Below are 57,671 nucleotides of genomic sequence, written 5' to 3' on the forward strand. Positions count from 1 at the left end.
TCGACGGCGAGCGCGACGCGGACGGCATCGCGGCGATCGTCCTGGAGAACGCCGGGCACACGGACGACACACTCGTGCTGCACCGGGGCACGGAACGCCGGGTGCGGAGCTGGGTGCCCTCGGCGGCCGAGGGCACGGCCACGCCCTGGCGCTCGGGAGGCGTCTACCTGATCACCGGAGGCGCCGGTGGCGTCGGCGCCGTCGTCGCCCACCGGATCGCACGGGACGCCGTACGCCCGACGCTCGTCCTCGTCGGACGCTCCGCACCGGACGCCCGAATCGGTCAACTGCTCGTCGAACTGCGGGAAGCCGGCGCGGTGGCCCAGTACGCCGTCGCGGACGTCTCCCGCTGGGAGGAGGTCCGCCACCTCGTCGCGCGCGTCGGCGAGGAGGCGGGAGCGATCCACGGAATCGTGCACGCCGCGGGCGTGATCCACGACGCGTACCTCACGAACAAGACGACGGAGCAGTGGGACGAGGTCCTCGCCCCGAAGGCCGACGGAGTGGCGCACCTGGACCGGGCCACGGCGCACCTGCCCATCGAGTCCTTCCTCGTCTTCTCGTCCGGCACGGCGGTCACCGGAAATCCCGGCCAGTGCGACTACGCCGCGGCCAACGGCCGGCTCGGCGAGTACGCCGCCCACCGCAACGCGCGTGTCGCGGCCGGCGAACGGTCGGGGCGTACGGTCGCGATCGCCTGGCCGCTTTGGAAGGACGGCGGAATGGCGGTCGACGACGCGACCCGCGCGTACCTCCGGCGCAGCCGCGGTCTCGTGCCGATGGAGTCGGACGCCGGACTCGAAGCCCTCCTGAGCGCCTGGCGGTTGGGCCGGGCCGGCGAGGACCAGATCTGGGTGCACCACGGCGAGCCGGTCGAGCCCGCGCCTGTCGCCGCGCCCGCCGCCGCTCCCGCACCGCAGACGGCTGCCGTTCGGCCGGACCGCGAGACGCTCCGGTCGGTCGTGGAGCTCTTCGCCCGGGTCACCAAGCTCCCCCTCCCCGACGTGGACGCCGACCGGCCGCTCGACGACCTGGGCCTCGACTCGGTCATGGTCGTACAGCTCAACAGGGAGCTGTCCTCGAAGTACGGCGAGGTTCCGACGACGCTCTTCTACGAATTCCCCACCCTGCGCGCCATCGCCGGCGAGCTCGCCGGGGCGCGCGCCCCGGCGGCCCCCGGCGCGCGGACCGACGGCCCGTCCGGCCCGATCCGGGTGCCGGCAGCGCGGCACACACCCGCGACAGCCACCGCTCCCGGCCCGCCCGCGCCGGACGGCGCCATCGCGGTCATCGGGATGAGCGGGCGCTATCCGCAGGCCGGGAACACCGACGAGTTCTGGGCGAACCTCACTGCGGGACGCGACTGCATCACGGAGATTCCCCCCGGCCGATGGCCGCTGGAAGGCTTCTACGAGCCGGATCGCGACACAGCCGTCGCCACCGGGCGCAGCTACAGCAAGTGGGGCGGATTCCTGCGCGACTTCGACGCGTTCGATCCGCACTTCTTCCGGATCGCACCGCGTGACGCCTACGCCATGGACCCGCAGGAGCGCCTCTTCCTCCAGGCCTCCTGGGAAGTGATCGAGGACGCGGGCTACACCCGTGAGGAACTGGCCCGACGCCATCGGCGGCGCGTGGGTGTCTTCGCCGGTGTGACCAAGTCCGGCCACGCACGGCACGGTGCCGCCCGGCTGCCGTCCGGTGAAACGGTCGTGCCCGCTCTCTCCTTCGCCTCGCTCAGCGCCCGTACCTCGTACGTCCTGGACCTCCGGGGCCCGAGCCTGACGATCGACACGATGTGCTCCTCCTCGCTCACGGCGATCCACGAGGCCTGCGAGCACCTGCGGCGGGGCTCCTGCGAGCTGGCCATCGCCGGCGGGGTGAACCTGTATCTGCACGCGTCCGACTACGTAGAGCTGTGCCGTTCCACCATGCTGTCCTCGCAGGCCCGGGTGCGGAGCTTCGGCAGCGGCGGTGACGGGTTCGTGCCCGGCGAGGGTGTGGGCGCGGTGCTGCTGAAACCCCTCGCGCGCGCTCTCGCCGACGGTGACCAGGTCCTCGCGGTGGTGCGCGGGACGAGCATCAACCACGGCGGGAGGTCCCGCGGCTATACGGTGCCGAGCCCGACCGCCCAGGCGGAACTGATCCGCGACGCGCTGACCCGGGCCGGGGTTCCGGCGCGGGCGGTGAGCTACGTCGAGGCGCACGGCACCGGCACGGAGCTGGGCGACCCGATCGAGGTGAAGGGCCTCTCGCTCGCCTTCGAGGAGTCCACGGACGAGAAGCAGTTCTGCGCGATCGGCTCCGTGAAGTCCATGATCGGGCATCTGGAGGCCGCCGCGGGGATCGCGGGGGTCACCAAGGCCGTACTCCAGCTCCGGCACCGCACGCTCGTACCGAGCCTGCACGCGCAGGAGCTGAACCCGGGCATCAGGTTCGAGGAAACGCCGTTCTTCGTCCAGCGGACACTCGCACCGTGGGAGTCGCCGACACCACGGATCGCGGCGGTCTCCTCCTTCGGGGCAGGCGGCTCGAACGCCCACGTGATCCTTGAGGAGTACGTGCCGGACCCCGCCCCGGACCGGCCCGCCTCCGGCGAGGGCGAGCAACTCGTCGTCCTCTCGGCGCGGACACCGGAGCGGCTGCGGCACTCCGTCGCGCGCCTGGTGGCGTTCCTCGAACGCGGGGAGAGCGAGCGGACGGCGGTCGGCCTGGCGGATCTCGCCTTCACCCTGCAGGTCGGGCGTGAGGCGATGAAGGAACGCCTGGCGGTGACCGCCGCCTCACTGCCCGAGCTCCTGCGGGTACTGCGCGGGTACGCGGAGAACGGGGACGGGGCGCAGCCCCCCGGCCTCCACCGGGGCAGCGCCGCACAGGCGCAGGGCACCGTCGCCGAGATCTCGGCCGACGACGACCTGCGGGAACTCCTGGTCGAACGGTGGGCCCGCAAGGGCAAGCACGACAAGCTGGCCGCGCTCTGGGTCGGCGGAGTGGAGCTGGACTGGCGGCGGCTGCACGGGACCGCGTCGCCCCGCCGGGTATCCCTGCCGACGTACCCGTTCGCACCGGACCGGTACTGGGTCGGGGACCTGGCACCGGTCCGGGAGGCGGCGCCCGACGCCACTGCGGCCGCCGCACCGCAGCCGGGGAAGCCCGGGCCGCGGCCCGAAGAAACCGCACCGCGGCCGGAGAGGGCCGGGCGGCACCTGACACCCGACCAGGCGTCGGACGCCGCACCCGATGTCACACGTGAGGAATGGGTCGCCGGCACCGTACGCGCGACGATCGCACAGGTGCTGGCCATGCCGCCGGACGAGGTCGACGGCGGGCTCGCGTTCGCCGACCACGGACTCGACTCCATCCTCGCGGTCCGTCTCGTCCACCTGCTGAACGAGGCCCTCCGGCTCGACCTGTCGACCGGCGTCGTCTTCGACCACAGCTCCGCCGACCGGCTCGCCGCGCATCTGCTCGCGGAGTACGCCGACCTCGGCCCCGCCGCCCCGCCGCCGGCCGTCACCGGTGAAGCGCGTCCACGGACCACGCCCGGCTCCCACCCCGCCGGACGCCCCGCCGCCGACGCGCCGATCGCCATCGTCGGGATGAGCGGCAGGTTCCCCGGATCCGACAGCCTGGACGACCTCTGGACGCACCTCGCGAACGGCGACGATCTCATCACGGAGGCGACCCGCTGGAATCTCGCGGACACCGGCCCCGACGGCTCCGCGCGCTGCGCACAGGGGGGATTCCTCCACGGGATCGACCGGTTCGACCCGCTGTTCTTCGGCATCTCGGGCGTCGAGGCAGCTGCGATGGATCCCCAGCAGCGGCTGTTCCTCGAAGAGGCGTGGAAGGCACTGGAGGACGCGGGGTACGCCGGCCGGCACCTGCGTGAGACCCGCTGCGGCGTGTACGTGGGCTGCTACAAGGGCGACTACCAGGAGGTCGTCGGGGACGACGCGCCCGCCCAGGCGTTCTGGGGCAACATGGCGTCGCTCATCCCGGCCCGCGTCTCCTACTTCCTCGATCTGAAGGGCCCCGCGCTGGCGGTCGACACCTCGTGCTCCAGCTCGCTCGTCGCGATCGACCTGGCATGCCGGGGACTCTGGTCGGGCGAGACGGAGATGGCGCTGGCGGGCGGCGTCTTCGTCCAGTCGACACCACGCCTCTACGAGTTGGCCGACAGCGCCGGAATGCTCTCCGCGACCGGCCGCTGCCACACCTTCGACCACCGCGCCGACGGCTTCGTACCGGGCGAGGGCGTCGGCGTCCTGGTGCTCAAGCGGCTCGACGACGCCATCGCCGACGGGGACCACATCCACGGCGTGGTCCGCGCCACCGGCAGCAACCACGACGGCGCGACCAACGGCATCACGGCACCCAGCTCCGTCTCGCAGGAGCGTCTGCTGCGCGACACCTACGAGTCCTTCGGCATCGACGTCGAGTCCATCGGGCTCGTGGAGGCGCACGGCACCGGCACCCCGCTCGGCGACCCCATCGAATTCTCGGCGCTCAGCCGCGCGTTCCGGGCCGGCACGGAGAAGTCCGGCTACTGCGCCCTGGGTTCGGTCAAGACGAACCTCGGGCACACCCAGTTCGCCGCAGGCGTCGCGGGGGTGTTCAAGATCCTCCTCTCGATGAGGCACCGGCAGATCCCGGCCTCACTCCACTTCGAGAAGCCGAACCCCGCCCTCGGTCTCGAAGGCAGCCCCTTCTACGTGAGTACACGCAGCCACCGCTGGGAGCCCCCGGCCGGCGGCGGACCGCGCCGCGGCGCGGTCAGCTCCTTCGGCGCGAGCGGCACCAACGCGCATCTCGTCATCGAGGAAGCACCTCCCGCCGCCCGGACCCGCGCCCGCACGCCACGTCCCGCGTATCTTGTGGTCCTCTCCGCGCACTCACGTGAACAGCTGGTTCAGCAACTGGACCGGCTCGCGGAGCACTGCCGTCGCGAGGACCTTCCCGACCTGGGCGACCTCGCCCACACGCTCGCCGTCGGCCGGGACCGGTTCACCCACCGGTTCGCCTGCGTGGCGGCGGACCGCACCGAGCTGCTGCGGATCCTCGGCGAAGGGCTCGACGGAGCAAGGGCGTTCACCGGCCGAGCGGTGCCGGCGCGCAAGGGCGCCGCGAGTGCGGGTGCCGGCGCGGAGCAGAGCCACGGCGAGGAGTGCCTCCGCCGCTGCGCGGACCCGACGGGTTCCGAAACGGATACCGTTTCGTACCGCGCGGACCTCACCGCCCTCGCCGGGTACTTCGCACAGGGCGTCGACCTCGACTACGGGGCAGCGTTCGCGGCGGGGGCCCATCTCCGGGTCCCGCTGCCGACCTATCCGTTCGCCGGAGAGAGCCACTGGGCCGGAACACCGCCCCTGTCACCTCCATCTGTCACCACCCCCGGCCGGACCCTCCCGGACCATCCGCTGATCCACCGGTCGTCGACGGTGGCGGACCTCCCCGGCGCGCTCCGGGCCTCGACGCTCTTCCACGGCGGCGAAGCCGTCCTGCGCGACCACACGGTGCGCGGGCAGCGCGTCCTCCCGGGCGCCGCCCACCTCGAAATGGCGCGGGAGGCGGCGGCGCGTGCCTGGGGCACAGCGGCGACAACACCCCTGCTGATACGCGACATGACCTGGGTACGGCCGCTCGCCCTCGACGGCGAGCCACTGGGCGTCGATGTCCTGGTGAGGCCGGCGGAGGGCGGAGAGCTCACCTTCGAGATCGCCTCGAACGCCACCGGGGACGCCGGTCCGGCCGTGTTCTCCACCGGGCGCGTGGCCCTCTCCGGCACGGACCGCCCCGACCGCGTCGACCTCGCGTCGCTCCGAGCGGTGTGCGGGAGCGCCGTATCCGCGGAAGACGTCCGTACGGCGCTCGCGGCGATGGGCATCGTCCACGGGCCGTCCCTCCGCGCCGTCCGCGAGACACATGTCGGTTCCGGAACCGTCCTGGCACGGCTCGGCCTGCCGGCCGGGACGGACCCCGCCGACACCGCGTACGTACTGCCCCCGGCGCTGCTGGACTCGGCCGTCCAGTCCTCGATCGCGCTGCAACTCGCCGACGGCGGGGCCGCCGAGGAGACCGTGGTGCCGTTCGCGCTCGACAGGCTCGAACTCTTCGCACCCTGCACGGCCTCGATGTGGGCGGTCGTCCGTGTCGCGGACGGCACCCGGACGGCGACCGCGCTGAGCCGGCTCGACGTGGACCTCGTCGACGGCGACGGGGAGGTCTGCGTCCGGATGACCGGATACACCTCGCGCCGGTTGAAGGAACCGGCCCCCTCGCTGTTCGCCCCGGTCTGGGAACCCGTGCCGGGACCCACCCCCGGCACCCGCGCACTGCCGCCCGCGGAACACGTCCTCGTGGTCGGAGGGACCACCGCGCAGCGGTCCGGGCTCGCCCGCCAGTACCCGGGGGCCACCATGTGGGACCTCGCCCCGAGCGCATCGACGGACGAGATCGCGTCCCGGCTCCGGGACCTGGCGCCGGTCGGCCACCTCGTCTGGCTCGCGCCCGGCGGGGCGCCGGAGGACCGGGGGGCGCCGCAGCCGGACGACACCGCCGGCTTCACCGCGGCCCAGGAGGACGGCGTCATCGCGGCCTTCCGCATGATCAAGGCCCTCGTCCGCACGGGACACGACGCACGTCCGCTCGCCGTGACACTGGTGACGCGCGGCGCCCTCGCCACATACGACACCGAGTCGACGACACCTGCCCACGCCGGGCTGCACGGCCTCTTCGGCTCGCTCGGGCAGGAGTACACGAACTGGTCGGTCCGCCGCACGGACCTCGACACCGCCGCCCCGGACCGGGACCTGCCGGCACTCCCGGACCGAGCGGAGAACGACACCCTGGTGCGCCGCGCCGGCCAGTGGCTGGTCCGGCGCTGGGTGCCGGTCGAGCCCGGCACCCAGCGCCGGGACGCCTACCGGGAAGGCGGCGTCTATGTCGTGATCGGAGGCGCGGGCGGGCTCGGCACCGTATGGACCCGGCACGTCGTCCAGCGCCACGGCGCCCATGTGATCTGGATCGGGCGGCGCCCGCAGGACGCGTCGATCGAGGCGAAGCTCGGCACCTGCACCGGGCGCGGCAGCGTGCGCTACCTCTCCGCCGACGCTTCCGACCCCGCGTCGCTGCGCACCGCCCACGAGGAGATCAGGCGGCACCACCCGCGGATCCACGGTGTCATCCAGGCGGCGCTGGACCTGAGGGACCAGAGCCTGGCGCGCATGGACGAAGCGACGCTGCGCGCCGGCCTCACCGCTAAGGCCGATGTCAGCGTGGCCATGGCAGAGGTCTTCGCGGACGAGCCACTGGACTTCGTCCTCTTCTTCTCGTCCGTCCAGTCCTTCACGACCGCCGCGGGCCAGAGCAACTACGCGGCCGGATGCACCTTCAGCGACGCCTACGCCCAATTCCTCGCCCGGCACCGGGAGTACCCGGTGAAGGTGATGAACTGGGGGTGGTGGGGGAGCATCGGCAGCGCCTCGACCGAACTCCACCGGGAACGCATGGGCCGCTGGGGCCTCCTCTCGATCGAGCCGCCCGAGGCGATGGAGGCACTCGACACGCTGCTGCGCGGGCCGCAGCGTCAGCTGAGCTTCATCAAGTTGCGAAAGCCCGACACCATCGCGGGGATCGACCCGGCGACCCGGCTCACGGTCCACCCGAGGGCGCGGTCCCGCGTCACGCCCGCCGCCGTCGTGGCGGCGACCGGGGCGCCGTCCGCATGGGAGGCGGTGCGCGCGATCGCCGAATGGCGCAGGAACGAACGCGATCCGCTTCTCGCGCGCATGGTCCGCGGACACCTGGAAGCGCTCGGCGGCCTGCACGACCCCGGTACTCCGCCGACGCGCGGCGACATCGCCGCGCTGCGCGGGCGGGCCGGAATCCTGGAGCGGTACGACACCTGGCTCGACCACGCGCTCCGTATCGTGCCGCCGTCGGCCCCGCCGCTGGACGTCCTCGGCCGTGAGTGGGACCGACGCCGCGTGGAGTGGTCGGCGGATCCGGACAAGGCGGCAGAGCTCGCCCTGCTCGATGCCGCACTCGGTGCGCTGCCGGACATCCTCACCGGCAGGACCAGGCCCACCGACATCCTGTTCCCGCGCGGTTCCGTCGCACTCGTCGAAGGCACGTACCGCAACAACCGGGTGGCCGACATGTACAACCGCGCCATGGCGGACACCGCGGCCGCCGTCGTCGCGGAGCGGCTGCGCCTGGACCCGGCCGCCCGCCTGCGCATCCTGGAGATCGGCGCCGGCACGGGCGGCACGAGCACCGGGATGTTCGCCGCACTGCGCCCGTTCCAGGACCACATCGAGACCTACGCGTACACCGATCTCTCGAAGGCGTTCCTGAACCACGCCAGGACCGAGTACGGACCGGACGTTCCGTATCTCTCCTATGCCCGCTTCGACGCGGAACAGCCGCTCGCCGGGCAGGGAGTGGAGAGCGGAAGCCACGACCTGGTCATCGCCGCGAACGTACTGCACGCGACGCGCGACACCCGGAACACCATCCGCAACGCGAAGGCGGCACTGCGCGACGGGGGATGGCTCCTGATGAACGAACTGGCGGCGTTCGACGTCTCCAGCCATCTCACGTTCGGGCTGCTGGAGGGCTGGTGGCTCTTCGAGGACCACGCGCTGCGCGTACCCGGCTCACCCGCGCTGTCGCCCGCGAACTGGCGGGAGGTGCTGGTGAGCGAGGGCTTCTCCGCCGTCGTCTCCGTGCTGCCCGAGGCACTTGAGCTCGGGCAGCAGATCATCGCCGCCGAGAGCGACGGCATCGCCCGGCAGACAGTGGCCCGGCCGGCAGTGGCCCGGCCGGCGCGGCGGGAGACCCCTGCTCCGCGAGCGCTCCCGGAGCCCCCGCCGCAGGTCACCGTCCCCCCGGAACCCCGCCCCGCCCCGGCACGGCCCCCGGCCGACGGGACAGCCGCCGCGTCCGGCGCCGGCACGGAGAGCCGGGTCGGCACCATGGCCGGATACCTCAGGGACCGGGCCGCGCGGACCCTCGGCATTCCGCCGGACAAGATCGCGCTCTCCGCCCCGCTCAGCGACTACGGGATGGACTCCATCCTCGTCCTCCAGCTCACCACCGCGCTGCGCGAGGACCTCGGAGAGGTTCCGTCCACCCTGCTCTTCGACGCCGAGTCCGTCGAGGAACTCACCGACCACTTCATGACGGCCGGCGGCCCCCGCGTGGACGCCCTGCTGGCCAGGCTGAGCCCCGCGCCGACGGCGGCACCCGCCCCCGGCACCGGGGCCCGGCCGCCGGAGCCGTCCACGCCTCCCGCCACGGCACCGGCACAGCCTGTTGCCGCGCTCTTCCGTACGGCGGTACGGACCGGCACCCCGCAGCAGGCCGCTGACCTGCTGTCGATCGCCGCCCGGCTCCGGCCGACCTCCGCGACCGCGGCCGGCCCGGAGCCGGAGACTCTGCGGCTGTCGGACGGTGACCAGGAACCCGCCCTGGTCTGCCTGCCCTCCCTCATCGCCCCCACCGGGGCCCACCAGTACGTGAAGTTCGCGGCCGCGCTCCGCGGACGCCGCCAGGTGCGGACGGTCTCCCTCCCCGGATACGGCACCGGCGAGCCGCTTCCGGAAGACCTGGAAGCGGCTGCGGACCGGCTGGCGGAAACGCTGATCCGACGGTTCGAGGGCCGGCCGTTCGCACTCGCCGCCTACTCCTCCGGCGGGTGGGTGGCCCACGAGCTGGTACGACGGCTGGAGAAGGCCGGTGCTCCGCCCGCCGCCCTGGTGCTGCTCGACACGCTCCGGTCGGCCGGAACCGCCATGGTCCGGGGAATGTCGGTGCTCACCCGACGGCTGATGGACCGGTTCCCCCAACTTCCCGTCGTCGACGACCAGCTCACGGCGATGGCGTGGTACGCGCAGTTGCTCGAAGGCTGGCGCCCGCTGCCGGTGACCACCCCGACCCTCCTGGTGAGCGCCGCGGAGGACAAGCCCCTGCTCGACCTGCTCGGCGACGACGCGCGCGCCGACTGGCCACTGGAACACGTACGGACGGAAGTGGCGGGAGACCACTTCTCCATGCTTGAGGAGTACGCGGAGCCGACCGCACTCGCCGTCCACGAATGGCTCCGCGAACACCACGCCCCTGGGCGGGAACGGTCCGCCCGCCAGGGGTTCCCCGGGGGCACGCGATGAGCGATCGCCTGGGCTTCAGCCTGACGCAGTTGCGGTACTTCGTCGTATCCGCGGAGCTCGGCAACATATCGGAGGCGGCGGAGCGGCTGTGCGCGTCGCAGTCGACGGTCTCCTCCGCCGTGATGAAGCTGGAACGCCAGCTCGGTGTGCAGTTGCTGCTCCGTCATCACGCCCGTGGTGTCACCCTGACCCCGAGCGGCCGCCACCTGCTCCGCGAGGCACGCGCGTTGCTGGGGCAGGCCAGGAACCTCAAGGCCCAGGGCGACGCCCTGGCGGGCCGCACCGCCGGCCGGCTGGACGTCGGATTCTTCTTCTCGATCACCCCCTTCCTGCTGCCCCTGGTCCACAGGATGGCCGAAGAGCGGTACACCGCCCTGCGGTTGAACGTTCATGAGGCATCGGAGCGGCTGTTGGAGCTGCTGCGGGACGGCCGGTGCGAATTGGCCGTGACGTACGACTTCCTGGCGAGCGGTGCCAGGTTCCACCCCCTGGCCGAGCTGCCCGTCCACGCACTGCTGGCGGACGACGACCCCATGGGCATGACCGGCTCGATCGGATTGGACGAGCTGACCGCCCGACCGCTCGTCACCCTGGACGTCCCGGCCGTTCTCCGCCATTTCGAGACGGTGTTCGCCACTGCGGGCGTGCCCATGCCGAAAGTGATCACGACGACGAGTGTCGAGACCATGCGTGGACTGGTGGCCGCGGGCTCCGGGTTCGCCCTGATGTACCAACGCGCGGCCCATGCGCGGACTCTGGACGGCGGGAGGGTCCGATCCGTCGAGATCGCCGGACAGGTGCCGCCCTCGGCCCTCGGCGTGGCCATGATGCCCGATCTGCACCTCAGCGGCCGCGGCAGAGCCTTCCTGGACGTGCTGGGCTCCGCGGTCTCGGTCAGCGGCGAAGCGCATGCGATTGTGTGACACGGAACGATCCACGGCATGGCCGGCAGCCCCCGGGCTGCCGGCCCACCGCCGGAGATCCCCCGCGCACCCGCAGCGGCGGTGCCGATCTCAGACCAGGGTCTTGAGGACGGCCGGGTCGTAGGGGACGGTCTGGGCCAGTTCGCCGCGCAGCGCCTTCGCCGCCCAGTCCGGGTTGGCCAGCAGCGTCCTGCCCACGGCGACGAGGTCGAACTCGTCGCGCTCCAGGCGGGCCACCAGCTCCTCGATGCCGGTCAGACCGGCCTGCTCGGTGAAGCCCTGGGCGAACTCGCCCACACCGTACTGCTGGTCCAGGCCGACGGAGCCGACCGTCACCGCGGCCCGGCCGCTGAGCTTGCGCACCCAGCCGGCCAGATTGAGCGGGCTGCCGTCGAACTCGGGCAGCCAGTAGCGGCGGGTGGAGGCGTGGAACGCGTCGACACCGGCCTCGGTCAGCGGCGCCAGCAACCGCGCCAGCTCGTCCGGGTTCTCCGCGATGCGGGCCTCGTAGTGATCGACCTTCCACTGGGAGAGCCGGAAGAGAACCGGGAAGCCCGGGCCGACGGCCGCGCGGATCGCCTGCACGATCTCGGCGCCGAAACGGGCGCGGGAGGCCGGGTCTCCGCCGTAGCGGTCGGTACGCCGGTTGGTGCCGCGCCACAGGAAGTCGTCGATCAGGTAGCCGTGCGCGCCGTGCAGCTCCACACCGTCGAAGCCGAGCCGCTCCGCGGCCGCGGCGGCCTCCGCGAAGGCCTCCACCGTTTCGTCGATGTCCCGCCAGGTCATGGCACGACCGGCCGGTGCGCCGTCCAGTCCGAGCCCGGACGGGCCCTCCGCGGGCGGTTCCGTCCCGAAGCGCGCGGCCCCGGTGTGCCACAGCTGAGGAATGATCCTGCCACCGGCCTGGTGCACCCGCCGCACCACGTGCGCCCAACCGGCGAGCGGCTCCTCGCCGTAGAAGCGGGGCACGTCGTCGTACGCGGCGGCGGCGGCCCGGTTGATGTAGGTGCCCTCGGTGATGATCAGCCCGACCTGGTGGGCCGCCCGGCGGGCGTAGTACTCCGCCACGTCCGGGCCCGGCACGCCGCCGGCGGACCGCATCCTGGTCATCGGGGCCATCACGATCCGGTTGGGGACCGTGAGATCGCCCAGGGTGAACGGCTCGTCCAGGGTGGCCATTTTTCCTCCAGATTTGTCGGCACTGCTCACACGGAATTGCTGCCGCCGCACACCGGTAGCGCATGATTATCGACCCCGTCGACAGCGGGTGTCCAGCTTGCAGAGGTAATTCCGGCTTGCATTGAATGATGCGATCCAGTGCATCGAAATAATCAGGTTGACCGTATCGGAGGGGCCGTTGATAGTGGTCATCGTGATTCCGTGTCACCGCGATCGTCTCCATTGTCGATCAATTGCGCGGACAGGCCTGTCGAGGCAGGAAAGGGGGCGGAACCCGGAGTGAGCCGAGTTCGCCTTACCGAAAAGACAGAAGAGTCAGCCGGTGAGCTGGAAGGCAAGCGGGCCGTGGTGACCGGCGGCAGTCGCGGTATTGGCGCCGCGATCGTGCAGAAATTGCTCGACGCGGGCGCCACCGTCGTGACCTCTGCCCGCAACCCCACCGAGCAGACTCCGTCCGCGGCCAAATTCGTCAGAGCAGACCTCAGTACGCCTGACGGAGTGCGGGAGTTCGCGGACATCGCTCTGGAAAATCTCGGCGGAGTGGACATCATCGTCAATAACGCAGGTGGCTGCCGAGCCTTTCAGAGTGCCCTGGACATCGAGAAGGACTGGCAGTACACGGTGGACATCAATTTCCTCGCCGCTGTCCGCCTCAATTCCTCACTCGTGCCGTCCATGCGCGAGAGCGGTGGCGGAGTCGTCGTACACGTCTCGTCCATTTCCACTATTGCTTCCTACCCGATGATCCTGCATTACGCGGCCGCCAAGTCCGCCCTGGAGACATACAACAAGGGGCTCGCGGCCGAATTGGCACCGCAAGGAATCCGGGTCGTCGCCCTCTCGCTCGGGAACGTCATGACACCAGGGGCGGACGAGGCGCGCGAAAAAATCGTGGACTATCTCGGCAACGATTCCGTGGACTGGTCCGACGAAATCCCCCTCGGGCGCATCGGCCGGTCCGACGACATCGCGGAGGCGGTCGGCTTCCTGGTCTCCGAACGCGCCGCGTGGATCACCGGAAGCACTCTCGTCATCGACGGCGGGCGCAGCGCGGCCCTGTCCTGAACCCCTTCACCAGTCACCACGTACGCGCAGGCAAGCAGCTGCCAGGACTGAAAGGACCGACACGATGACCGCCACAGGGGAAGGGATACGGGCCTACCCGTTCGGCCCGGTCGACCGGCTGGAAGTGGACCCGAAGCTGGCCGAGATCTGCGGCGAACAACCGGTGCTGCGCGTGAGTCTGCCCTACGGTGGCGACGCCTGGCTGGTCACACGGCACGCGGACGTCAGGGCGGTACTGGCCGATCCCCGGTTCAGCCGCGCCGCCGCCGTGGGCGAGGACATCCCCCGTACGGTAGCCACCGGTCTGCCCAGCACCTCCATGCTGAGCATGGACCCGCCGGAGCACAGCCGACTGCGGCGCCGGGTGGCCAATTCGTTCACCGTACGCCGTGTCGAAGCGCTCCGCCCGCGCGTCCAGCACATCGTGGACGGGCTGCTCGACACGATGATCGCCGCAGGTGGGCCCGCCGACCTGACCCAGACGCTGACCTGGCCGCTGCCGATCACGGTCATCTGCGAACTGCTCGGCGTGCCCGTCGCCGACCGCGACCGCTTCAACGTCTGGGTCGACGGCTTGCTGATGCTGTCGGATCCGGTGCGGTCCATGGAGGCCCGGGGGCACCTCAACGACTACCTCGCCGGCCTGGTCGCACTCCGCCGCACCACCCCCACCGACGACCTGCTCGGTGAGCTGGCCGACGTGGCGGACGAGGAGGACCGGCTCCTGGACGAGGAGTTGGTCAGCCTCGGTGTCAGCCTGCTCTCCGCAGGCCAGGAGGCCACCGCCAACCAGCTCGGCAATTTCGTCTACACACTGCTGACCCGACCCGATCTCTGGCAGAAACTCGTCGCCGACCCCGCACTGGTGCCCGACGCGGTCGAGGAACTCTCCCGGATCATCCCGATCAGCGCGTCCGCCGGCTTCACCCGCATCGCCACCGAGGACGTGGAACTGAGCGGCCAGACCATCCGGGCGGGCGACGCGGTGGTCGCCGAGCTGGGGATCGCCAACCGGGATCCCGAAGTGTTCGATCACCCGGAGGAGATCGACTTCCACCGGGGGAACGTTCCGCACGTCACCTTCGGCCACGGCGTGCACCACTGCCTCGGCGCGCAACTGGCCAGGATGGAGCTGCGAGTCGTGCTCGAATCGCTGCTCCGCCGGCTGCCCGGTCTGCGCCTCGCCGTGCCGGTCGACCAGATCTCCTGGCGTACCGAGCGGCTGATCCGCGGGGTGGACGCGCTGCCGGTCAGCTGGTGAGGCCCGCACGTGCCCGCCGGCGCGTGCGCCACCAACACCTGCACGGCCGGACACCACACCGCGCACGTCACCGCGGGCCGCTGCGCGCGGTGACGTGCTGATTCCACGGCCGGCCAAGACACGCAATCAAGGGCCGGCGACGTCCACAGCCAGGACGCGCCGGCATCACCGGGACGCCGAGGGAGACCTGATCATGACCGAGCCACTGGAGGAGGTCACCGCGGCAGTGCATGACCCCGACAAGGGACTCGCCGAGGTCATGGCGGCCGTACTGGAGGGCTACGGGGACCGTCCGGCCCTCGGTGAACGCGCCGAGGAAGCCTCGACAGCGCGGCTGCTCCCCAGGTTCGACACCATCAGCTACCGCGAACTGTGGGCGAGAGTCCGCGCGGTGGCCGGCACCTGGCACCACGACCCGGGGCATCGGCTGAGCGCGGGCGACCGGATCTGCGTCCTCGGCTTCGCCAGTACCGACTACGCGACGCTCGACCTCGCGTGCATCCACTCCGGTGTCGTGGCCGTGCCCCTGCAGTCCGCTGCGCCGCTGTCCCAGCTGACGCCGATCATCGCGGAGACGGAGCCGCGCGCCCTCGCCACCAGCGTCGAGCGACTGGACACCGCCGTCGAAGCCGTGACCGGGGAAAGCTCGATCCAGCACGTGATCGTCTTCGACTACCGTCCCGAAGTCACCGACCAGCGAACCGCCTTCGAGTCCGCCCGCCGCCGTCTGGCCGAAGCCGGCCGCCCGGTGGCCGTCGACTCACTGGCCACGCTGATCGAACGCGGAGCGGGCCTGCCGCCCGCCCCGCTGTTCACCGCCGAAGCGGGAGACGATCCGCTGGCCCTGCTCATCTACACGTCCGGCAGCACCGGAACCCCCAAGGGGGCCATGTACACGCAGCGGCTGGTCGGCACAGCGTGGTACGGATTCAGCTACGGGGCGGCGGACGGACCCCCGGTCAGCGTCCTCTACTTGCCGCAGAGCCATCTCGCGGGCCGCTACGCCCTGATGGGCTCGCTCGTGCGGGGCGGCGTCGGCTACTTCACCGCCAGGAGCGACCTGTCCACCCTGTTCGAGGACATCGCGCTGATCCGCCCCACCGAGCTGACCATGGTCCCGCGCCTGTGCGACATGCTCTTCCAGCAGTACCGCAGTGAACTGGGCCGCAGAGCCGGCGAGCCGGGTGACGTCGAGAAGGCGGTCATGACGGACCTGCGCGAGAACTTCCTGGGCGGACGCGTCGCCAAGGCGTTCTGCGGGACCGCCCCGCTGTCCGCGGAGGTCGCGGCCTTCGTGGAGTCCTGCCTGAACCTCCACCTGTACACCGGTTACGGATCCACGGAGGCCGGGGGAGTCCTGCTCGACACCGTGGTGCAACGCCCGCCCGTGATCGACTACAAGCTGGCCGACGTCCCGGAACTGGGCTATTTCCGCACCGACCTACCGCATCCGCGCGGGGAACTGCTGCTCAAGACGGACAGCGTCATTCCCGGCTACTACAAGCGGCCCGAGGTCACCGCCGAGATCTTCGACGAGGACGGCTACTACCGGACCGGCGACGTCATGGCCGAGCTCGGACCCGACCGACTGGTCTACGTCGACCGCACCAAGGACACCCTGAAGCTGTCCCAGGGCGAATTCGTGGCCGTCTCCCGCCTGGAGACCGTCTTCGCGGGCAGCCCCCTCGTCCGGCAGATCTTCGTACACGGCAACAGCGAACGCGCCTACCTGCTCGCGGTGGTGGTGCCCGCGCCCGGCGCCCGGGCCGGCGCCGGCGAAGGGCCCGGTTCGCTCAAGTCGCTGCTCAGCGAGGCGCTCCAGCAGACGGCCCGGGAGGCCGAGCTCAACTCGTACGAGATCCCGCGTGACTTCCTGATCGAGACCGAACCCTTCAGCCCGGAGAACGGCCTGCTCTCCGAGAGCCACAAACTGCTGCGCCCCAGGCTCAAGGAGCGCTACGGGCAGGCTCTCGACCGGCTGTACGACGAGATCGCCGAGGGGCAGGTCAGAGAGGTGCGCGAGCTGCGTCGAGCCGCCGCCGACCGGCCGGTGCTGGAGACGGTCACCGGGGCCGTCCAGGCCATGCTGGGCTGTCCGGACACCGCTCTGCGTGCCGACGCGCACTTCACCGACCTGGGCGGGGACTCCCTGACTGCGCTGTCCTTCTCGCTCCTCATGAAGGAGATCTTCCACATCGAGCTTCCGGTCGGGGTGATCACCAGCCCGGCCAACGATCTGGCCCGGCTGGCCAGATACATCGAGGCGGAGCGCGAGTCCGGGGCGGAGCGGCCCACATTCGCTTCCGTGCACGGTGAGCACAGCACCGAAGTCCGCGCCGGCGACCTCACCCTGGACAAGTTCATCGGCCCGCGGACGCTCGCCGCCGCGCCGACGCTGCCGCGCCCCCGCGGTGCCGTGCGATCCGTCCTGCTGACCGGGGCCAACGGCTACCTCGGGCGGTTCCTGTGCCTGGAATGGCTGGAGCGGCTGGCTCCCTCCGGCGGCAAGCTGATCTGCGTCGTACGCGCGAGCGACGCGGCGACCGCTGCGAAGCGGCTGGACGAGGCGTTCGACAGTGGTGACGCGGACCTGCTCCGGCGCTACCGGGATCTGGCCGAAGGCACCCTGGAGGTACTCGCGGGCGACATCGGCGAGCCGCACCTGGGCCTGGACGAGGACACGTGGAACGGTCTGGCCGACACCGTGGACCTGATCGTCCACCCGGCTGCCCTGGTCAACCACGTTCTGCCGTACCGGCAGTTGTTCGGCCCCAACGTCGTCGGTACGGCAGAGCTGATCAGGCTGGCGCTCACCGCCCGGCTCAAACCCGTCACCTATGTGTCCACCGTCGCCGTGGAGGCCGGAGCCGGGATGCCGGCTCTCGGGGAGGACGCCGACATCCGTGGCGCCTGCCCGGTACGGCGGATCGACCAGGGCTACGCCAACGGGTACGCGACCAGCAAATGGGCGGGGGAGGTCCTGCTCCGGGAGGCACACGACCTGTGCGGCCTGCCGGTCACCGTCTTCCGGTCGGACATGATCCTCGCGCACAGCAGCTACCGGGGGCAGCTGAACGTCCCCGACCTGTTCACCCGCCTGCTGCTGAGCCTGCTCGCCACCGGCATCGCACCGGCCTCGTTCTACCGCACCGGTGACCGCGCACACTACGACGGTCTGCCGGTCGACTTCACCGCGGAAGCCGTCACCGCGCTGGGCGCGCGGGCCACCGACGGACACCGGACCTTCAATGTGGTGAACCCGCACGACGACGGCATCTCGCTGGACACCTTCGTCGACTGGCTCATCGCCGCAGGTCACCCGATCCGGCGGATCGACGGCTACGGCGAATGGCTCACCCGCGTCACGGCCGCGCTCCGCGCCCTGCCGGAGAGGCAGCGTCAGCACTCGCTGCTGCCCCTGCTGCACGCCTTCGCGCAGTCCGGGGAGGCCGTCCCCGGTTCCGCGACACCCGCGGACCGGTTCCATGCCGCCGTGCGTGCCGCGAAGATCGGCGCCGGCCAGGACATTCCCCATCTGACGGCGGCCCTCATCACCAAGTACGTCACCGACCTGCGCCGGCTCGAACTGCTCTGAGAGCTGGGCCCCGGCCTTCGAACGGCGCGCAAACGGTCCATCGGCGGCCGCACATTCATCGAGAGACAGCGGACGGGAACCCGGTATGGAACAGGACATCGGCGAGCAGGCGATTTCGTTTCTGCGTCGTCTGGAGGCGCACGACTTCGCCGGGTGCCGGGCGATGTGCACCGGCGGCGCCACCGTGTGGCAGAACGACGGTCTGGGGGCGCGGACGATCGATGCGACCCTGCGGCACTTCAAGGTCTTCGCCGCTGACGTCGATACGCTGCGGTACGACGTGATCCGCCAGTTCCGGAACACGAACGAGGTCCTCCAGCAGCAGGTGCTTCACCTGAGCGCGGCCGACGGGTCCGAGAGCAGGGTCCACGCCGCGGTCTGCTTCCGGTTCGAGGACGACGGTCTCATCGACCGGATCGAGGAGTACATCTACGAGGTCCCGACGGCCGGAACACTCTGATCCGCTCTCCCGCACCCGCCGTCCGGCGAAGTGACGCGGGCGGGAGGCCTCGCGTGCCGGTCGCGACCCGCGGCCGGGGTGCCGAACAGGGACGCGGTCGATCTCCGCCCCGAAACAGCCGTCACCGGCAGTGGCCGAGCGGGCCGCGCGACGAGGGCGGGCAGTGCGCCGGCAAGCTCCGCCGGGCGGGCGTCGACGTCACCTCGCTCCGGGGGCGGGCACGAGCCACGGCTTCCCGCTCCCGGACAGCCCGCGCGGCAGCTGAACCGGCGGGGGACTTCGCCGGAGAAGAGACACGCGGGTGAGAACCCGGGCGCCTGCGGCGGCCCGCTACGCGGCGCGCCGGGCCGTGTTGAGCCAGGTGCGGTAGCGACGCAGGGCCCCACGCTGCTTCAGCTGCTCGGCGAGGAGCGCGATCGCCGGGTGGGTGTGGGGCGTGGGGCGGCTGCCGCGGGCGATCCGGCGCATCTGGTGGCGTACCTGGGCCATGCCCGCGGCCGAGGCGAGCGCCTTGTCCGACCAGGTCACCGGCCGCAACCGCCGGTCGGCCTCGCGGCCGGTCCGCCAGAGCCCGGGCAGATCCGGGGTGACGGCGAGGGCGGTGCCCATCCCGATGACCGCCACACCGCTGTCGAGGACGCGGCGTGCGGTCTCGTGCCGGGTGATGCCGCCGGTGAGCATCAACGGCAGCGGGCTGGTGGCGACCAGATCCTTCGCCAGGTCGAGGAAGTACGCCTCGCGGGTCCGGGTGCGCTCGTCGGCCGGGCGGCCGGACATGGCCGGGCTCTCGTAGCTGCCGCCGGAGAGCTCGACCAGGTCGACACCGAGCGGAGCGAGCATCCCGATCACCTGGCGTGCGTCGTCGGCGTCGAAGCCGCCGCGCTGGAAGTCGGCGGAGTTGAGCTTGACCGCGACGGCGAAGGACGGCGAGACGGCGGCACGGACGGCGCGGACGATGTCCAGCAGCATCCGGGCCCGGTTCTCCAGGGAGCCGCCCCACTCGTCGGTGCGCTTGTTGACCAGGGGGGAGAGGAACTGCGACAGCAGATAGCCGTGCGCGGCATGGACTTCCACACCGTCGAAACCGGCCTGCTCGGCGCGCCGGGCGGTGACCGCGTACCGGGTCACGGTGGCCCGGATCTGCTCGGGCGTCATGGCCACGGGACGCCCGAACCGGCTGCTGTGCCTGCCCAGGTCGACGGCGACCGCGGAAGGGCCCCACACGACGCCGGGCATGTCGGATCCGATCTGGCGGCCGGGGTGGTTGATCTGCATCCAGACCGACCCGCCGCCGGACTTGCCGGCCCTGGCCCACTCGGCGAACGGCTCCAGTGGGGCGGCGGCGTCGAGCACCACGCCGCCCGGGCCGGTCAGCGCCTCGGCGTGGACCATGACGTTGCCGGTGATCAGCAGTCCGGTGCCGCCCGCCGCCCAACGCCGGTACAGGCCGAACAATTCCTCGTCGGGAAGCTGGCCGACGGCGGCCATGTTCTCCTCCATCGCCGCCTTGGCGATCCGGTTGTTCAGCACCTGCCCGGAGCGCAGGGACAGCGGCGAGAACAGCTCACTGCTCATCGGAGTTCCTCTCTCGATCACAATCACGATCACGATCTCGATCACCATCGCTTACGATGTATGCGGTGTTCACATTAGGGCGGTGATGTGAGCGGTGTAAACATGAGGGAGTGTGACCCATGTCGCAGGAGAGCGGCACGTATCACCACGGCGATCTGCGCGCCGCCTGTCTGCGCGCCGCGCGGGAGCTGCTGGAGGAGGACGGCAGCGCCGGGCTGTCCCTGCGGGCGGTGGCACGGCGGGCCGGCGTCTCGGCGACCGCCCCCTATCGCCACTTCGCGGACCGTGACGCGCTCGTCTCGGCGGTCGCCGCGCAGGGCTATCGCGAACTGGCCGAACATCTGGCCGCGGCGCATCCCTCGCCCGCGACGCCCGAGGAGCTGGCGGCGGTCGCCGTCGCCTACGTCCGTTTCGCGCTGGAGCGTCCCGCGCTGTTCCGGGTGATGTTCGCGGAGCCCTGCGATCCGGACAGCGAGGAACGGGTCGGCGCGACCACCGCCATCTCCGAGTACGTCCGCAGCATTGTCCGCGGCACCTTCCCCGGCGCCGATCCCGACGCTCTGTCCACCACGGTATGGGCCATCGTCCACGGCCTGGCGTTCCTGCATCTCGACGGCAAGCTCGACACCTCGACCCCCGAGGCGGTGTCCGGCCAGGTGCGCGCGGCCGTCCACGCGCTGTTCACCGCCCCTGCGGCGATGGCACCGACGGCAGCCGCACCGCACGCGCAGTCGGGGGCGTAGCGGGGTCGGGTGGCGCCGTACGGGGGCGGAACGTAGGCCCGGCGGCCTTCCGCGTCGCGCCTCAGTCCGCCGTACCCGGCTTGGTGCCCCACACGTAGACGCGATCGTCGATGTTCAGGAGGTCCCACAGGGCCGCTGCGTCGTCCACCTTCAGGTTGACGCACCCGGCCGAGCCGCCGCCGTCGTACAGGTCCCCGGGGTGCCCGTGCAGCGCCTGGCCGCCGTCGAAGAACTGGGAGTACGGCATGGGCGCGTCGTCGTAGAGGGTCGAGACATGGTCCTTGTCGCGCCAGTAGATCGAATGCCAACCGGGCCGCGTCTCCTGCGCGTCGCGACCGGTGCGGATGGGAACCGGGCCGAAGACCACCCGGTCCCCGGTCTGTACCCAGAGGAGCTGCCGGTCCATGTCGGTACAGGTGACCCGGTACGAACGGGTCGGACAGTGGCCCGCGGCGTTCGGGTCGGGGGCTGCCTCGACGGCGACCATGGTGCGGTAGGTGCCGAGGTCGGCGAACCCGTCGGTGCGAGCGACCTTGTTCTCGCGCTGGAACGTGCGGATCGCCGCGCAGTCGGCCGCGGACTGGCGGCCGTCCACGGGCCGGCCGAGGTGCTTCTCCATGGGGCGCTGGTAGGGGCCGGTGGGAGCGGTGCACTCGGCGGCCGGGCCGGCCGGAGCGGCGATGGAGGCGGGGGCCGAGCAGAGCACCGCCGTGGCGGCTGCGGCGGTCACGGCACTGGCGACGCGGACTGGGCGCACGGATGACCTCCTGGCGGTGCGTGCGGGGCCCCGTCAGTGCACCAGCCCACCGGTCCGGACGCCATAGGTGAACGGCCGAACCGGTGAGCGGACAGCCCTTAGACGCGCCGGCCCTCGCAGGTCTTGCCCTTGCAGGGCTCACCCCGGGTGTTCTCGATCGTTGCCTTCACTCCCGTGGTGCTGTTCTCCGCCGTCACCTCGTACGGCCCGGAGACCGGGTTCGCGGGCAGGACGTAGCCCTCCGGCACGGCGGTCTCGCGCAGGTAGTACGCGCCGAGCGGCAGGTCGTCGAAGGCGCATCCGCCGTTCCGGTCGGTGGAGCAGTCGTCGACCCGGGTGTCGGGCTCGGTGCCGCCGGTCTGGAGGCCGGGAGTGTCGTTGGTCTCGCGCCAGAGTTCGAAGACGGCGCCGGCCAGTGGCTCCCCGTTCTTGCGGTCCTTCTTCACCAGGTCGATCCGGCCGGTGCCGGGCGGCTCGGACGTGGCGGTGTTCCGCGCCTCGGTCTGGACGCCGGTGCCGGCGTTGTCCCCGGTGAGGACGAGAGGGCCGAAGACATTGGGGTCGGGCAGGTCGTAGCCGTCGGGGGCAGAGGTCTCACGCCAGTAGTAGGTGCCGGTCGTGGTGATCGCGACACAGACACCGCTGGTCGGGGTGGTGCAGGTGGTGACCCGGGTGTCGGGATCGGCGCCGGTGGTCTGGAGGCCGACGACGTCGTTGGTCTCGCGCCAGAGTTCGAAGTCGGCTCCGGCGAGCGGAGCTCCGGTGTCCGTGTCGGTCTTCAGCACCCGGACCTCACCGGATTTCGGCTGCGGTTCGCCGCAGTCCGGCAGGTCGCCGTTGAACGGGTAGGCGTGGAACTCCTGGCCGCCGCCGCCCGTCGCGGAGCTGGTGTGGGTCAGGGAGCCGGTGGTGAAGAAGCGGCCGTTGATGCCGGGCAGCTGCACATTGGTCATCGAGGACTGCTCGCCCATCAGGAAGCTGCCCTGGAACTGACCGGTTCCATGAAGATCGACCGTCGTGGCGTCGGGGAAGTTCCACAACAGCCGCTCACGGTAGGCGTTCAGCGGATCCGTGGCGTCCGAGATGCCACCGCTGTATGTGTTGAGCACCCGGTGCGTCCCGATGACGTTGACCAGAACGGTCGCGTCGTCCGGAATGCCGGCGAAGACGATGCCCTGCTGCGCGCCGCCCCGGCCGACCATGTCGAAGTCGACGTTGAAGACCTGGAGGGCTGACGTCCCGTCACCGGTGAACAGGGTCTGGGTCCCCTGGTTCACGGCCGTGCCCGTCGCGGTGCGCGGCCGGCCGCCGACGCGGGCGTAGCAGCGGCTGGCGTCCGTCAGCTCGTCGCGCAGCCCGGCATACGGCGCGATGGCGGCGTCGTCCTGGATCAACTCGCCGTGCACGGTGCCGGTCCGCGTGCCCGCGTACCGGACGATGCCCCGCTCGCCCAGCACGCCGCCGGTCGTTTCCAGGGTCTGCCCGGCGGCGATGCTCACGTTGCCGCCGGCGGTCAGGAAGTCGGAGTCGACCGGAGGCGCCACCCGGGATCCGACACCGGCGATGCCCAGGTTGTACAGGCCGCTGGCGGACGCGTCCTTGTTCTGGTCGAAATCGTCGAGCACGACGACGCGGCCCTCGGCTTCGGCGGCTCGTCCGCGTACCAGGAAGTCGTTCCCGACGAATACGTTGATCGCGTCGTCCCGCCCAGCGATCGGGCCGTTGTTGACCCCGGGGAAGGGGTCCGGGCAGCTGCCGGGAACGCAGGGCCCGAGCCCGCCGGGCAGGGGGGCGGCGACGGCGGGCGCGGCGGGCAGTCCGAACGTGAGCACGGGCACGGCCATGGCGAGCACGGCGCAGGATGTCCTGGTGGCGCCGGCGCGTGAGCGCAGCGTGGAGAGACGCCGAGTCATTGATCTCATATCGGGCATTCTTTTCAGAGATTCGCATTTCGGAGTGGATTGCGAACCGTGCTGCCACAAAGGGGTGCCCCAAGCACTCGAACAGGCTAGGGCCTCTCGTCCGGATCAGGCCCGACGGGCCCGTCGCCGCAGGGGAACCGGGGCGCTCGGCGGATCGCCCGGACCGGACCGGACGTCCGTGACTCCTGCGACGGTCCGGGGGATTAGGTTGGCCGGGAAAAGTTTTCGGGCAGCCGGACTCGCGATGGGGGCGAGCATGACCATGCTAAAAGGGGCCAATGTTCCGGTGGCGGCTCAGGCCGTGCGGGTCGAACTAGGGTGGCGCACCGCCCCGGGGACACCGGACGTGGACGGCTCGGCGCTCCTTCTCGTGCCGTCGGGAAAGGTACGCAGCGACGCCGACTTCGTCTTTTACAACCAGCCCTCGCACGCATCCGGCGCGGTGCGCCACGAGGGCAAGCGCACCGCCGGTGACGGGACGACGGACAACCTCGCGGTCGACCTGGCGCGCATCGAGCCGGGCATCGACCGGGTGGTTCTGGCGGCCTCAGCGGACGGCGGCACGTTCGGCCGGGTGACCGGGCTCTACGTACGGATCACGGACGCGGCGAACGGAAGGGAGATCGCCCGCTTCGACAGCGCGGACGCGACGGTCGAGACCGCGTTCATCCTGGGAGAGCTCTACCGACGCCAGGGCGCCTGGAAATTCCGCGCCGTGGGCCAGGGATACGGCACCGGCCTCGAAGGTCTCGCGACCGACTTCGGGATTTCCGTCGACGAACCGCAGCAGCCCCAGCCGGCTCAGCCGTACCACCAACCCCGAACCCCTCAACAGCCTCCCAGCGCAGCGCGGACCGACCACCGGCCGCCGGTCCCGCCCGCCCCGCCGACTGCACCCCCGGCGCCTCCCGCGCCCCCTGCCGCCGCACCCGTCCGCCTCAGCAAGGTGACGCTCACCAAGGACGCGCCGTCGGTCTCCCTCGCCAAACAGGGCGGCACTTCCGGAGCGCTTCGCGTCAATCTCAACTGGGAAGTGCGCAAACAGTTCAAGGGCTGGGGAAGCAAACTGGGCAGAGCGGTCGCCAACCACTCGGATCTCGATCTCGACCTCTGCGCCCTCTACGAACTGACCGACGGCCGCAAGGGAGTCGTGCAGGCGCTGGGCAACGCGTTCGGCGCTCTCCAGCACCCTCCCTACATCCACCTCGACGGGGACGACCGCACCGGCGCCGTCGCCACCGGCGAGAACCTCACCGTCAACCTCGACCACAAGAACGAGCTCCGGCGGGTCCTGATCTTCGTCACCATCTACGAAGGCGCCCGGAGCTTCGCCGATCTCCACGCGAGCGTCACTCTCCAGCCCCAGCACGGCGCACCGATCGACTTCTCCCTCGACGAGTGCACCGTCCCGTCCACGGTCTGCGCACTGGCGCTCCTGACCAACAACGGGGGAGACCTCACGGTGCAGCGCGAGGCCCGCTATCTCGTCCCCGAGCGCGGAGTGAGCCCGCAGCGCACCATCGACTACGCCTACGGGTGGGGCATGAACTGGACGCCCGGCCGCAAATGACCCCCCGGCGGTCCGGACGGCCCTGCCGCCGCCGGCCCACCGCCGCCTCGGCTCACCGGTCCGGCGCGGCCTCGGGACGGGCGTACGTACGCCCCTTCCAGGCCGCGCCGCGGCCCCGGTGGTGCTGCACCGCCGAATCGACCGTCATCAGCAGATAGAGCGCCGCGGTGAACGGCAGCAACGGCGCCGACCACAGCGACTGCCGGTAGTGGCGCAGCATCGGCAGATACGTCCCCGACATCACCGCCCACGCCAGCCCGCCCGCCCGGGCCGCCACCGGGTCTCCGGCCAGCAACCCGGTCACGAGCGCGACCGGCGGGACCAGATAGACCAGCGCGAGTCCCAGTACCGTGCCCAGCAGGAGCGCCGGACTGTGCCGCAACTGGGCGTACGCGCTCCGCGACACCATCCGCCACAGGTCCGCCAGCCGCGGATACGGCCGCACGCTGTCCACCCGCTCGGCGAGCCCCAGCCAGATCCGCCCGCCGCTGCGCTGCACCGCCCGCGCCAGCGACACATCGTCGATCACCGCCTGCCGGATCGACTCCGGCACCCGCGCCCGCTCCGCCGCCCCAGTCCGCAGCAGTACACAGCCACCGGCCGCCGCGGCCGTCCGGGCACCCGCCCGGTTCACCCACCGGAACGGATAGAGCTGCGAGAAGAAGTACACGAAGGCGGGCACGACCAGCCGCTCCCAGAGGCTCGACACCCGCAGCCGGGCCATCTGCGAGACCAGGTCGAAGCCGCCCGACTCGGCGGCGGCCACCAGCTCCCGCAGGCTGTCCGGTTCGTGCGCGATGTCGGCGTCGGTCAGCAGCAGAAAATCCGGCTCCCTGGTCCGGGCCAGCGAGATCCCGTGCCGGACCGCCCACAGCTTGCCCGTCCAGCCCGGCCCGGGCTCGCCCGGCGAGACGACCGTCACCGGCAGCCCCCCGAACCGCACGGACAGCGCACGGGCCACGTCCCCGGTCCCGTCCTTGCTGCAGTCGTCGACGAGGAAGACCTCCGCCCGCCCCGGATAGTCCTGTGCCAGCAGCGAGGGCAGGCTCACCGGCAGCATGTCGGCCTCGTCGCGCGCGGGCACCACGATCGCGACGGACGGCCAGCGGGCCGGGGCCTTCCGACGGGGCAGCCGCTGGTCGGTCCGCCAGAAGAACCCTTGTCCCAGCAGCAACCACACCCATGCGGCCAGCGAACCCACGGCGATCCAGGCAACGGCGCTCATTCGCCGCAGTCTGCCCCACCGGGACAAAACCGCAAGGGCGGTCGACTATGGTGACCGGGTGAAGATCGCGCTCATGGACTCAGGAATCGGCCTGCTCGCGGCAGCCGCCGCGGTACGACGACTGCGGCCCGACGCCGATCTGGTGCTCTCCTCCGACCCCGACGGCATGCCCTGGGGGCCGCGTACACCCGAATACGTGACCGCCCACGCGCTCGACGTGGCCCGCGCGGCCGCCGCACACCGGCCGGACGCGCTGATCGTCGCCTGCAACACGGCCTCCGTGCACGCCCTGCCGGCGCTCCGCGCCGAGCTCGAAGCCACACTGCCGGTCATCGGCACCGTCCCCGCGATCAAGCCCTCCGTCGCCGGCGGCGGCCCGGTCGCGATCTGGGCCACCCCCGCCACCACCGGCAGCCCGTACCAGCGCGGACTCATCCGTGAATTCGCCGGCTCCGTCGAGGTCACCGAGGTGCCCTGCCCCGGTCTCGCCGACGCCGTGCAGAACGCGGACGAGACCGCGATCGACCTCGCCATCGCCGCGGCCGCCGCCCGCACCCCGCGCGATGTCCGGGCCGTGGTCCTGGGCTGCACCCACTACGAACTGGTCGCCGAACGCATCCGTGCCGCCGTACGGCAGCCGGGTCTGCCGCCCGTCGCGCTGCACGGTTCCGCGGGCGCCGTCGCCGCCCAGGCACTGCGCCGGATCGGTGCCGAACCCGCTCCGTCGGCCGAACCGTCCGCAGGACTCGCCGTGATCCTCAGCGGCCGCACCGCCGACCTTCCGGAGGCCGCTCTGGCCTACGCCGAGGGGCGTCTGCTGGGGGCGGTCAGCCCGGCCCGCTGACCCGGCGCGCGCCGTTCTGCCCATCCCCGGCGTGCGGATTCTTCAGTACGCTGCTTGACATGAGGGACCACCCCCGAAACCCCCGGCACAACGGAGCCGACACCCGCTCCGCCGTCTGGATCGGCCGGGCCACCAACCGGGCCCAGTGGGTGCTCGCGGCCGCAGGAGCGGCCTGTCTGGCACTCGGCGTCCAGCTGGCCGTCACCTCCAACTGGACCTCCGGGATCGCCCCGCTGCTGATGTCCGTGATCGGCTGTGTCGCCGCCGGACTGCTCATGCTGTTCGGCACCCTCGCCTTCGTGAACGTCGCCGTCAGGATCGACGGCGACGCCCTGGAGGTGCGCTGCGGCCACATGGGCGTCCCGCGCCGCCGGATCCTGCTCACCCACGTGGTGGGCGCGGAATTCGCCCCCGAGGTCACCCCGCGCCAATGGGGCGGCTGGGGCTACCGCTGGCGCCCCGAGCAGGGCACGGCCGTGGTGGTCCGCAGGGGCGAGGGCCTGGTGCTCAGGCTCGGTGACGGCAGGACGTTCACCATCACGGTCGACGACGCCGAGGCGGGCGTCCGGTTCATCCGTGAACGCCTGCACCTGCCGGCGACCGGCGCCGCGGCCGGAGCCTGACCCCGAACGACGGGGAACCGGATCCGTACGGGAGCGCGACGGAACGATCCGGTACGAAGCGTTCCACCACGCGGGCGGGGCTGCCGGGCACACAGGCGGCCACCGTAGAATCCGCCGGGTGAGCGCCACCATCACCTCAGTCGACGCCGCGCAGCCGGCCTCGTCCCCCGTGTCCCGCAAGCGACGCCTGGTCCGGCCGGCCGCCGCGGTGATCGCGGGCGTCCTGCTGTATCTGAGCTTCCCGCCACGACCCCTGTGGTGGCTGGTGCTGCCCGGATTCGCCCTGCTCGGCTGGGTGCTGCACCGACGACGGCTCCGCGCCGGATTCGGGCTCGGCCTGCTCGCCGGGCTGGGCTTCATGCTGCCGCTGCTGCACTGGACCGGCGAGGAGGTCGGCCCGGTGCCGTGGCTGGCCCTGGCCACCGCCGAGGCGCTGTTCATCGCGGTCGGCTGCATCGGGATCGCCGCGGTCAGCCGCCTCGCCTGCTGGCCGCTGTGGGCCGCCGCAGTCTGGGCACTCGACGAGGCGGTCCGGGCCAGGGTGCCGTTCGGCGGCTTCCCGTGGGGCAAGATCGCCTTCGGCCAGGCGGACGGTGTGTTCCTGCCGCTCGCGGCCCTGGGAGGCACGCCGCTGCTCTCCTTCGCGGTGGTGCTGTGCGGCTTCGGGCTCTGCGAAGCGGTGCTCCGGTTCCGCGCCCACCGGCGCACCGGCACGCTGCCCGGGGCGGCCGTCGCAGCCGCGGCCGCGGCCGTCCTGGTGCCCGTCGCCGGAGCGTTCGCCGCGCTGCCCCTCGTCGACGACTCGGCCGAGGACGGCACCGCCACCGTCGCCGCGATCCAGGGCAACGTGCCCCGGCTCGGACTCGACTTCAACTCCCAGCGCCGCGCCGTCCTGGACAACCATGTGCGCCGCACCGAGCAGCTCGCGCAGGAGGTGAAGGAGGGCAAGGTCCCGCAGCCCGACTTCGTGCTGTGGCCGGAGAACTCCTCCGACCTCGACCCGTACCGCAACGCCGACGCCCGGATCGTGATCGACGACGCGGTGAAGGCGATCGGCGTGCCCACCGTGATCGGCGCGGTGGTCGAACCCGACAGCGGGAACCTGCGCAACACCCTCATCCAGTGGGATCCGAAGAAGGGCCCCGTCGACACGTACGACAAGCGCCACATCCAGCCGTTCGGTGAGTACATGCCGATGCGTTCCGTCGCGCGGATCTTCAGCTCCGACGTGGACCGGGTGCAGCGCGACTTCGGCCCCGGGAAGAAGGTCGGGGTCTTCGACCTGGCGGGGACGAACGTGGGGCTCGTGACCTGCTACGAGGCCGCGTTCGACGGCGCCGTACGGGACACCGTCATGCACGGCGGCCAGCTGATCGCCGTACCGAGCAACAACGCCACCTTCGGCCGAAGCGAGATGACCTACCAGCAGCTGGCCATGTCCAGGGTGCGGGCGGTCGAGCACAGCCGGTCCGTCGTCGTCCCCGTCACCAGCGGGGTCAGCGCCGTCATCCGCCCGGACGGGAAGATCGTCGAGAAGACGAAGCTGTTCACCCCGGACGCGCTCGTGGACGAGGTGCCGCTGAGGTCCTCGCTGACGCCCGCGACCCGGATGGGCACGCTTCCCGAGGGTGTGCTCGTGCTGATCGCCGTGGCAGGGCTCGGCCTGGTCGCCGTCCGCGCGGTACGGAGCCGGCGCGCCCGGTGACGCTCCGGCACACCACGTAGGGTCGGACCCATGGCAACTCCTGATTTCATCCGCGAGATCCGCGCCACCGCAGGTCAGCAACTGCTCCTGCTGCCGGGCGTCACCGCGATCGTCTTCGACGACGAGGGCAGAGTGCTGCTCGGACGCCGTTCCGACACCGGCAAGTGGTCGGTCATCGGCGGCATCTGCGAGCCGGGAGAACAACCGGCTGCGACGGCGGAACGCGAGGTGTACGAGGAGACGGGCGTGCACTGCGTCGCGGAGCGGGTGGTGCTCACGCAGGCCCTGGAGCCCGTGCAGTACGCGAACGGTGACCGCTGCCAGTACCTCGACGTCACCTTCCGCTGCCGGGCGACCGGCGGCGAGGCATGCGTCAACGACGACGAGTCGCTGGAGGTGGGCTGGTTCCCGGTGGACGCGCTGCCGCCGCTGGACGAGTTCGGGCTCTTCCGGATCAAGCAGTCCATGACCGACGAGCCCACCTGGTTCGAACCCACCCCCCGGCAGTGAACGACGTCGTCCGCCGCGCGGGCCCGGTCACCCGGCCCGCGCGGCGGACGACGTCCGGACTCAGACGGTACGGGCGTCGGCCGGCAGCGCGCCGGACGCGTCCGGCGCGGCCGAGGCGCTCTCGATGTCCGTGAGATCCCGGTGCCGGGTCTCCTTGGCACACCCGATCGCGAGCACGGTGATGAGCGCCGCGGCGATCACGTACAGCGAGATGGGCACCGAGCTGTCGAAGTCCGCGAGCAGCGCGGTGGCGATGAGCGGTGCCGGGGCGCCGGCCGCGACCGAGGAGAACTGCGCGCCGATCGAAGCGCCCGAGTACCGCATCCGGGTCGCGAACATCTCGGAGAAGAAGGCCGCCTGCGGCGCGTACATCGCGCCGTGGAAGAAGAGCCCCACGGTGACCGCGAGCAGCAGGCTGCCGAAGTTCCGTGTGTCGATCAGCGCGAAGAACGGGAACGTCCACAGCCCGACACCGACCGCGCCGACCAGATAGACCGGCTTGCGCCCGACCCGGTCGGAGAGCGCACCCCACATCGGAATGACCGCGAAGTGGACCGCCGAGGCGATGAGCACCGCGTTGAGCGCCGTCTGCTTGCTCAGATCCGCCGCCGTGGTCGCGTAGACGAGCACGAACGCCGTGATCACGTAGTAGCTGATGTTCTCCGCCATCCTGGCGCCCATGGCGATCAGCACATCGCGCCAGTGATGCCGCAGCACGGCGACGAGCGGCATCTTCTCGGCCGTCCCGGCAGCCGATCGGCGCTCCTCGGCCTGCGCCATCGCGGCCTTGAAGACCGGCGATTCATCGACGGAGAGGCGAATCCACAAACCGATGATCACCAGGACACCGGAGAGCAGGAAGGGGATGCGCCACCCCCACGCACCGAAGGCGGATTCCGACATCAGCGCGGTGAGCGCGGACAGCACCCCGGTGGCGAGCAACTGCCCGGCCGGCGCGCCCGTCTGAGGCCAGGAGGCCCAGAAGCCGCGGCGCTCCGCGTCCCCGTGCTCCGAGACCAGCAGCACCGCCCCGCCCCACTCGCCTCCGAGCGCGAAGCCCTGCACCAGCCGCAGGACGGTGAGCAGTACGGGGGCGGCGGCCCCGACCGTGGCATGTGTCGGCAGCAGCCCGATCGCGAACGTCGCCCCGCCCATCATCAGCAGACTGAGCACCAGCAGCTTCTTGCGCCCGAGCCGGTCGCCGTAGTGCCCGAACACCAGGGCACCGAGCGGCCGGGCGGCGAAGCCGACCGCGTAGGTGAGGAACGACAGGAGTGTCCCGACGAGCGGATCGGACTCGGGGAAGAACAACTTGTTGAAGACCAGCGCGGCGGCTGACCCGTACAGGAAGAAGTCGTACCACTCGATGGTGGTCCCGACGAGGCTCGCGGCGACGATGCGCCTGAGATTCGAGGGGGCTGGCGGAGAGGTTGCTGGGGCGGCCATGGGTACCACTTCCGGACGGTCGGCGGGGACGTGTGTGCGTTGCCATACCGTAGGAAGGGGCAGGTGGGCGGCGTATGTGGCGGGACACCACAGTTCTGCCGCCCGGAGTGCGCGTGCCCACCATGCGGGGCTCCGGCCGGTTTCCCGATGCGCCGCGCCCCGGGCCCGCTTCCGAAGTACTCGTCCGCTCTCTACGGTAGAAGTGACTTCACACGCGCATGGCGCGACGGCGAGACAACGGGGGCATCGTGGAAGCGGAGTTGGCGGCACTGGCGGCGTCGGGTGCGACGGTCCTGGTCGGTCACATGGTCTCGGACGCCTGGGCGCAGACCCGGGAACGAATGGCACGATTCCTCGCGCGGGGCGGGGATACCGATGGCGTGGACGAGGAACTCGACGCGTCCCGGGAGGAGCTCGTCGCGGCCCGCGACGGCGAGGATCCGGATGTCGCGGCGGACATCGAGGACGAATGGCGGCTCAGGATGCGCCGGGCACTGCGCGCGGACCCGGCGGCCGCACAGGAACTGCGGGTGCTGCTGGCCGAGATCGCCCCCCGGCCGGAAGGCGGGTCGACTGTGACGATCAACAACAACTTCAGCGGGGACAGCCAGAACTCCCAGGTCATCCAGGGGCAGAGCGTGTCCGGCGGCCTGACTTTTCACGGTTAGGGAAGAGCGTGCAGAGTGAGGAACCCGGCGCCCGCCGGGAATCCACGTACGTCAGCAACGACCTGTCCGGGGAGGTCCACGGCCCGAGCATCCAGGCCCAACGGATCCATGGCGGAATCACCTTCAACGTCCAGGCACAGCCCGGTGTCGGGCCGGACATCAGGCCGGACGAGGTTCCGCCGCTCCCGTTCCCCTTCGTCAATCGCTCGAAGCGCCTGGCGGAGCTCGACGCCTGGCTGGGAACGGGCCGCCCGAGGTCGGTGAAAGTCGGGTTCGGGGCCCTGTACGGCATGTCCGGCGTGGGCAAGACCGCGCTGGTGTCGCACTGGGCGGACGAGAAACGGGAGCTGTTCCCCGATGGTCAGATCTACGTCGATTTCGCGGCGCTGAGGGAAGAGCCGGAGGGCGGGGACGTGTCCGAGGCCGTTCGCCGGTGCCTCAGGTCCCTGGGAGTCGACGAGTCGACCATCCCCGCGTCGCTCGCCGACCGCACAAGGCTGTTCCGGTCGCGTTCATCGGGCCGGCGGCTGCTCGTGGTCCTCGACAATGTGAGCCAGCCCGCCCAGGCGGCCTCCCTGATCCCCAAGGGCGAGGGCAGCGCCCTGCTGGTCACGAGCGGTGGTCTGCTCGGGGAGCTGGCACTGGACGGTGCGCGGCTGATGCCGGTGCGGCCTCTGGGCCGGGACAGCGGGCTGGAGTTGCTGACCGAACGCTGCGGTGAGGAGGTCGTCGCGGCGGACCGGGAGTCGGCCGAACGGCTGGTGGAGCTGTGCGGGGGCCTGCCGGTGGCCCTGCACATCGTGGCGGCCCGGCTGCTGACCAGCCCCGGGCTGACCCCGGCGGCTCTGGCCGGGGAGCTTGCCGACGAGTCCGGTCGCCTGGCGGGAATGTCCCTCGGAGAGGAGCGGTCGATGTCCGCTGTGCTCGATCTCGGCTACCGGGAACTTCCCCCGGACACGGCCCGGCTGTACCGGCTCCTGGGCTGGCTGCCGAGTACCACGTTCGACGTGGGCGTCGCCGCGGTCGCGGCCGGCATCGACACATCGAGCACCGGGACGATGCTGGGGGCGCTCGTATCGGCGAGCCTTCTCGAATCGACCGGGGACGGCCGGCACCGCTTCCACGACCTGGTACGTCTCCATGCCCGGGAGCGCGCCGCCGCCGAGGAGCGGGCAGACGAACAGCTCGCCCTGCTGGGGCGGGTGACGACGCACTACCTGGCGCTCACCGCACTCGCGGACCGGTCGATCAGGCAGGACCGGCTGCGGATCGCGGATCTCACGACGCTGTTGAGCGCGGCCCCCGACCCCTTCGGGACGACAGGGGGCCCGGCGCCTCTCGACTGGCTGGAAGCGGAACACCGCAACATCCTGGACGTGCTGCGGGCCGCTGTTCGCGAGGAGACCCTCCGGACCGAGGTGTGGCAGCTGGCCGAGGCGTTCACCGTGTTGTTCTTCCACCACCGGCACCTCGGTGACTGGCGGGAGTCGCTCGAACTGGGGGCGGCGGCCGCGGCCGCCGCGCTGGAACCGGCCGCCGAGGCACGGCTGCGGAGTCTTCTGTCACGCCCGCTGATGGACCAGGGCGAGCACGAGGCGGCACGGCGGGAGCTGGAATCCGCCGTGGCATGTGCCGAGGTGTCGGGAGACCTCGTGGTGCGGGCCTCCGTGCAGGAGTTCTCGGGACTGGGAGCACTACGACCTCTCCCGTGCCATGGACGCCTACCGCAGTGCGCTTGAGCTCAGCACCGCGGCGAACGAAGGGCGCGGCGCCGCCATCGCGGCCTATTTCCTCGGCAGCGCCCAGGACGCCGCCGGCGACCACGACGAGGCCCTGGTCACTCTGCGAGGGGCGCACGCGGAACTGACCGCACGGAACGATCCGCGAATGGCGGCGCGGGTGCTGGCGGCCATGGGCCTCGCCCACGACCGTCTCGGCGAGCACGACGAGGCGATCCGCACGCTGAGCGAGGCCGCCCGAGCTCTGCGGGAGCAGCGGGCGACGCACTACGAGGCCCAGGCCCTGGTGGCCCTGGCCGGAATCAGGGAGCGCTCGGCCGCAGGTTCCGAAGCGGTACGGGCCGACCTGACGCGGGCCCTGGAGATCTACGAGGCGGGCGGCAGCCCGCAGGCCGAAGTGCTGCGCCGACGGCTCGAAGAGACGGGTGAGACGGGCTGAGCGATGGACGTCGTCAGCCGACCGGGGCACCCGGGCGCAACCGGAGGGAGACGTCCTCGTCCCGCAGCTCACCGATGCGCAACGTCACCATGACGTCGTCCAGCGCCGCCCCCGCGCGCAGCAGGGTGTAGACGGTCGCAGCCGGCAGACCGGGATCGACCGCGGGACCGGTGACCACCGCCTCGACGATCCGTCCGTCGCGCAGCCCCACCAGGCAGCCGCCCCCGTCCAGAGCAACGGCCGCGAGGCGGCAGCCGGGACACCGGCGCAGCGTTTCCCCGATCCAGCGCAGGGCCTCGGCGGCCGTCGCAAGGGCAGCGCGCCGGAACAGGACCGACGCGCTCTCGACCAGGCGCCGGTCCCGTTCCCGCTCTTCACAGGCCAGGTGGGTGAATGCCCGCGGGTCCTCGCGTTCCGCGCCGGACACCGCCGCGGGGTGGCGCCGCACGGTGACGGTCGGCCCTTCGTCGTCGTGGAACGTGGCCGTGGTCGCCACGGTCCAGGAGGAGACCGGGGGAACCGTCTCCTCCGGCGCGGCCAGTGTCAGTCGGGGCGGGACACCGGTTGACGGCTCGGCCAGACCCATCAACCGGTAGAGCGCGGTTCGCAGCTGATGGAGGGCCTGCCCCGGCCGGGCGAACGCCTGCTCGGCGATCGTGCGGTAGCGGTCGCAGGTGTGTTCGGCGACGGCGGCCCTGATCTGACCGGCCATGTCGCCCGGCGGATCGAGACGGGGTGCGGCCCGTCCGAGACGGTCCGCGGCCGTACCCGGCACGGCATCGCTCCCGAACGCGGCGAGCAGCACCGGCTTGCCCAGAGCCGCACCGTACAGGGTCACCGAACCGTGGTCGCCGATGACGGCGTCCGCGGCCACGAGTGCCGGCCGCCAGGCGTGGACGGGGGGAATCAGGATGAGCCCCGCGTCCAGCGCGGCTGCCAGAGTGGTGCGGATCTGCCAGGCGCCGTGCCCCGACCAGACGTTGGGGTGGATGATCGCGGCGACCCGGAATTCGTCGTACGGCAGCGCGGCGAGCAGACGGGCCGGGAGACCGGGGTTCTGCCCGATCAGGGAGGTGGGACCCCAGGTGGAACTCAGCACCACGAGTTGTCGCCCGTCCGGCACGCCCAGCGCGGCCCGGTAGGCCCCGGCCTGATCCAGGCTGACGAGCAGTTCGTCGAAACACGGGTCGCCGACAAGCAGCGTGTGTCCGGCCGCCTTCGGATGGGTGGCGAGCAACTGCTCTTCCTGGCCCGGATGCGAAATGGCGAGCCAGGCCCGTCCGGACTCCAGGAGCGGGTCCGGCACCACCCCGGACAGGCGGCTGCGCGGGGCCCGTGAGTCCGGCACGTGCTTCTGGAAGCCGATCCCGTGGGGCAGCACCAGAACGGGACAGTCCCCGTCCGGCACATCGATGTTCTCACTCGCGGAGACGATGAGATCGGGAGCGGCGTCGGCCAGCTGCTCCCAGGACATCACCCGGCACCCCGAGTCGTGGAGCAGGTCGAGCACCCCGTCGCTGAAGGCGGACGTGGAGTCGTAGGCGAAGACGACGGCCACCCGGCTGTCACCGCGCAGCAGCGCGGGCAGACATTCGAGGACCCGCGCGGTCGAGGTGACGGTACGGGCGGCCACGACCAGGGTCTTCTCGCGGTGGAACGTGCTCCATCTCAGAGCATCCGGCCCGACGGGAACGCGGAGGGGCTGCCTAGCGTGCATGGCCACCCCAAGACGCTACCCCCGGTCGCGCGGCTCGCGGCTCGCGGCCCATGGTTCCTTTATCGTGCTTCAAGCTGGAGAACAATCCCTCTGGAGGGTCAGTGCGACATCGGTGTTCGCATACACCGTAGCCAACTCTCCACCTACTTCAGCACCGTCACCACCACTGCCGCCACCGCGCTGATGACGGTCAGGGCCGTCGCGAACGCCCTGCCCGACCTCGCGACGGCCTCGGGTGCCGGGGCGCCGCCCCAGCGGGCGACGGCGAACGCGATCCCCGCCACGAGGCAGGCGGACATCACCGCCGGCGCGACTGCCATGAGCAGCATCGCCGTATGGGTGGGGCTCACAACAACTCCTCCTTCGATGCCTTCGAGCTCTTCTGCTTCGTGCGGGCGGGCATTCACGCGGCACGAAACAACCATCCACCTGCACGAGGGCCTGCCGAGCGGGTTGGATGTTGTCCACGTGACAACACGGGGTTGTCCGGGGAACAACTCGGTCTGAGAGAGATGACGTGGGGACTTTGAAGCGGCCCGGCCGGCCCTGGGCGCCCGCACGGGGAGCGTGCAAGGAGATCAACGATCTCGTGCACGCCCTGCGGACCTGGCTCGACACCTCCAACGTGTCGGTGGCCCAACTGCGTGACCGATTGACCACCGAGCACTTCCGTACCGGTGTGGTTCCCGATCTGCGCAAGCTGCGGGAACAGCTTTCCGGGATCGCCCTGACCTGGGATCTCGTCGAGGCCGTCGCCGATGTCTGCTTTCCCGACGAGTCCGGACCGCGGGCCGCCGAGCGGCTGGAGCAACTGCAACCGCTGTGGAGCGCCGCTCAAACCGCGCCCACGCCCGTCACCGCCGACGGGAACCCGTCCGTCCCGGCCCACGAACTCGTCGAGGCCCAACAGCGCACGATCGCCGCGTTGGAGGACCTCAACCGTGTCCGGCAGGCCTACGAGGTCAGTGAGCAGGCCAGGCAGCAAGCACTCCAGGTGGCCACGGTGCTCTTCGCGCTGCTCGGTCAGACACAGGCTCAAGTTGCCACCCTCACAAGGCGGTTGGATGCTCTGCGCGGCGCGGACGACTCGTTCCTCGTCGATGTGGAGCTGGCGGAACACCGTCTCGAACGCGCCGTACGGCAGTCGGAGGACCTCCGCTCGCAGCTCGGCCGGGCCGAGGCCGAACGGGACACGGCGCAACGCGTGGCCGATCACGCCGCCCGCCGTATCAAGGCGCTGGAGGACGAACTCCGTGAACTCAGGAGCGTCTCCGCACCCGGCGGTCAGCCCCGACCGGGAAGCGCCCTGCAGATTCCCGGCCCGCTCCCCGGCACCGCCGACGACGCCGCGCTCGATCAGGTCGACGCCACCCTGCGCAAGGCCCGTGACGTGCTCGACCGGGAACACGAGGCCGTGCAGGAGGCGGCCGAGGACATGGGCTGGAGCAAATCCCGGGACGCCGGGCCGGAGCACACCGGCTCCGTCATTCCCGGGCAGGCCGTCCGCGGCGCGGACCACCACCCTCGGTCCGCGCCCGTCGACGACGAGTTGTTCCGCACAACTCCGAACAACCCCATGACCAGCGGTGACGGACCCGGCAGCGAGGTCGAGCTGCGGCGGGCGGGCGACTCGATGCGATTCGTCGGAGCCGCGACCCGGCGGATCGCCCGTGGCGTGGACCTGGACGAGATCGTGCTCGGGCTGTGCCGTGCGACCGTCCCGTCCTTCTCCGACGAGATCTTCGTATATCTGCGCGACCCGCTTCCCGTGGGCGATGAACGACCGGCCTTGCCGTTCATGCTGCGGCTGCGCCGCATCGACCGGCTGCGCCCGGAATGGCGCGACGGTCCCCTCGCACCCGACGCCGATCCCGCCGTGCTGCGCCCGGTGCCTCCGGGCAGCGCACTCGCCGAGGTGTTACGCGGGGTGCGCCCGCTCCTCGGCGGCTCGGACGCCGGCCGGGACGCACTGACCTGGCTGCTGGGTGCCGACCACCCGCTGCCCGACGGGCACCGGGCGATTCTCGCCCCGCTGCGCGGCCGGCGCCGGGTCATCGGGGTCGCGGTCTTCCTGCGCAGGAACGAGCGGTCGAGTTTCGATCCGAACGACCTTCTGGTCGCGGCCCAGTTGGTCACGCACACGGCGCTCTCGCTGGACAAGGCAGTACTGTACGGGCGCGAGGCGTACATCGCGGGGGAGCTGCAACGGGCGATGCTGCCGAGCTCGCTCCCGCAGCCGCCCGGCGTCAGTCTCGCCTCCCGCTATCTGCCGGCCGCCGAGACGGCCCGGATCGGCGGCGACTGGTACGACGCGATCCCGCTGCCCGGCAGCCGGGTCGCCCTGGTCGTCGGCGACGTCATGGGCCACTCCATGACCTCCGCGGCGATCATGGGGCAGTTGCACACCACCGTGCAGACCCTCGTCGGCCTCGACCTGCCGCCCCAGGAGGTGCTGCGACGGCTCGACGAACAGGCGCGGCGTCTGGGTGACGACCGGATGGCGACCTGCCAGTGCGCGGTCTACGACCCGGTCGCGCACACGATCACCATCTCCAACGCCGGTCACCCGCCGCCCGTGCTGCTGCATCCGGGCGGCCGTGCCGAGGTGCTGCGGGTGCCGCCCGGCGCCCCGGTCGGGGTCGGCGGAGTGGACTTCGAGGCCGTCGAACTGGAAGCGCCCGCGGGCGCCACACTGCTTCAGTACACCGACGGTCTGGTGGAGTCCCGGCTGCGGGACATCTGGATGGGCATCGAGCAGCTCAGGGAACGGGTGGCGGCCGCGGCACGGCTGACCGGGGCGGACCGCGCGCCGTCGCTGGAGGCCCTCTGCGACGACGTGCTGCACATGGTCGGCCCGGGTGACCGGGACGACGACATCGTGATTCTGGCGACGCGGTTCGACGGGATCGCGCCGGGCGACGTGGCGCGCTGGTCCCTGGAGCCGGTGTACCAGTCCCCGGGGCGGGCCAGGCGGCTCGTGCGGCGGACGCTTGCCGGCTGGGGGCTGGAGGAGCTCTCGGACTCGGCCGAGCTCCTGGTGAGTGAGATCGTGACGAACGCCGTGCGGTACGCGGAACGGCCGGTGAGCATGAGGCTGTTGCGGACCGATTCGCTGCGCTGCGAGGTCGGCGACGACTCGACGCAGATGCCCCGGGCACGCTGGGCACGGCACACCGACGAGACCGGCCGCGGGCTGCACGTCGTCAGCGCGCTGGCGCAGCGGTGGGGCGCGGCCGATGTCTCCGGGGGCAAGGTGGTCTGGTTCGAGCTGGACCTGCCCGGGGGCGAAAAGCCCTGACGGACCCGGGAGTCCGGGCGGGGCGGTCGCACACCCCGCCGGCGCCGGCGCCCCGGCAGAGGGCGCCGACGCCGGCTCGCGTCAGGACTTCGGGGAGAAGCGCAGTCGCGTGGCCGCGAGTGCGCCGAGGGCCAGCAGGACGATGGAGACCCACAGGCCCGACAGGTGGTTGCCGGTGGCGTCCTCGGCGTAGCCCATGATGTACGGGCCGACGAAGCCGCCGGTGATGCCGATCGTGTTGAGCAGTGCCAGGCCACCGGCGAGGGTCTTGCCCGAGAGCCGGGTGGCGGGGAAGTTGAACAGCAGCGGCTGGACGACGAAGAACGCCAGGCCGGTGAAGCAGAAGCCGAGCAGGGCGATCACGGGACCGGCGACGGCGGCGACGATGAGGCCGGTGAACATCATCAGCAGGCCGGTCACCACGAAGTTGCGGGAGCGCCGGGGCGTGGTCGCGCGGGGCGGGACCAGTACGGCACCGACGGCCGCGGTGAGCCAGGGCAGGCCGGTCAGCAGGCCGATCGTGAACGGGGAGAGATCGCCCCAGCCGCCGATGATTCCGGGCAGGAAGTAGACGACGGAGTACAGGGCGACCTGGTGCGTCCAGTTGGCGAAGATGGCCAGCAGCATCTGCTTGTCGCGCAGCACCGTCAGCAGCGAGCCGGATCCGGAGCCGTTGCCGGCCGCCTCGGAACCCTCCGCCTGCTCGCGGGTGACCGCGTCCTGGACCAGCCGGGCCTCGTCCGCCGTCAGCCAGGGCGCCTCGGCCGGGCCGTCGGGCAGGTACCGGAAGATGGCGACGGCCAGGAAGAGGCAGGGGATCCCCTCGATGACGAACATCCACTGCCAGCCGTGCCAGCCGCCGAGTCCGTCCATCTCCATGAGCAGCCCGCCGAGCGGGTTTCCGACGACGCTGGCGATGGAAGCGCCGAGCAGGAGCAGCCCGATGGCGCGGCCGCGGGTCTCGGAGCGGAACCAGTAGGTGAAGTAGAGCAGGATGCCCGGCAGCAGCCCCGCCTCGGCGGCGCCGAGCAGCAGCCGCATGGCGTAGAAGGACTTCTCGCCCTGCACGAAGGCCATGCAGGCGGAGATGACGCCCCAGGTCAGCATGATCCGGGTGATCCACCAGCGGGCGCCCACCCGGTACATGATGAGGTTGCTGGGCACCTCGGAGATCGCGTAGGTGAGGAAGAACAGTCCCGCGCCCAGCCCGTAGGCCGCGGCGGAGATGCCGAGGTCGACCTCCAGGCGTTCCTTGGCCAGGCCGATGTTGGTCCGGTCCAGGAACGACATGATGTAGGCGGCCAGCAGCAGCGGCATCAGCCGCCGCAGATTGCGCTGGTCCAGCTCGCCGAGCGCATCGCGCGGGGTTTCGTGTGGTGTGGCCGCACTTGGCGTGCGGGAACCGCGGATCAAAGACATCGGTGTCCTCTTGGGGTGCTCTGGCAGCCGTCAGCTGGGGACGACAGGACTAGGGGGCCGGACCGGGCCGGGCGGGCCGCGGCGGTGGTGCCGCGGGCCGCCCAGCCGCCGGGACGGATTCAGACGACGAGCCGGACCGGGTTCTCCACGGCCTCGGTGAAGGCCGCGAGCCAGCGCGCCGCCACGGCACCGTCCACCGGACGGTGGTCCACGGACAGGACCACGCCGAGCACCTTCGCCGCGGTGACCGCACCGTCGCGGACCACCGCCTCGTCGCGTGCGGCGCCGATGGCCAGGATCGAGGCCTGCGGCGGGTTGATGATGGCGGCGAACTCCTCGACCCCGTACATGCCGAGGTTCGAAACGGTGATCGAGCCGCCTTCGAGATCGGCGGGGGCCAGGCCCCCGGAGCGCGCCCGCTCCGCGAACGCACGGGTCCGCGTGGCGATCGCCGACACCGACAGGTTCTCGATCCCGCGCAGCACCGGCGTCACCAGGCCCGTGTCGGTGGCTATGGCGACCGAGACATCGACGGTCCGGAACCGGCGGACGGCGTCGGGCTGCCACACCGCGTTCATCTCCGGCACCTGGGTGTGCGCCGTGGCGACGGCCTTGATCAGCAGGTCGTTGACCGAGATCCTGACCGGGCTGACGGCGTTGATCCGCTGCCGCAGGGCGAGCAGCTCGTCGACCGCGCAGGTCGCGCGCAGGTAGAAGTGCGGGGTGTGCTGCTTGCTCTCGGTGAGCCGCCTGGCGATGGCCCGGCGCATCCGGGTGTGCGGGACGTCCTCGTGGTCACCGGTGCCGGCCGCGGAGGCGGGTGCGGCGGGGGTGGTGGCCTGCGGTACGGGGGCGGCAGCCGGGGGCGAGGGCGGCTCCGGCATCTGTGCCCGCCCGGCCGCAGCCGCAGCCGCGGCCGCGGCCTCGACGTCGCGCCGGACGACGCGGCCGCCGGGTCCGGTGCCGGTGAGGGCCTCGATGCCGAGGCCCGCCTCGCGGGCCAGCCTGCGGGCCAGTGGACTGCTGAAGATCCGCCCGCCACGATCCGGCTCACCGGAGGCCGGTGCGACGCGGTGCGCCGGTGCGGCGGCGGGCACCGGAGCGACCGGCTCCTCCGGCACGTCCCGGCGCACCGCCTGCCGGGCCACGCCGGGCGCGGCCACGCCGAGCTCCGCCAGCAGCGCGTCGAGGTCACCGGTCTGCTCGCCGACGGTGCCGAGCACGGCGATGGGGTCACCGACCTCGATCTCGACGCCGGCTTCGTACAGCGCCTTGAGCAGCACGCCGTCCCGCTCGGCGGACACGTCCACCTCGGCCTTGTCGGTCTCGATGGAGACCAGCGCGTCGTCCTTGGTGAACGACGCCCCTTCCGCCACCTGCCAGGCGGACAGTACGGCCGTTGCCGCGTCGGCGGCCACGGCGGGCATTCGGAACAGTTCTGCCATGATCAACCCTCCTGGGTGTTCTCTCTTACGGGGAGGGTCAGTTCCCGGTGACCCGCTGGAGCGCGGCCACGACCTCTTCGGTCCGTGCGATCGCCGCCCGCTCCAGCACCTTGCTGATGCTGGGCGAGGACTCGCCGGCCCCGACGCGCTCGACCGGCTGGTCGAGCCAGTCGAAGTAGCGGCGCTGGATCTCGTCGGACAGCCAGCCGCCGTAGGAGGTGCCGATGGGGCCCTGCTCGGCGATGAGCACGTTGTTGGTCTTGCGGATGCTCTCGCCGAGGGTGTCCCAGTCGAGACTGGCGCGGTCGAGCCAGCGAAGGTCGATGACCTCGGCGTCCAGGCCCAGCTGCTCGACGGCCTCCAGGACGTAGTTGGTCATCGCGAGGTACGACACGACGGTGATCCGCGATCCGGTGCGGCGCACCGCCGCCCTGCCCACCGGCAGGCAGTAGTCCAGGTCGTCCACCGGGCCCGGACCGACCGAGTTGTACAGGTCGGTGTGCTCCAGCACGACGACCGGGTCCTTGCAGGTCAGCGCCGAGTTCATCAGGCCCACGTAGTCGAAGGGGGTGGACGGGGCGACGATCCGCCAGCCGGGGGCCGTGGCGAGGATCCCCGCCGGGTCCATGGAGTGCTGGGAGCCGTAGCCGGTACCCATGGCGACCTTGCTGCGCAGGACGAGCGGTACGCCGGACCCCTGTCCGTCGCCGCCGAACATGTGCCGGGCCTTGCCGATCTGGTTGAAGATCTGGTCGGCGGCGACCCACATGAAGTCGGCGTACATGAACTCCACCACCGGCTTGTACCGGCCGTCGAGCGCGATGCCGCCGGCCAGTCCGGCGAAGGCGTTCTCGCTGATCGGGGTGCCCAGGACCCGGTCGGGGTGGGCCTCGGCCAGGCCCTTGGTGGCGCCGTTGGTGCCGCCCTTGAGCCGGTGCACGTCCTCGCCCATGACGACGACCGAATGGTCCTCGGCCATGCGCCGGCTCATCACCTCGGCCACGACATCGATGAACTTCCGCTGCTCCAGACGCCCCTGGAACGCGTCCGGGCCGGTCCCGGTGTCGGCGAGGCGTACGCCGTCGAACTCGCTGAGGTCGCCCCGCACACCGACGTCGCGGAAGGAGGGGTCGGGCCATTCGGCGGGCCTGATGCGGCGGGTGCCCGGCTTCCCGTCGGGGTCGGGCTCCAGCAGCTCGTCACCGATGGCGGCCATGACCGCCTTGGCCCGCGCGGTGCACTCCTCGATCTCTCCGGCGCTCAGGACGCCGTTCTCGACGAGCTGCCGCGAGACGAGGGCGAGCGGGTCGCGGGCCCGCCACTCCTTCTCCTCGTCCTTGGTGCGGTAGCCGAAGGCGCTGCCGGGGAACGGGCCGTTCTGGTGGAAGAAGCGGTAGACCTCGGCCTCGACGACGGTCGGGCCGCCACCGGCGCGCATGTGGTCCACGGCCTCGCTCATGGCGAGGTACGTGGCGAGCGGGTCCATGCCGTCCACACGCCAGCTGGGAATGTTGAAACCCAGCCCGCGCGCCGACAGCCGGGGCTCGGCCGTCGCCTCGTCGACGTGGGTGGAGACGGCGTACTTGTTGTTCTCGATGAAGAAACAGACCGGCAGCTTCCAGGCGGCGGCGAGGTTCATCGTCTCCAGCACGGAGCCGATGTTGACCGCGCCGTCCCCGAAGTAGGTGACCGATACGGCGTCGGTGCCGGCCTGCCGCGCCGACCAGGCGAACCCGGCGGCCTGCGGCACGCCGCCGCCGACGATCGCGTTGGTGCCCATGGCCCCGGCCTCGCGCCACTGCAGATGCATGGATCCGCCACGCCCCTGGCAGAAGCCCCTGGCCAGGCCGCAGATCTCGGCCAGGCTGCGCTGCAGGACGGTGCGCACCTCCGCGTCGACGGGGCGGCGCAGGTCGATGCCGTCGGGCGCGACGTACCCCAGTGCCTTGGCGAGGAACTGGTGGTGCCCCCGGTGCGAGCCGCCGACGAAGTCGGCGCCGGTCAGCGGCAGCACGGAGCCGACGGCGCCGCCCTCCTGGCCGATGCTGGAGTGCGCCGGCCCGTGGACCAGTCCCTGGCCCGCGAGGTCGAGCACGTACTCCTCGAAGGTCCTGATCAGCAGGGTCTGGGTGAACATCGAGGTCAGCAGCCGGGGGTCCGCGCCGTGCCAGTCCTTCTTGGTCGCCGTCACCTCGGTCCAGGGTGATGCGGGGGCCAGTTTCCGGTGTGTGGGCATGAGCACTCTCCTGTGTGATTCGGTGAGCACTGTCGCAGTGAATGGATCCATAGCCAATACCTCGTTACCGGAACGTTATGTTCAGATTTCGGGAATGTCCATTGACTACGGCACCTAATGCGGAGCAGTGTGAGAGCCATGGCGGATAGATGGATCCATTCCACAGGTGATCGGCAGCGGGGACTACCCGGGCTGGCCGGCGTCGAGCACATCGGCTTCACCGTTCCCGACCTCGAAGAGGCGACCCGGTTCTTCGTCGAGGTGATCGGCTGCGAGCACGTCTACTCGCTCGGCCCGTTCCGTTCCGACGGCACCTGGATGAGCGACCACCTCGGCGTCCACCCGCGCGCCGTGATGCGCGAGCTGCGCTTCTTCCGGTGCGCGGGCGGCCCGAACTTCGAGATCTTCGAGTACGAGGCCCCCGGACAGCAGACGCGACCGCCGCGCAACAGCGACATCGGCGGTCACCATCTCGCCTTCTACGTCACCGACCTCGACGCCGCCGTGGCACACCTGCGACAGCACGGCGTACGGATCCTGGGTGAACCCACGGCCAGTTCCGGACCGAGCGAGGGGCAGCGCTGGGTCTACTTCCTCACTCCCTGGGGGATGCAGCTGGAGCTGGTCTCCTACCCGGACGGCAAGCGGTACGAGGCCGGCTCACCGGTACTGCTGTGGCAGCCTTCCGTCTGAACACGCTGCCGCGCCACGCCATCAGGGAGAACCATGTCACCCAGTCCGACCACCGGATCAGGCCCCTCGGGATCCAGCACGCCCGGATCCAGTGCCGCCGTCGCCAGCCAGCGCGTCGCGGACCATCTGCGTGCCGCCATCCTCAGCGGTGAACTGCGCCCCGGCGCCCGGATCATGCAGGAGCAGGTCGCCGCGCAGCTCGGCGCCAGCAGGCTGCCCGTACGCGAGGCCCTGCGGATACTGGCGGCCGAGGGGCTGACCGTCGTGAAGTCCAACAGCGGCGCCTGGGTCTCCAGGATGGACATGGCGGAGTGCGAGGGCGTCTACAAGATCCGCGAACGCCTGGAACCGCTCGCCCTCGCCGAGAGCATCCCGCAGCTGACCGCCGGACAGATCGCCGAACTGGAGACGATCGCGCGGCAGATCGAGCTCACCACCGACGTGGACCGCTTCCTGGCCCTCGACGGCCGGCTCCACCTGCTCACCTACTCCGGATGCCGCGTCACCCAGATCACCGCCATGGTCGACCGGTTCTGGAACACCACCCAGCACTACCGCCGCGCCTTCGCCCGGCTCGCGGGTGACAGCGGCTGGGAACTGATCCACGCCGAGCACCGCCTGATCATCGACGCGATCAAGCGGGCCGACATCGTCGACGCCGAACGATTTCTCACCGGCCACATCCGCCGCACCCGGCTCGAACTGGCCCAACATCCCGAACTGTTCACAGAGGAAGACCATGACAGCGACCACACAGCAGACGCCGCAGGCCCCGCGGACTGACCCCCGCCCCTTCGAGGGCCGGACCCTCCTCCTGTCCGGCGCGGGTGGCGGCATCGCCCGCGAGGTGGCCCGCCAGTTCCACACGGCCGGTGCCAACCTGGTGCTCGGCGACCTGAACGCCGGGGCACTGGCGGAGTTCGCCGCGACGCTCGACCCCACGGGCACCACCGTGATCACCCGCACGCTGGACGCGGCGTCGCCGGAGAGCAACAACGCCTTCGTCGCCGCCGCCGTCGAGACGTTCGGCTCGGTCGACTTCCTCGTACCCGCCGCCGGGATCTACCCCGAGCAGGCCGTCGCCGACATGACCGACGAGCAGTGGAACACCGTCATCTCGGTCAACCTCAACGGCGTCTTCTACCTCACCCGTGCCGTTCTGCCCCACCTCAACGAGGGCGGCAGCATCGTCAATCTGACCTCCATGGCCGGTCACCGGGGCAGCGTCCGGCACGCCCACTACGCGGCGACCAAGGGCGCGCTGCTCGCCTTCTCCCGCAGCCTGGCCTGGGAACTCGGCTCCAGGGCACGGATCAACATGGTCTCGCCCGGCATCATCGAGACCCCCATGACCCGCGACTACGTGGCCGACCGCGGCGACACCGCTCTCGCCACCACCCCACTGGGCCGCCTGGGCCGGCCGGAGGAAGTCGCCTCCGTCGTCACCTTCCTCTGCTCGCCCGCCGCGAGCTTCGTACAGGGCGAGGTCATCCATGTGAACGGCGGCATGCACATGATCTGAGCACGAGCTGGAACACCGGAGCGGAGCACGACGGAGAACACGGCGGAGCAAGTGGTGACCGAACCGAACACGACGACCGAAGCAGCGGTCTACCCCGACCTGAGCGGCAGCTCCGTATGCGTCACGGGCGCCGCCCGCGGCCTGGGCCTGGCGATGGCCGACGCCTTCGCCCGCGCCGGATGCCATGTGCTGCTGCTCGACCTCGACGGCGACGAACTGGACCGGGTGCGGCCGGCCCTGGCGGCGCGCCACCCGGGCCGGGTGATCGCGGCGGCCACGGCCCCGGTGAGCGACCAGGACGCGGTGACGGCCGCACTCACCGCGTTCACCGCCCGGACGGGAGAGCTGTCGGTCATGGTCGCCAACGCCGGTGTCTCCGCCAACGCGCCGTCGCTCGATCTCGAACTGGACCGCTGGAACACCGCGTTGGACGTCAATCTCACCGGGGTCTTCGTCTGCGCGCGCGCCGCCGCCCGCATCATGCGCGAGGGCGACGGAGGTGTCATCCTCACCACCTCGTCGATGTACGGGGTGACCGCCGGCCCCGAGCGCGCGGCGTACTGCGCGACCAAGGCCGCCGTCGCCGCCCTCACCAAGGTCCTGGCCGTCGAATGGGCCCCGTCCGGCATCCGGGTCAACGCGCTCGCACCCGGATACGTCGAGACCGACCTGCTGAACCGGCTCGCCGACGCCGGGCGCCTGGACACCCGGGCGCTGCGCCGCCGCACCCCGCGCGGCCGCCTCGGCACCCCGCAGGACATCGCCAATCTCGCCCTGTTCCTGTCCTCCGGGGTGTCCGCGAACATCACCGGCCAGGTGCTGGTCAGCGACGGCGGCTGGACGGCCGACGGTTACGCGGTGACGCCGGCCGGGCCGGGTGCCGGCCGGAACCCCGGAAACGGTGGGCTTCGGGGTAGTGGCCCGGAGTGATCACCAGCTGATCTAAAGTGCTCAGGCCAGATCCACGACCGCGGACCTGAGAAGGAATCACGGATATGCCCACTGAGACGTTCGAGTTTCAGGTGGAAGCGCGCCAGCTTCTGCAGATGATGATCCACTCGATCTACTCGAACAAGGACGTGTTCTTGCGTGAACTCGTCTCCAACGCCTCCGACGCGCTCGACAAGCTGCGACTCGAAGCACTGCGCGACGACTCGCTCGGCGCGGACGTGTCAGACCTCCACATCGCCATCGAGGCCGACCGGCAGGCCCGCACCCTGACCGTGCGGGACAACGGCATCGGGATGTCCCACGACGAAGTGGTCCAGCTCATCGGGACCATCGCGAACTCGGGCACCGCGAAGTTCCTCCGGGAGCTGAAGGAGGCCGAGGAGAACGCAGCGGCCGACGGGCTGATCGGTCAGTTCGGCGTCGGGTTCTACTCCAGCTTCATGGTCGCCGACGAGGTCACGCTGCTGACCCGGCGCGCGGGTGAGAGCCGGGGCACCCGGTGGACGTCGTCCGGCGAGGGCACGTACACGATCGAGACCGTCGACAGCGCCCCCCAGGGAACCTCCGTCACGCTCCACCTCAAGCCGGAGGACACCGACGACCAGCTGCACGACTACGTCTCCCCGTGGAAGATCAGGGAGATCGTCAAGCGCTACTCCGACTTCATCACCTGGCCCGTCCGGATGGTCCCCGAGGCCGCGGCGGACGCGGACGGCGAGGAAGGGGCCGACGACGCCCCGCGCGAGCCCGAGACGCTCAACTCGATGAAGGCCCTGTGGGCGCGCTCGCGCGACGAGGTCACCGACGACGAGTACCACGAGCTGTACAAGCACATCAGCCACGACTGGAGCGCCCCTCTGGAGACCATCCGCCTTCAGGCGGAGGGCACCTTCGAGTACCAGGCACTGCTCTTCATCCCGTCGCACGCGCCCCAGGACCTGTTCATGCAGGGGTACCGGCGCGGCATCCAGCTCTATGTGAAGCGCGTCTTCATCATGGACGACTGCGAAGCGCTGATGCCGCCGTACCTGCGCTTCGTCAAGGGTGTCGTGGACGCGCAGGACCTGTCGCTCAACGTGTCGCGCGAGATCCTCCAGCAGGACCGCCAGATCCAGCTGATGCACCGGCGGCTGGCGAAGAAGGTCCTGTCGACGGTCAAGGACATGATGTCCGCCGAGCCGGAGCGGTACGCCACGTTCTGGCGGGAGTTCGGCCGCGTCCTCAAGGAAGGGCTGCTGAGCGACTTCGAGAACCGCGAGACCATTCTCGGCGTCTCGTCCTTCGCCACGACCCACGACAAGGACGAGCCGACCACGCTGCGGCAGTACGTGGAGCGGATGAAGGACGGCCAGGAGCACATCTTCTATCTGGCGGGCGAGTCCCGTCAGGCCATCGAGAACTCCCCGCACATGGAGGCGTTCCGGGCCAAGGGCGTCGAGGTGCTGCTGCTGACCGACCCCGTCGACGAGGTATGGGTCGAGGCCGAGCCGGAGTTCGACGGCAAGAAGCTGCGGTCCGTCGCCAAGGGCGAGGTCGACCTCGGGACGGAGGAGGAGAAGAACGAGGCGGCGACCGAACGAGAGGGCCGCCGGCAGGAGTACGCGGATCTGCTCGGCTGGATGACGGACCGGCTGAGCGACACCGTCAAGGAGGTACGCCTCTCCTCCCGCCTCACCGTCTCGCCCGCCTGCATCGTCTCGGACACGCACGATGCGACACCTGCCCTGGAGAGCATGTACCGCGCCATGGGGCAGGAGATTCCCCAGGTCAAGCGCATCCTCGAACTCAACCCGGAGCATCCGCTGGTCAGCGGCCTCAACCGGGCGCACGCCGAACGCGGCGAGAGTGACGGCACCGGACTCCAGGAGACGGCCGAGCTGCTCCACGATCTGGCGCTGCTCGCCGAGGGCGGCGAACTGGGCGACCCGTCACGCTTCGTCCGGCTGATGGCCGACCGCCTCGAACGGACCCTGTGAACCCCCGCCGTCGGTGAATCCGCACCGACGGCTCCAGGACGGCGGACGCTTCACGGTGGGCCGCGCCCGCGCGGCCGGGGCGCGGCCCACCGGCCGTAGCGGGTGACCCGGGTGCACCGGTGCCGCGGCGGTCGCCGCCGGGATGCGAATCACGCGGTCCGGAGCGAGGATCGAAGTACGGGCAGTGGCCCGGCTGCGCCCCGACTCCCCGAGGGTCGGCCCCTTCCCCGGCGCTCCGGTCCGCTTCCCGGCCGCCGTACCGCGACCACGCCGGCCTCAGCGGGGCAGGGAGCCGAGCCAGCCGGTCAGGAGGCTGTTCACCTCCTCGCTGCGTTCCTGCTGGATCCAGTGGCCGGCGCCTTCGAGGACGTGGGAGGAATCCAGCGCGGGCAGGGTCGTCGGGTACGCCTCGATCGCCTTGGACATCCAGGTGGTCGAGGCGTCGAGGCCGCCGCCGATGAACAGGGCGGGCCGGGTGACGGGCGCGCCGTGGAAATCGGTGAGATCCGTCCAGTCCCGGTCCATGTTCCGGTAGCGGTTGAGCGCCCCGTTCATTCCGGTGCGCTCGAACTCCGCTGCGTAGACGTCCAGTTCGTCCTCATCCAGCCAGGCGGGCAGCCGGCCGGCGGGGAACCGCTCACGCATCGTTCCGCCGCGCCGCACGAAGTGCGGATCGGGCGCGTCCGGTGCGGGCATGGTGTCGGCGGACAGCGCGGCATAGATGCCCGCGAGCCAGCCCCGGACGTCCGGCTCGATCTCGGCCTCGGCCCGGCCGGGCTCCTGGAAGTAGGAGACGTAGAACTCCTCGTCCCCGCCCATCCCCGCGAAGACCTCGCTGGGGCGCGGCCCGCCCGGTGGCGCGTAGGGAACGCTCAGCAGACCCACCGCGCGGAAGACGTCCGGCCGGACGAGGGCCGAGTCGGCGGCGATCGTCGAGCCCCAGTCGTGCCCGACGATCACCGCGGTCTCCTCGCCGAGCGCGTGCACCACGGCGACGTTGTCCTCGATCAGGTCGAGCATCCGGTACGCGTCGACGGACTCGGGCCTGGAGGAACGCCCGTAGCCCCGCACGTCCATGGCGACCGCCCGGTACCCCGCGGCGGCCAGCACCGGCAGTTGACGACGCCAGGAGTACCAGGATTCCGGGAACCCGTGCACCAGCAGCACCAGCGGCCCGACGCCCTGTTCCACCAGGTGGATCCGGCCTGCGGGAGAGGGGACCGTACGGTGCCTGAAGTCCGCGACCCGGGCGGTTTGCGACATGGATCCTCCCGATCCTTCGATGTGTTGCGCGGACCGCGATCCCTCGCGCGGACCCGACGCGTGGTCCCGATCATGCGACGGATACCAGGACCGCGCGAGCGTTGTTGCCGTTCCGGCAAACCACTGGCGGAGCAGGCCCGTTCTCCCACCCGGGTGGCGGTGTGCCCGGAAAACGAGTGGCACGCGGTTCAGCGGCCGACATAGCTTGTGCCCCTGTGACCGATGTCCCGAAGAGCCCCTCGCGCGACCCGCACACGACGTTCACGGAACCGGCCGCACCGGACGGCGGCAAGCGTCCTGAGGCGACGGATCTTCTGCCCCTGCGTTCCGAGGACGCCGACGGCATCTTCTCCCGGAGGCACGCGGCGGCCACCTCCAGCTTCGCCGCAGTGATGTTCCTGACCGGCCTCGCCGCACTGGCCGTGGTGCCCACGCTTCCGACGGCCGCCCGGGATCTGGACGGGGTGTCGCTCTTCCCGCTGGTGGCGGGCTGTTTCGTGGCCGCGAGTCTGCTGGGCGGGGTGCTGGGCGGTCACTGGGCGGACCGTGCGGGGGCCAATCGTCCGCTGGCGGCGGGCATGGTGCTGGCCGTGGTCACCCTGCTGGTCTCGGCCGGCAGCACCTCGATCTGGCAACTGGCCGCCGGGCGCTTCGTGGACGGCGTGGCGGGCGGGATGGTCGCGGTGGCGATCAACACCGCGATCGGCCAGGCCTATCCCGAGCGGCTCCAGCCGCGCGCCCTGGCGCTGATGAGCGCCTGCTGGATCATTCCGTCGCTCGTCGGTCCCCCGATGGCGGGTCTGGTCGCCGAGTGGTGGTCCTGGCGGGCGGTGTTCTACGGACTGGCGGTCCTGACGGCGCTTCCGGCGACGGCGGTCGTGGCCCTGCTGAACGGCCGTTCCTGGAAGGCCGCGCCCGCGCTGTCCGAGGAGAAGACCCCGCGCCCCGCCCTGACGGTCGCGGTGGCGGTGAGCCTGGGCGCGGCGCTGGGCCAGTACGGCGTATCGGGCTGGGACACGCGGCATCTGCTGTTCGCGGTGTCGGGACTCGCGCTGATGGTGCTGTTCGCCTCCCGGCTGCTGCCGGCGGGCACCTGGCGTGCCGCGCACGGACTGCCCGCCACCGTGCTGCTGCGCGGGCTGAGTTCGGGTGTGTTCTTCACCCTGGAGGCATTCGTGCCGCTGATGCTGGTCACCGACCGGGACGTGGCCCCCGTCGTGACGGGGCTGGCCTTCACCGGTGCCGCCGTCGCGTGGGCCGCCTCCTCCTGGGTGCAGGGCCGTCTGCCGGAACGGACGCCACGTCACCGTCCGGTCGTGGTGGGGGCGTTGGTACAGGTGGTGGCGGTCGTGATCGCCGCCGTCGGCTCGCTGCCCGGGGTGCCGGCGGTCACCGCCGCGTCGTCGATGGTCGTCGCGGCGGTCGGCATGGGGCTGCTCGCCCCGTCCCTGACCGTGCTGTCCCTGGCCCACGCCCCGACCGGCCGGCAGGGCTACGCCAGCAGCGCGATGCAGACCAACCAGAACCTGGGCCAGATCCTGGTCCTGGGCGTCGCCTCCGCGGTCTTCAACGCCTTCCTGAGCGGCGGCTCGAACGACCACGTCGGCTACGCCGCCGCCTTCGGGCTGTTGCTCGTGCCCGGAACCCTGGCCGCCGTGCTCGCCGTCCGGGCCCGCGGCGCCTGAGCCGACCGGGGTGAGCAACCCCCGCTCACCGCCGGCCGGATCGGCCGGAGCGAGAAGCGGTGCGACGGCTGCCAGTGACATACGGGCGGCATTGGCGCCGGACACGAGGTGCGCGTCCTTGGCGGCTTGTGGCTGCGGCCGGTCCTGAGAGAGGGAGGACGCCCTGACGACATCTGTGAAAGAGCCTGGCACACAGGGGTGTGACAATGGGTGGCGGGGCCTTGCGGGGTGCCCCCGGAGACTCCAACGGCAAACATCGGACAGACGCCGGAATCGCGCCGGAATCAGGCGGAAAGATGCCCTGCGGGCGGCAGATGAACATCTCTAGGATCTGTCCCATGCGTGTACTTTTCTCCTCGACCCACGGCTCGGGCCACTTCCACCCGCTCGTTCCACTCATCGACGCGTGCGCGGCACGGGGCGACGACGTCCTCGTCGTCGCCCCACCGGCACTGGAATCGTTATTGGCGTCCCGGAAGCAGCCGTACCGCATCGGCGGGGAACCACCCGAGGAGGAGCTCGGCAGGACCAAGGCGCGCGTACTCGCGCTGGGTCGGGACGACGGCGTCGCGATGATGGTCACGGAGGTATTCGGCCGGCTGGGGATCGCCGCGATGCTTCCCGCGCTGGACGAGGCGTGCCGCGACTGGCGGCCCGACCTCGTCGTGCACGAGGCGTACGAGTTCGCCTCGGTGGTCGCCGCGGAGCGGCACGGGATCCCGAGGCTCCGGGTCGCGGTCTCGGCCGCGGGGTTCACCCGGTCCACCGACGCCCTGATGTCCCCCGTGTTCGAACCGTACGGAACCGGCATCACGGAACGGCTGCTCGCCACCCCGTACCTGACCCGCCTCCCCGCCTCCCTGGACCCCTCGCGGTACGTCTCGACCCACCGCTATCACGAGACCATCCGGCCGGGTGTGCCGGCGGACCGGCGGGGCGGAGCGGAACAGCCGCTGGTCAACCTCACCCTGGGCACCGCGGCGGGTGCCATGCCCACCGCGGTCGGCCTGTACCGGGCGCTCGTCGAGGCGGTGGGCGAACTGCCGGTGCGGGTACTGCTCACCACGGGGCACCTCATCGAGCCGGCGGACCTCGGACCGCTGCCGCCCCATGTCCGGGTGGAGCAGTGGGTGCCCCAGGCGGATGTCCTGCGCCGCGCGTCCCTGGTGGTCTGCCACGGCGGATCCGGGACGGTCTTCGGCGCCCTGGCGGCCGGCGTCCCGCTGGTCTGCGTCCCCCTCTTCGCCGACCAGCCGGTGAACGCCCGGCTGGTGACCGAAGCGGGGGCGGGGATGGCGATCACCCCGACCGGCGCCCCGGTGGACGAGCCGGCGGTGCTGGGCCCCGACGACGTACGAGGCATCCGCGCGGCCACCGAGCTGATCCTCGACGAGCCGTCGTTCCGGGCCAGGGCCGGCCGCCTGGCCGACGAGATGCGGTCCACCCCCACGGTCGAGGAACTGCTCGGCACCCTCACCCCCTGACCCCGGCGGACGGCGTCCTCCGTACGGAGGGAGTCGCCGGACCGGGGCGCCCGTGCCGGGCACCGGCGGGCATGGGAAGAAGATGGCACGAGTATCCGCACCCGTGATCGAGCTCGTCCGGCGGACGGCCGAGCCCGTCGGAGCGCAGACCCTGCGCTCCACAGCGGCCGCCGTCATCGCCTATGTCGTGGCGGTGTGGGCCCTGCCCCACCCCGCACCGCTCACGGCCCCGCTCACCGCGCTCCTCGTCGTCCAGGTCACCCTCTACGCGACCCTCACCACGGGGATCCGCCGGGTGAACTCAGTCGTGGTCGGGGTGCTCATCGCCAGCGCGTTCACCGCGCTGGTGGGCCTCAACTGGTGGAGCCTCGGGCTGACGATCTTCGCCTCGCTGATCATCGGGCGGCTGGTGCGCGTCGGCGAGTTCGTCCCCGAGGTCGCGATCAGCGCGATGCTCGTGCTGGGTGTCTCCCAGGTCGCGTCGACCGCCTGGGACCGGGTGCTGGAGACCCTGATCGGTGCGGGAGTGGGGCTGCTCTTCAACCTGCTCCTGGCGCCTCCGGTGTGGGTGCAGTCCGCGGGTGCCTCCATCGACGGTCTGGCCCGTGAGATGGGCAGGATGCTCCGCGCGACGGGAGCGGACGTGGGCGGGCACATCTCCGTCGGGCGGGCGGCCGACCGGCTCCACGCGGCCCGCCGCCTCGACCACGACATCGTGGAGGTCGACGCCTCACTGCGGCAGGCGGAGGACAGCCTCACGCTCAATCCGCGGGTCCGGCAGGGACTGCTCTACCGGGTCGTGCTCCGCACCGGTCTGGACACCCTGGAGATCTGCGCCGTGGTGCTGCGGGTCCTGTCGCGCACCCTGACCGACCTGGCCAAGGCCCGTACCGACGAGACGCTGTTCCCCACCGACGTGGCCGAAACCCTGACCGAGCTGTTCGGGCAGCTGGCCGACGCCGTCGAGAGCTTCGCCGAGCTGATCACCACCCCGCTCGCGGAGAACGCCGAGGAGGCGGAGGCCAGGCTGGCCGACGCGCTCGCCGTCAGCCGCGCGACCAGGGACCGGGTGGCCGATCTGCTCCTTGAGGGCGTCCAGGAACATCCCCGGCAGTGGCAGCTGCACGGGGCGCTGCTCGCCGAGATCGACCGGATCCTGGACGAGCTCGACATCGACAAGCGCACGGAACGCCTGGGCAAGGAGCTCGACCGGCGCTCCGCGCAACTCCACGAACGTCACCCCTGGCTGCGCTCCGTGTCACGCCGCCTGGGCAGCGGGCAGAGCTGACCGCGCGGCGCACCCGGCACCCGGAACCGTCATCCGGAGGCCGGCAGACGCTCGATGGCGACCAGCGCCGCGTCGTCCCCCAGACGACCGCCCGCGTGGTGCAACAGGTCTGCGCACAGGGACTCCAGCAGCGCTTCGGGGCCGGTACCGAGCCGCGAGGCGGCCCGTTCCCGCAGCGGATAGAAACGCCCCGACCGGTCCCGGGACTCGATCACGCCGTCGGTGTACAGGAGCAGCGTGTCACCGGCCTCGAAGCCGAACGTCTCCGTCGTGTGCTCGGTGATCACCAGGCGTGCCAGCCCGAGCGGCGGGGCCGGCGTGCGCACAACGAGCGGGATCGCCGCTCCGGCCCGCAGCAGGAGCGGCGGCGGATGCCCGCAGCTGACCAGGTGGATCTCGGCGGCGTCGTCGGGGATGTCGAGCACGGCCGCGGTGACGAACGACTCGGCGAGGTCCGGGTCGTTCTCCTCGTTCCCGCCCGCGTCCGCGGGGCCCGTGCCGGTGCCGTCGAGGTCCGGTGCGATGCTCGTCTCCAGCTGGGCGACCAGATCGGGCAGTTGCCACCGCTGGCGGGAAAGCGCGTGGAACGCACCCAGCACGCTCGCCGCCTCACCGATCGCGGCGAGCCCCTTGCCGCGCACATCGCCGATGATCAGCCGGGTGCCGCCCACGGTGCGGGCGGCGGCGTAGAGGTCGCCGCCGATCTGCGCCTCCGCCTCCGCCGCCAGATAGACCGAGGAGATGCGCAGCGGGCCGCTCCGTGCGGGCAGCGGACGCAGCACCACGCGCTGCGCCGCCTCGGCCACCGAACGCAACTGGGTCACGGCCCGCTCGTTGCGGACTCTCAGGTGGGCGAAGAAGGTGACGAAGACGGAGATGAGGACCAGCGCGACGATCTGGTAGGTGTGATTGAGATCGTTGAGACCGGTGCGCTCGACCGCCACCACCGCCTGCGCGAGCACGGCGACCAGACCGACGAATGCGGTCATGCGCGGCCCGCTGAACGAGGCGGCCAGCGCGGGCGCCGCCACCAGGAACGGACCGAGATGGACGTCCGGCGGCGCGATGACGTCCACCACGGTGACGGTGGCGATCAGCGCGAACGGCGTCGCCACGAGCGCGTTCCTGCGCCGTCGGGACTCATGGATCGACTCCAGGAACCATGGGGAAGCCATGCTTCCGGAATACCTCACTCGGCCTGGCCCCGCCCCTCGTACGGCTGATCGCCGGGCTTGCCGGCGACTCCCGTGACAGCGGTCCGCCGGACCCGCCACGACGAGGTGCCGCCCATGGGGCATCCACCATGTGGACGGAATGTCTCGGGTCGCGGGAACCGGTGCACGGAGCGCGGTGAGGGCCGCGCGCCGGTGACCGCCGGCCGGGCGGGCTGCACACACATGCTGCCGCCGCCGCGCGCGGGGCGGTTGTGATGTCCGATCGCGTGGTCACCGCCGGCCGCGGAATGCCCCGCGGCCGGCGGTGACCGGTGCGTCACGGAGCGAGCGGCGAATCCGAGAGACGGGGCGACGGCGGTGCCGCGCCGTCCAGCGTCGCGGAGTGCAGTGCGGCGTGCTCGTCGCGGGAGACGACCGACCGGCCGCCGCGCACGCTGAGCCGGTGCCCCCGCGGGGTCGTCCAGCGCACCTCGGCGTGTTCTCCGTCGACGGCGGCCTCGGGACCCGGCGCGGTCTCCGCGCCCTGCCGCGCGCCGGCCGCCACGAGGGACAGGGTCCCGGCCGCGAAGGTGTCGCCGAGCTCCGCCCAGTCCAGCTCGGCCGGGGTGGCGCTCTCGAACAGCACCACCTCGATCCGCACCCCGTCGGCGCGCGGCACCAGCCGGAGCGTCGGCGTACGGCCACCGAACGCACCGCCGGCCAGCCTGAAGTCCAGCCGGGCCGTGCCCAGGTCGAGTTCGACGCCGCCGTCGAGGGCGCGCGGTTCCGTCACGGGCGGCGCGCCGATCGCGTCCACCACCAGGCGCAGCGACCGCGCCCGGAACCGGTCGCCCGGCTCGATCATGTCGAGGTGGTGGTGCCGGTCGCCCGCCGGGCAGGCGAATCCCGCCAGCCAGGCCACGTGCGGACCGCTCTGCACGGTCGAGAGCACGCCCGAGGCGAAGTCGAAGTCCTCCGCCCCGTCGTCCTTCATCAGATGGACGTGCAGATGCCCGGGCGTCCCGTCCGGGCGGACCCAGTGGCCGAACAGCGGACGCCGCTGCAGCCAGGTGTCCTGGTGGTTCACACTGCCCAGGGTGGTGACCGCGTCCAGCCAGG

38 protein-coding genes (2 of these 38 cut by a window edge) are annotated in these 57,671 nt (G+C 71.4%); 24 read left to right on the forward strand and 14 right to left on the reverse strand.

Going from position 1 to position 57,671, the window contains the following annotated elements; genetic code table 11:
* Both ACGF8B_RS31485 and ACGF8B_RS31490 read left to right on the forward strand, forming a co-directional pair.
* Positions 1-10,172 carry the 3' portion of an SDR family NAD(P)-dependent oxidoreductase gene (locus tag ACGF8B_RS31485; RefSeq protein WP_392745375.1) on the forward strand. It extends 10,033 nt beyond the left edge of the window, so only the last 10,172 of its 20,205 coding nucleotides appear in the window; its start codon lies beyond the left edge, outside the window; it ends in the stop codon at positions 10,170-10,172.
* A complete protein-coding gene (locus tag ACGF8B_RS31490; protein WP_392745376.1) occupies positions 10,169-11,095 on the forward strand; it encodes a LysR family transcriptional regulator in 927 nt (308 codons plus the stop codon). The genes ACGF8B_RS31485 and ACGF8B_RS31490 overlap by 4 nt, the downstream gene beginning before the upstream one ends.
* A gap of 90 nt (positions 11,096-11,185) precedes the next feature.
* On the opposite strand, the gene ACGF8B_RS31495 is transcribed toward ACGF8B_RS31490, so the two are convergent.
* Positions 11,186-12,274 carry an NADH:flavin oxidoreductase gene (locus ACGF8B_RS31495; RefSeq protein WP_392745377.1) on the reverse strand — a complete coding sequence of 363 codons (1,089 nt, stop codon included), beginning with the start codon at positions 12,272-12,274 and terminating at the stop codon, positions 11,186-11,188.
* Between the two features lie 279 nt (positions 12,275-12,553).
* On the opposite strand from ACGF8B_RS31495, the gene ACGF8B_RS31500 reads away from it, so the two are divergent.
* The 4 genes from ACGF8B_RS31500 to ACGF8B_RS31515 all read left to right on the forward strand — a co-directional run bounded on the left by ACGF8B_RS31500 (position 12,554) and on the right by ACGF8B_RS31515 (position 18,655).
* Positions 12,554-13,339: an SDR family oxidoreductase gene (locus ACGF8B_RS31500; protein WP_392745378.1), complete on the forward strand. Its 786-nt coding sequence runs from the start codon at positions 12,554-12,556 to the stop codon at positions 13,337-13,339.
* A gap of 64 nt (positions 13,340-13,403) precedes the next feature.
* Positions 13,404-14,600 carry a cytochrome P450 gene (locus ACGF8B_RS31505; RefSeq protein WP_392745380.1) on the forward strand — a complete coding sequence of 399 codons (1,197 nt, stop codon included), beginning with the start codon at positions 13,404-13,406 and terminating at the stop codon, positions 14,598-14,600.
* A 193-nt stretch (positions 14,601-14,793) separates the two neighbouring features.
* A complete protein-coding gene (gene car, locus ACGF8B_RS31510; protein WP_392745382.1) occupies positions 14,794-18,195 on the forward strand; it encodes a carboxylic acid reductase in 3,402 nt (1,133 codons plus the stop codon).
* 85 nt (positions 18,196-18,280) lie between these two features.
* Positions 18,281-18,655, forward strand: coding sequence for a nuclear transport factor 2 family protein (locus ACGF8B_RS31515; protein ID WP_392745383.1), 375 nt, complete (start codon positions 18,281-18,283; stop codon positions 18,653-18,655).
* Between the two features lie 330 nt (positions 18,656-18,985).
* On the opposite strand, the gene ACGF8B_RS31520 is transcribed toward ACGF8B_RS31515, so the two are convergent.
* A complete protein-coding gene (locus ACGF8B_RS31520) occupies positions 18,986-20,230 on the reverse strand; it encodes an NADH:flavin oxidoreductase/NADH oxidase family protein (protein ID WP_392745385.1) in 1,245 nt (414 codons plus the stop codon).
* A 119-nt stretch (positions 20,231-20,349) separates the two neighbouring features.
* On the opposite strand from ACGF8B_RS31520, the gene ACGF8B_RS31525 reads away from it, so the two are divergent.
* Positions 20,350-20,973 carry a TetR/AcrR family transcriptional regulator gene (locus ACGF8B_RS31525; protein ID WP_392745386.1) on the forward strand — a complete coding sequence of 208 codons (624 nt, stop codon included), beginning with the start codon at positions 20,350-20,352 and terminating at the stop codon, positions 20,971-20,973.
* Between the two features lie 61 nt (positions 20,974-21,034).
* Here the strand turns inward: ACGF8B_RS31525 and ACGF8B_RS31530 are convergent, their stop codons facing one another.
* A complete protein-coding gene (locus ACGF8B_RS31530; RefSeq protein WP_392745388.1) occupies positions 21,035-21,730 on the reverse strand; it encodes a L,D-transpeptidase in 696 nt (231 codons plus the stop codon).
* A gap of 98 nt (positions 21,731-21,828) precedes the next feature.
* Positions 21,829-23,652, reverse strand: a complete 1,824-nt coding sequence (locus ACGF8B_RS31535; protein WP_392745389.1) for a choice-of-anchor A family protein — start codon at positions 23,650-23,652, stop codon at positions 21,829-21,831.
* Positions 23,653-23,896: 244 nt separating this feature from the next.
* Between ACGF8B_RS31535 and ACGF8B_RS31540 the strand changes: the two genes are divergently transcribed.
* On the forward strand, positions 23,897-25,222 hold the full coding sequence (locus ACGF8B_RS31540) for a TerD family protein (RefSeq protein WP_392745391.1): 1,326 nt from the start codon (positions 23,897-23,899) through the stop codon (positions 25,220-25,222).
* Positions 25,223-25,274: 52 nt separating this feature from the next.
* Here ACGF8B_RS31540 and ACGF8B_RS31545 read toward each other — a convergent pair whose 3' ends face one another.
* Positions 25,275-26,447 (reverse strand): glycosyltransferase, encoded by a 1,173-nt coding sequence (locus tag ACGF8B_RS31545; RefSeq protein WP_392745392.1) that lies wholly within the window; start codon positions 26,445-26,447, stop codon positions 25,275-25,277.
* Positions 26,448-26,505: 58 nt separating this feature from the next.
* On the opposite strand from ACGF8B_RS31545, the gene ACGF8B_RS31550 reads away from it, so the two are divergent.
* The 4 genes from ACGF8B_RS31550 to ACGF8B_RS31565 all read left to right on the forward strand — a co-directional run bounded on the left by ACGF8B_RS31550 (position 26,506) and on the right by ACGF8B_RS31565 (position 30,129).
* Positions 26,506-27,291: a glutamate racemase gene (locus ACGF8B_RS31550; protein ID WP_392745393.1), complete on the forward strand. Its 786-nt coding sequence runs from the start codon at positions 26,506-26,508 to the stop codon at positions 27,289-27,291.
* A 59-nt stretch (positions 27,292-27,350) separates the two neighbouring features.
* Positions 27,351-27,914 (forward strand): hypothetical protein, encoded by a 564-nt coding sequence (locus ACGF8B_RS31555; protein WP_392745394.1) that lies wholly within the window; start codon positions 27,351-27,353, stop codon positions 27,912-27,914.
* A gap of 118 nt (positions 27,915-28,032) precedes the next feature.
* Positions 28,033-29,619, forward strand: a complete 1,587-nt coding sequence (gene lnt, locus ACGF8B_RS31560; RefSeq protein ID WP_392745395.1) for an apolipoprotein N-acyltransferase — start codon at positions 28,033-28,035, stop codon at positions 29,617-29,619.
* 30 nt (positions 29,620-29,649) lie between these two features.
* The gene (locus tag ACGF8B_RS31565) at positions 29,650-30,129 is read left to right on the forward strand and encodes an NUDIX domain-containing protein (RefSeq protein ID WP_392745397.1); all 480 of its coding nucleotides are present in this window, start codon (positions 29,650-29,652) and stop codon (positions 30,127-30,129) included.
* Between the two features lie 60 nt (positions 30,130-30,189).
* Here ACGF8B_RS31565 and ACGF8B_RS31570 read toward each other — a convergent pair whose 3' ends face one another.
* Positions 30,190-31,575 (reverse strand): MFS transporter, encoded by a 1,386-nt coding sequence (locus ACGF8B_RS31570; protein WP_392745399.1) that lies wholly within the window; start codon positions 31,573-31,575, stop codon positions 30,190-30,192.
* Between the two features lie 248 nt (positions 31,576-31,823).
* On the opposite strand from ACGF8B_RS31570, the gene ACGF8B_RS31575 reads away from it, so the two are divergent.
* The 3 genes from ACGF8B_RS31575 to ACGF8B_RS31585 are packed head-to-tail and all read left to right on the forward strand — an operon-like array spanning position 31,824 to position 34,421.
* Complete coding sequence (locus ACGF8B_RS31575) at positions 31,824-32,243, forward strand: hypothetical protein (protein WP_392745673.1); 420 nt, start codon at positions 31,824-31,826, stop codon at positions 32,241-32,243.
* An 8-nt stretch (positions 32,244-32,251) separates the two neighbouring features.
* Positions 32,252-33,982: an NB-ARC domain-containing protein gene (locus tag ACGF8B_RS31580; RefSeq protein WP_392745401.1), complete on the forward strand. Its 1,731-nt coding sequence runs from the start codon at positions 32,252-32,254 to the stop codon at positions 33,980-33,982.
* Complete coding sequence (locus tag ACGF8B_RS31585; protein ID WP_392745403.1) at positions 33,957-34,421, forward strand: hypothetical protein; 465 nt, start codon at positions 33,957-33,959, stop codon at positions 34,419-34,421. Before ACGF8B_RS31580 ends, ACGF8B_RS31585 begins: the two co-directional genes overlap by 26 nt.
* 13 nt (positions 34,422-34,434) lie before the next feature.
* Here the strand turns inward: ACGF8B_RS31585 and ACGF8B_RS31590 are convergent, their stop codons facing one another.
* On the reverse strand, positions 34,435-36,138 hold the full coding sequence (locus tag ACGF8B_RS31590) for a hypothetical protein (protein ID WP_392745675.1): 1,704 nt from the start codon (positions 36,136-36,138) through the stop codon (positions 34,435-34,437).
* Between the two features lie 143 nt (positions 36,139-36,281).
* Positions 36,282-36,488, reverse strand: coding sequence for a hypothetical protein (locus ACGF8B_RS31595; RefSeq protein WP_392745404.1), 207 nt, complete (start codon positions 36,486-36,488; stop codon positions 36,282-36,284).
* A 1,085-nt stretch (positions 36,489-37,573) separates the two neighbouring features.
* On the opposite strand from ACGF8B_RS31595, the gene ACGF8B_RS31600 reads away from it, so the two are divergent.
* Positions 37,574-39,436, forward strand: coding sequence for a SpoIIE family protein phosphatase (locus ACGF8B_RS31600; protein WP_392745676.1), 1,863 nt, complete (start codon positions 37,574-37,576; stop codon positions 39,434-39,436).
* 81 nt (positions 39,437-39,517) lie between these two features.
* Here the strand turns inward: ACGF8B_RS31600 and ACGF8B_RS31605 are convergent, their stop codons facing one another.
* The 3 genes from ACGF8B_RS31605 to ACGF8B_RS31615 all read right to left on the reverse strand — a co-directional run bounded on the left by ACGF8B_RS31605 (position 39,518) and on the right by ACGF8B_RS31615 (position 44,536).
* Positions 39,518-40,855: an MFS transporter gene (locus ACGF8B_RS31605; RefSeq protein ID WP_392745406.1), complete on the reverse strand. Its 1,338-nt coding sequence runs from the start codon at positions 40,853-40,855 to the stop codon at positions 39,518-39,520.
* 119 nt (positions 40,856-40,974) lie between these two features.
* On the reverse strand, positions 40,975-42,300 hold the full coding sequence (locus tag ACGF8B_RS31610; RefSeq protein ID WP_392745408.1) for a 2-oxo acid dehydrogenase subunit E2: 1,326 nt from the start codon (positions 42,298-42,300) through the stop codon (positions 40,975-40,977).
* Positions 42,301-42,337: 37 nt separating this feature from the next.
* Positions 42,338-44,536 carry a thiamine pyrophosphate-dependent enzyme gene (locus ACGF8B_RS31615; RefSeq protein ID WP_392745409.1) on the reverse strand — a complete coding sequence of 733 codons (2,199 nt, stop codon included), beginning with the start codon at positions 44,534-44,536 and terminating at the stop codon, positions 42,338-42,340.
* 138 nt (positions 44,537-44,674) lie between these two features.
* Between ACGF8B_RS31615 and ACGF8B_RS31620 the strand changes: the two genes are divergently transcribed.
* From ACGF8B_RS31620 to htpG, 5 genes are all read left to right on the forward strand, one after another.
* Positions 44,675-45,229 (forward strand): VOC family protein, encoded by a 555-nt coding sequence (locus ACGF8B_RS31620; protein ID WP_392745411.1) that lies wholly within the window; start codon positions 44,675-44,677, stop codon positions 45,227-45,229.
* A gap of 33 nt (positions 45,230-45,262) precedes the next feature.
* The gene (locus ACGF8B_RS31625; protein WP_392745412.1) at positions 45,263-46,012 is read left to right on the forward strand and encodes a GntR family transcriptional regulator; all 750 of its coding nucleotides are present in this window, start codon (positions 45,263-45,265) and stop codon (positions 46,010-46,012) included.
* Complete coding sequence (locus ACGF8B_RS31630; RefSeq protein ID WP_392745413.1) at positions 45,969-46,751, forward strand: SDR family NAD(P)-dependent oxidoreductase; 783 nt, start codon at positions 45,969-45,971, stop codon at positions 46,749-46,751. Before ACGF8B_RS31625 ends, ACGF8B_RS31630 begins: the two co-directional genes overlap by 44 nt.
* A 54-nt stretch (positions 46,752-46,805) precedes the next feature.
* Positions 46,806-47,681: an SDR family NAD(P)-dependent oxidoreductase gene (locus ACGF8B_RS31635; RefSeq protein ID WP_392745415.1), complete on the forward strand. Its 876-nt coding sequence runs from the start codon at positions 46,806-46,808 to the stop codon at positions 47,679-47,681.
* 65 nt (positions 47,682-47,746) lie between these two features.
* A complete protein-coding gene (gene htpG / locus ACGF8B_RS31640) occupies positions 47,747-49,678 on the forward strand; it encodes a molecular chaperone HtpG (protein WP_392745417.1) in 1,932 nt (643 codons plus the stop codon).
* Positions 49,679-49,954: 276 nt separating this feature from the next.
* Here htpG and ACGF8B_RS31645 read toward each other — a convergent pair whose 3' ends face one another.
* Complete coding sequence (locus tag ACGF8B_RS31645) at positions 49,955-50,941, reverse strand: alpha/beta hydrolase (protein WP_392745418.1); 987 nt, start codon at positions 50,939-50,941, stop codon at positions 49,955-49,957.
* A 215-nt stretch (positions 50,942-51,156) separates the two neighbouring features.
* On the opposite strand from ACGF8B_RS31645, the gene ACGF8B_RS31650 reads away from it, so the two are divergent.
* The 3 genes from ACGF8B_RS31650 to ACGF8B_RS31660 all read left to right on the forward strand — a co-directional run bounded on the left by ACGF8B_RS31650 (position 51,157) and on the right by ACGF8B_RS31660 (position 55,398).
* Entirely contained in the window at positions 51,157-52,626 is a 1,470-nt protein-coding gene (locus ACGF8B_RS31650; protein ID WP_392745419.1) for an MFS transporter, read from the forward strand.
* Between the two features lie 338 nt (positions 52,627-52,964).
* A complete protein-coding gene (locus tag ACGF8B_RS31655) occupies positions 52,965-54,110 on the forward strand; it encodes a glycosyltransferase (protein ID WP_392745421.1) in 1,146 nt (381 codons plus the stop codon).
* Positions 54,111-54,192: 82 nt separating this feature from the next.
* The gene (locus ACGF8B_RS31660) at positions 54,193-55,398 is read left to right on the forward strand and encodes an aromatic acid exporter family protein (RefSeq protein WP_392745423.1); all 1,206 of its coding nucleotides are present in this window, start codon (positions 54,193-54,195) and stop codon (positions 55,396-55,398) included.
* Between the two features lie 29 nt (positions 55,399-55,427).
* Here ACGF8B_RS31660 and ACGF8B_RS31665 read toward each other — a convergent pair whose 3' ends face one another.
* Both ACGF8B_RS31665 and ACGF8B_RS31670 read right to left on the reverse strand, forming a co-directional pair.
* The gene (locus tag ACGF8B_RS31665) at positions 55,428-56,573 is read right to left on the reverse strand and encodes a PP2C family protein-serine/threonine phosphatase (protein WP_392745425.1); all 1,146 of its coding nucleotides are present in this window, start codon (positions 56,571-56,573) and stop codon (positions 55,428-55,430) included.
* A gap of 316 nt (positions 56,574-56,889) precedes the next feature.
* Positions 56,890-57,671: the 3' portion of a hypothetical protein gene (locus ACGF8B_RS31670; RefSeq protein WP_392745427.1), read on the reverse strand. It continues 1,030 nt past the right edge of the window; the window shows 782 of its 1,812 coding nt (coding positions 1,031-1,812); its start codon lies off the right edge, out of view; its stop codon occupies positions 56,890-56,892.

Origin of the sequence: Streptomyces sp. NPDC047917 (assembly GCF_043204345.1) — a bacterium.
Taxonomy (GTDB): Bacteria; Actinomycetota; Actinomycetes; order Streptomycetales; family Streptomycetaceae; genus Streptomyces; species Streptomyces sanglieri.

Bases quoted from the DNA above. Each gene is read 5' to 3' on its own strand.
- ACGF8B_RS31570 (WP_392745399.1), bottom strand. From the start codon at position 31,575: ATGGCCGCCCCAGCAACCTCTCCGCCAGCCCCCTCGAATCTCAGGCGC.
- ACGF8B_RS31630 (WP_392745413.1), top strand. From the start codon at position 45,969: ATGACAGCGACCACACAGCAGACGCCGCAGGCCCCGCGGACTGACCCC.
- ACGF8B_RS31535 (WP_392745389.1), bottom strand. From the start codon at position 23,652: ATGAGATCAATGACTCGGCGTCTCTCCACGCTGCGCTCACGCGCCGGC.
- ACGF8B_RS31545 (WP_392745392.1), bottom strand. From the start codon at position 26,447: ATGAGCGCCGTTGCCTGGATCGCCGTGGGTTCGCTGGCCGCATGGGTG.
- ACGF8B_RS31625 (WP_392745412.1), top strand. From the start codon at position 45,263: ATGTCACCCAGTCCGACCACCGGATCAGGCCCCTCGGGATCCAGCACG.
- ACGF8B_RS31645 (WP_392745418.1), bottom strand. From the start codon at position 50,941: ATGTCGCAAACCGCCCGGGTCGCGGACTTCAGGCACCGTACGGTCCCC.
- ACGF8B_RS31585 (WP_392745403.1), top strand. From the start codon at position 33,957: ATGGACGCCTACCGCAGTGCGCTTGAGCTCAGCACCGCGGCGAACGAA.
- ACGF8B_RS31490 (WP_392745376.1), top strand. From the start codon at position 10,169: ATGAGCGATCGCCTGGGCTTCAGCCTGACGCAGTTGCGGTACTTCGTC.
- ACGF8B_RS31520 (WP_392745385.1), bottom strand. From the start codon at position 20,230: ATGAGCAGTGAGCTGTTCTCGCCGCTGTCCCTGCGCTCCGGGCAGGTG.
- ACGF8B_RS31600 (WP_392745676.1), top strand. From the start codon at position 37,574: ATGGGCTGGAGCAAATCCCGGGACGCCGGGCCGGAGCACACCGGCTCC.
- ACGF8B_RS31620 (WP_392745411.1), top strand. From the start codon at position 44,675: ATGGCGGATAGATGGATCCATTCCACAGGTGATCGGCAGCGGGGACTA.
- ACGF8B_RS31495 (WP_392745377.1), bottom strand. From the start codon at position 12,274: ATGGCCACCCTGGACGAGCCGTTCACCCTGGGCGATCTCACGGTCCCC.
- ACGF8B_RS31505 (WP_392745380.1), top strand. From the start codon at position 13,404: ATGACCGCCACAGGGGAAGGGATACGGGCCTACCCGTTCGGCCCGGTC.
- ACGF8B_RS31655 (WP_392745421.1), top strand. From the start codon at position 52,965: ATGCGTGTACTTTTCTCCTCGACCCACGGCTCGGGCCACTTCCACCCG.
- ACGF8B_RS31515 (WP_392745383.1), top strand. From the start codon at position 18,281: ATGGAACAGGACATCGGCGAGCAGGCGATTTCGTTTCTGCGTCGTCTG.
- htpG (WP_392745417.1), top strand. From the start codon at position 47,747: ATGCCCACTGAGACGTTCGAGTTTCAGGTGGAAGCGCGCCAGCTTCTG.
- car (WP_392745382.1), top strand. From the start codon at position 14,794: ATGACCGAGCCACTGGAGGAGGTCACCGCGGCAGTGCATGACCCCGAC.
- ACGF8B_RS31615 (WP_392745409.1), bottom strand. From the start codon at position 44,536: ATGCCCACACACCGGAAACTGGCCCCCGCATCACCCTGGACCGAGGTG.
- ACGF8B_RS31610 (WP_392745408.1), bottom strand. From the start codon at position 42,300: ATGGCAGAACTGTTCCGAATGCCCGCCGTGGCCGCCGACGCGGCAACG.
- ACGF8B_RS31540 (WP_392745391.1), top strand. From the start codon at position 23,897: ATGGGGGCGAGCATGACCATGCTAAAAGGGGCCAATGTTCCGGTGGCG.
- ACGF8B_RS31525 (WP_392745386.1), top strand. From the start codon at position 20,350: ATGTCGCAGGAGAGCGGCACGTATCACCACGGCGATCTGCGCGCCGCC.
- ACGF8B_RS31605 (WP_392745406.1), bottom strand. From the start codon at position 40,855: ATGTCTTTGATCCGCGGTTCCCGCACGCCAAGTGCGGCCACACCACAC.
- ACGF8B_RS31665 (WP_392745425.1), bottom strand. From the start codon at position 56,573: ATGGCTTCCCCATGGTTCCTGGAGTCGATCCATGAGTCCCGACGGCGC.
- ACGF8B_RS31555 (WP_392745394.1), top strand. From the start codon at position 27,351: ATGAGGGACCACCCCCGAAACCCCCGGCACAACGGAGCCGACACCCGC.
- ACGF8B_RS31660 (WP_392745423.1), top strand. From the start codon at position 54,193: ATGGCACGAGTATCCGCACCCGTGATCGAGCTCGTCCGGCGGACGGCC.
- ACGF8B_RS31590 (WP_392745675.1), bottom strand. From the start codon at position 36,138: ATGCACGCTAGGCAGCCCCTCCGCGTTCCCGTCGGGCCGGATGCTCTG.
- ACGF8B_RS31565 (WP_392745397.1), top strand. From the start codon at position 29,650: ATGGCAACTCCTGATTTCATCCGCGAGATCCGCGCCACCGCAGGTCAG.